Source organism: Streptomyces sp. NPDC020875, assembly GCF_040641415.1.
GTDB lineage: Bacteria > Actinomycetota > Actinomycetes > Streptomycetales > Streptomycetaceae > Streptomyces.
In genome coordinates this window covers 1-57671 of the sequence record NZ_JBFADP010000048.1, presented here as the reverse complement: position 1 = coordinate 57671, position 57671 = coordinate 1, and the positions used below count along the sequence as shown (strand labels likewise).

Here is a 57671-nt window from a genome sequence, read left to right as displayed (position 1 = left end):
GGAGCCACTGACCGAGCCGGTGTCCAGTGGTACCGGCACCCTGTCGATGCGGGAGCGGGTCGCCGCGATGGGCGGCACGCTCACGGCCGGGCAGCGGGACGGGGCGTACGAGGTGGTCGCGGCCCTCCCGGCGGGCCGCCGCCCCGCCGCCGGGTGACCCGGGCCGGACCGGCGTGGCGTGTTCCCGCCGCGCCGTCGAACCCCCGGCGGGACGACGAGCCCCGCCGCCTAGAATGGGGTGGTGAGTGAGCACCCCGCCGACCGCCAGCCGGACGAGCCCGAGCCGTACGAGCGCGATGTCTTCGACGAGATCGTGGACGCCGAGACCGACCGCGATCCCGACCTGGCGGTGATTGAGGCGGGCAGCCGCACCCTGCGCACCCAGGCGGGACCGCCGGACGCCCAGGTGCCGGGCCGCCCCGCTGATCCCGAGGTGGACGCGGCGCTGCGGGCGGTGGAGACGGAGCTGGCGAGCCGCTGGGGCGAGACCAAGCTGGAGCCGTCGGTACGGCGGATCGCGGCGCTGATGGACGTGCTGGGGGAGCCCCAGCGGTCGTATCCGTCGATCCACATCACCGGGACCAACGGCAAGACGTCGACGGCCCGGATGATCGAGGCGCTACTCGCCGCGTTCGATCTGCGGACCGGCCGCTACACCTCCCCGCACGTCCAGTCGATCACCGAGCGGATCAGCCTCGACGGTTCGCCGGTGAGCGCCGAGCGGTTCATCGCCACCTATGAGGACATCAAGCCGTATGTCGAGATGGTCGACACGGCGCAGGAGTACCGGCTGTCGTTCTTCGAGGTCCTGACCGGGATGGCGTACGCCGCTTTCGCGGACGCCCCGGTGGACGTGGCCGTGGTCGAGGTCGGCATGGGCGGCGAATGGGATGCCACGAATGTGATCGACGCGCAGGTCGCCGTGGTCACCCCGATCGATCTGGACCACACGGACCGGCTCGGCGATACGCATGCCGAGATCGCCGGTGAGAAGTCGGGGATCGTCAAGCGGGGCGCCACGGTCGTCCTGGCCCAGCAGCCGGTGGACGCGGCGCAGGTGCTGCTGAAGAAGGCCGTCGAGGTCGATGCGACGGTGGCCCGTGAGGGCATGGAGTTCGGGGTGGTCGCCCGGGAGGTCGCGGTCGGCGGCCAGCTGGTGACCCTGCGCGGGCTCGGCGGTGAGTACGGCGAGGTCTTCCTGCCGCTGTACGGGGCCCACCAGGCGCACAACGCGGCCGTGGCGCTCGCCGCCGTGGAGGCGTTCTTCGGGGTGGGGGCCGAGCACGCCCGGGTGCTGGACCTGGAGACGGTCCGGCGGGCGTTCGCCTCGGTGAGCAGTCCGGCCCGGCTGGAAGTGGTCCGCCGCAGCCCTACGGTCGTCCTGGACGCCGCGCACAATCCGGCGGGCGCCCGGGCGACCGCCGAGGCGATGACGGAGGCGTTCGGCTTCTCCCGGCTGATCGGTGTCGTGGGCACCAGTGCGGGCAAGGACGTCCGCGGGCTGCTGGAGGCGTTCGAGCCGGTCTTCACGGAGGTCGTGATCACCCGGAACTCCACCGAGCGGGGGATGGACCCCGACGAGCTGGCGGCGATCGCGGTGGAGATCTACGGCGACGAGCGGGTGGTGGTCGAGCCGAGGCTGGACGACGCGCTGGAGGCCGCGGTCTCGCTCGCCGAGGAAGAGGCGGAGTATTCGGGCGCCGGGGTGCTGGTGACCGGTTCGGTGTTCACGGCCGGTGAGGCCCGGCTGCTGTTGAAGAAGGGCTGAGTAGCGATGCGTACCCTCGCCGCGTCCACCTTGATCGGCGAATTCTTCGTCATCGGCTTCGCCGGCCTGGTGGCGATGAAGGACGACAGTCTGACCGTCGGCACCGTCTGGACGGTCTGCGGGATCGCCATGGCGCTGTCGCTGCTGCTCTGCGGGATGCTCACCCGGCCGGGCGGGGTGCAGCTGGGCTGGGTGCTCCAGATCGGTCTGATCGCCAGCGGTTTCGTGGTCCCGATGATGTTCATCCTGGGGATCTGCTTCGCCGGGCTCTGGTGGGCCTCCGTGCATTACGGGCGGAAGATCGACGAGGCGAAGGCTCGCTGGGCGGCGGCCGAGTCGGGGGAGGCGGGTCCCGCTTAGCCGGGTCCCGCTGCGCCGGGGCCCGAGGTCCCGGCGCGGTGCTTTCGGTGCCTTTCGAGTCGAATCGGCAGGTCTTCGCCGGGACCGGCTGCCGCTGTTCGAGTGATGGGGGGTAATCTCCCACCACTCACACAGCAACATCGCAAGGAGCGCACCACACATGACGGAACGATCCCTCGTCATCCTGAAGCCGGACGCCGTACGCCGTGGGCTCGTCGGTGAGATCATCGGCCGGATCGAGGCCAAGTCCGGCTGGACCATCGTCCGACTGGACCAGCGGATCCTGGACCGTCCCACCCTGGAGCAGCACTACGCCGAGCACGTGGGCAAGGAGTTCTACGAGCCGCTGGTCGATTTCATGCTCTCCGGGCCGGTCGTCGTCCTGGTGGTCGAGGGTGAGCGGGTGATCCAGGGGATACGTACGCTCGCGGGTCCGACGGACCCCATAGCCGCGCCCCCCGGCTCCATCCGGGGGGATTTCGGAAGCATCGTCCGGGAGAATCTGATCCACGCCTCGGACTCCCCGGAGTCCGCCATTCGGGAACAGAAGATCTTCTTCCCCGGCCTTTCCTGACACCTCGCCGGTCGGCTCCTGCCCGGTGGAACCGTATACGTCCGTTCGGCGTCCCCGAACGGACGCGGTGGACTTCGGTGACCTGGGGCGACCGAAGGAATTCGGTCGCCCGTCGGCATATGCGGACACTTTTCGGGAACGCATCGCTGCGACACCACGTCACCTATAAAGAGGCGGTCCACCGCGCCGCTTCACCAGGGGCGGCACTACGATGGAAGCCGCCACTCCACAAGCATCCATCCCCGCCTTCCTGAAGGGCCGTCAACGCTCCCGCAGGACAGGCGACACGCATCCTCTTGGGGCAGAACATGTCGTTCATCGGCCGTGATATGGCTGTCGACCTCGGGACCGCCAACACGCTGGTGTACGTCAGGGGCCGGGGGATCGTTCTCAACGAGCCGTCCGTGGTCGCCATCAACACGAACACCGGTGGCATTCTCGCGGTCGGTGCCGAAGCGAAGAAGATGATCGGCCGGACGCCGGGGAACATCGTCGCCGTCCGGCCGCTGAAGGACGGTGTGATCGCCGACTTCGAGATCACCGAACGAATGCTCCGGTACTTCATTCTGAAGATCCACAAGCGTCGTTATCTGGCCCGGCCCCGGGTCGTGGTCTGTGTGCCCTCCGGTATCACCGGAGTCGAGCGCCGGGCCGTCATCGAGGCGTCCACCCAGGCGGGCGCCCGCCAGGTGCACATCATCGAAGAGCCGATGGCCGCGGCCATCGGCTCCGGTCTCCCGGTCCACGAGGCCACCGGCAATATGGTCGTGGACATCGGCGGCGGGACCACCGAGGTCGCCGTGATCTCCCTCGGCGGAATCGTCACGGCACAGTCCATCCGGGTGGCGGGCGACGAGCTGGACAACGCGATCATCCAGCACATCAAGAAGGAGTATTCCCTCCTCCTCGGTGAGCGGACCGCCGAGTCCATCAAGATCACCATCGGTTCGGCCTATGATCTCGAACAGGACGAGCACACCGAGATCCGCGGGCGCGACCTGGTCTCCGGGCTGCCCAAGACCGTGGTCATCTCGGCCGCGGAGGTCCGCAAGGCGATCGAGGAGCCCGTCAACGCGATCGTCGACGCCGTGAAGACGACCCTGGACAAGTGCCCGCCGGAACTCTCCGGCGATGTGATGGACCGGGGCATCGTCCTCACCGGCGGCGGGGCGCTGCTGCGCGGACTGGACGAGCGGCTGCGCCGGGAGACCGGGATGCCGATCCATATCGCCGAGGACCCGCTGGACTCGGTGGCCCTCGGGTCGGGCAAGTGCGTCGAGGAGTTCGAGGCGCTTCAGCAGGTGCTGGACGCCCAGCCCCGGCGCTAGCGCCCGATCCGCGGGACCGGCCCGCGGTCCAGGACCGGCGGCGGCCGGTGACGTACGAGGGCGCCGGACGCCGGAGCCGTACCAACAGAAGAATGCGCAGAAGGGCGCGCCGATGGTCAGGGCGCGCGGGGGAGGGACGATCGGCCCCGGAGTCCGACGCTCCGGGGACCCCCTGTACGGGCGCCTGCCGATCCGTACCGATGATCGTTGAGCAGTACGGAAGAACAACACGACACCGACATTCCGACGAGGAAGGCACGGCCGCCGCACGTGAGGGACACACGAGAGAGCCGGCTGCTCCTGGTGCTGCTGATCGCCATCGCGTTCGCACTGATCACGGTGGACATCCGCGGTGGCGAGGACTCGCCGGTCGACGGCGCCCGGCAGGCCGCCGCGACCGTCTTCGGCCCGATCCAGAACGGTGTGGCGACCGCTGTCGACCCCGTCGGCAACGCCATCGGAGCGGTCCGGGACTCGGGGGAGCGTCATGACCGGATCACCGAGCTGGAGCGGGAGAACGCGGAGCTGAAGACCAGGCTCGGCAGCGACGACCGCAACAGCGGCCGGGCCCGGGAGCTGGACCGGCTGCTGCGGACCGCGGGCGCCGGACAGTACCGGGTCAAGGCGGCCGAGGTGATCGCCATAGGGGCGGCCCAGGGCTTCTCCTGGACCGTGACCGTCGACGTCGGCTCGCGGGACGGCATCAAGCGGGACATGACCGTGATCAACGGCGACGGTCTGGTCGGCCGGGTCACCACCGTCGGCCCCGGGACCGCGACCGTACTGCTCGCCAGCGACCCCCGGTTCACGGTCGGCACCCGGATGGAGAAGACCGACGAACTCGGCTTCGCCACCGGCCAGGGCGACCGTCCGCTCGCCGTCCAGCTCCTCAACGGCAAGTCGAAGGTGAGGAAGGGCGACCGGATGGTCACCTTCGGCTCGCAAGCGTCCCGCCCCTTCGTCCCCGGCGTCCCGCTCGGCGAGGTCGTCCGGGTCGACCCGCTCGGCGGCGACCTCACCCGGACGGTCCACGTCCGCCCGTACGTCGGCTTCAGCCGGCTGGACATCGTCGGGGTCGTGGTCGGCGCGCCCGGCAGCGACCCGCGCGATTCCGTCCTCCCGGCGAAGCCGAAGGTGAAGCCCGTACCGACCGTCACGGTCACCGTGACCCCGTCGGCCACCGGCGACATCCAGCAGCAGGGCGGCGACACCGGCACCGTCCCCGGCCAGGACACGGCACCGGGCACCGACCCGAACGCCGACCCGGCCGCCCCGGACGCCGCCGACCCGGCCCGGAACCCGGTCCCCGACCCCGGGCCCTCCGAGGCGGGAACCGCGGCACCACCGCCGGGCCGCCCCGCCGACCAGACCGACCAGCAGCGGTAGGAGATCCGTATGCGCCTCAACCGGATCCTGCTGTCCAGCGCGCTCGTGGTGGTCGCGCTCGTCGTCCAGGTCTCCGTACTCGCCCGGCTCCAGCTCCCCGGCGCCGTCCCCGATCTGCTGCTGCTCACCGTCCTCGGACTGGCCTTCGTCTACGGGCACGTCTCCGGCGCCCTGATCGGTTTCGGCGCCGGTCTCCTCGCCGACCTGGCGCCGCCCGCCGACCACGCCGCCGGACGGTACGCCCTGGTCCTCTGCGTGATCGGCTATCTCGCCGGGCTCGCCCGCCCCCAGGACGGCCGGCTCCGCTCGGCCACCGCGCCGATGATCGTGGTCGTCGCCTCAGCCGTCGGCTCCACCCTGCTCTACGCGGGCGTCGGCGCCCTCGTCGGCGACACCGCCGCCCGCCAGGTGGGCCTCGGCGGGCTGCTGTTCACGGCGGCGGTCTACGATCTGCTGCTCGCCCCGTTCACCGTGCCGTTCGTGATGGCCCTGGCCCGGCGGACCGAGAACGATCCGGTGACCGAGGCCCAGGGCGGCGGCGGGGACGTCTCGTCGGGCTGGCTCGCCTCCGGTACCGGACTGCGGATCGGCAACCAGCGTGGCGGGCTCCGGCTGCGGTCCGCCCGGTCGAGAGCCTCTCGCGCGGGCCGGATCAAGGGCGTCAAACGACTGTGACCGAGGGAGGGGCACGCACACCATGAGCAACATCCCGGAGACCGGCCGGACCCCCCGGGTCCAGATCCGGCTCGTCGTCATCCAGGTCCTGGTCTTCTCCCTGCTCCTCACTCTCGGCGGGCGGCTCTGGTACCTCCAGATCCGCAACGGCCAGGAGTACACGGACGAGGCGAAGAACAACGGCGTCCAGCGGGTCGTCCAGCCCGCCGTCCGCGGCTCCATCCTCGACGCCCGCGGGGTGGCGCTCGCCGACAACGAGACCCGGCTCGTGGTCTCCGCGTCCCGGACCGAGCTGATGAAGATGGAGGACGACGGCAAGGCCGTCCTGACCCGGCTCGCGGGCGTCCTCGGCATGAAGCCCAAGGACGTCATGGACAAGGTCCGGCTCTGTGACTCCAAGACGCCCAAACCGTGCTGGAACGGCTCGCCCTACCAGCCCATCCCGGTCACCGACGAGGCCACCACCCAGCAGGCGCTGCAGATCCGGGAGCGCGCGGAGGACTTCACCGGTATCACCGCCGAACCCACCGCCGTCCGCCGCTACACCGCGCCCGGCAAGGCCAACACCGCCCAGGTCCTCGGCTATCTCTCGCCCGTCACCGACGCCGAGATCGAGCAGGCCAAGGAGAGCGAGTCGCCGTATCTCCGCTCCGACCAGGTCGGCCGCTCCGGCATCGAACGCACCTACGACCAGGCGCTCCGCGGCAAGGCCGGGATCACCCGGTACGAGGTCGACAACCTGGGCCGGGTCATCGGCGAGGCCGAACGCGACCAGGCCAGGGCCGGATCGAACCTGGTCACCTCGATCGACGCCCGGGTCCAGGCCGTCGCCGAGTACGAACTGAACGAGGCCATGAAGGCCGCCCGCAAGGAGTTCGACCGCAATACCCGGGAGAACTACAAGGCCGACGCGGGCGCCGTCGTCGTGATGGAGAACAAGACCGGCCGGGTGGTCGCCATGGCGTCCCTGCCGACCTATGACCCCAATGCCTGGGTCGGCGGCATCTCGGCCAAGGACTACGCCGCCCTGACCAGCGACGGCTCCAACTTCCCGCTGCTGAACCGGGCGATCCAGGGCCAGGCCGCCCCGGGCTCGATCTTCAAGGTGGTCTCCTCGGCCGCCGCCGTCCGGGCCGGATACGAGTTCGACGACACCTACCCCTGCCCGTCGTCGCTCTCCTTCGGCGGCCGGGAGTTCAAGAACTTCGAGTCCAAGGGGTACGGCTCCATCAATCTGGGCCGCGCCCTGGAAGTCTCCTGCGACACCGTCTACTACGGCCTGGCGTACAACGAATGGGCCAAGGACGGCGGCATCAAGCCGAAGAAGGACGCCAAGAACTGGTTCTACCGCACCGCCCATGACTTCGGGCTCGGCTCCGAGACCGGGATCGACCTCCCCAACGAGGTCAAGGGCCGGGTCCCCGACCGGGAGTGGAAGCAGCGCTTCTGGGCGGCGAACAAGGACTCCTGGTGCAAGACCGGCAAGAAGGGCGGGGACTACGCCCAACAGGTGGCGTACGAGAACTGCCTCGAAGGCAACCAGATGCGCGCCGGTGACTCGGTGAACTACTCCATCGGCCAGGGCGACATCCTCGTCACCCCGATCCAGATGGCGACCGTCTACGCGGCCATCGCCAACGGCGGCACCCTCTGGAACCCCACCATCGGCAAGGCGGTCATCAGCGCCGACGGCAAGAAGGTGGAGCAGATCAAGCCGAAGTCCCACGGCAGGCTGCCGATGGACCGGCAGACCAGGAACCAGATAAACGACGCCCTCGCGGGGGTCGTGAAGACCGGCTCGGCGGCCTGGCGGTTCCAGGGCTGGCCGCACGACAAGATCCCGATGCACGCCAAGACGGGTACCGCCGAGGTCTTCGGCAAGCAGACCACCTCGTGGTTCGCCACCTACACCGACGACTTCACCATCGTGATGACGATCTCCCAGGGCGGCACCGGCTCCGGCGCCTCGGGACCCGCCGTCCGCAATATCTACGAGGCGATGTACGGCCTCGACGAGAAGGGCGGCCAGGACCTGAAGCGCGCCCTGCTGCCCGGTCCGCAGAAGACCCTGCCCAAGGTCCAGCCGGACGGGAACATCGACGCCCCGGAGATCAAGCCGTACGTCCCCCCGAAGCCGGAGGGCGAGGAGGACCCGGCCGCCGACGGACAACAGGACCAGAACCAGAACGACCAGAACCAGAACGATCAGCAGGACCAGGATCAGCTCGCGGGACCGCCCGCTCGGAGGGACTAAGAGGACATGGCCGGCACCAATGGCTTCTCCGTCTCCGGCTACGGGCCGCGGCGCGGCGGACTGTGGGCACAGCTCAGCTCGCGCGACTCCATGGTCCGCAGGCTCGACTGGCCCCTGCTGTTCTCCGCCCTCGCCCTCAGCGCCATCGGCTCCCTGCTGGTCTGGTCCGCCACCCGCAACCGGACCGAGCTGAACCAGGGCGACCCGTACTACTTCCTCTTCCGGCACGTCCTCAACACCGGTATCGGCCTGGCGCTGATGGTCGGCACCATCTGGCTCGGCCACCGCACCCTGCGCGGCGCCGTCCCGGTGCTCTACGGCCTCTCCGTCCTGCTGATCCTGCTGGTCCTCACCCCGCTGGGGGCCACCATCAACGGCGCCCACGCCTGGATCGTGATCGGCGGCGGCTTCTCCGTCCAGCCCTCCGAATTCGTCAAGATCACCATCATTCTGGGGATGGCGATGCTGCTGGCGGCCCGGGTCGACGCGGGCGACATGGTCCACCCCGACCACCGCACGGTCGCCAAGTCGCTGCTGCTCGCCGTGGTGCCGATGCTGATCATCATGCGGATGCCCGATCTGGGCTCCGTGATGGTGATGGTGGTGATCGTGCTCGGGGTGCTGCTGGCCTCCGGGGCGCCCAACCGCTGGGTCCTCGGCCTGATCGGCGGCGGAGTGGCCGGTGCCGTCCTGGTCGCCGCCCTGGGGCTGCTCGACGAGTACCAGATCAACCGGTTCGCCGCCTTCGCCAACCCCGAACTCGATCCAGCCGGTGTCGGCTACAACACCAACCAGGCGCGGATCGCGATCGGCTCCGGCGGACTGCTCGGCACCGGACTCTTCAAGGGCTCCCAGACCACCGGCCAGTTCGTCCCCGAACAGCAGACCGACTTCGTCTTCACCGTCGCGGGCGAGGAACTGGGCTTCGTCGGGGCCGCGCTGATCCTGGTCCTGCTGGGTGTGGTGCTCTGGCGCGCCTGCCGGATCGCCCGGGAGACCACCGAGCTGTACGGCACCGTCGTCGCCGCCGGGATCATCGCCTGGTTCGCCTTCCAGTCCTTCGAGAACATCGGGATGACCCTGGGCATCATGCCGGTCGCCGGACTCCCGCTGCCGTTCGTCTCGTACGGCGGCTCGTCCATGTTCGCCACCTGGGTGGCGATCGGACTCCTCCAGTCCATCCGCGTCCAGCGCCCGATAACGGCCTGAGCCCGGCCCGATGACGGCCTGAGCCCGGCCCGGCATCGGCCGCGGCGGTCCCGGAACGCCGCCCGGGCACGGTGAACGCGCCATTCGGCGGTGTTCCGGGACTGCCGTATCGAATCATCCCGAATTAGATTCGAGATATGGCGGACACGAAGCGCGAAATCGAGCGGAAGTACGAAGCCACCCCCGAGACCCGGCTGCCGGACCTGACCCGGGTCCCCGGCGTCGCCACCGTCGTCGACCAGGGCACCACCGAACTCGACGCGGTCTACTACGACACCCCGGACCTGCGGCTGGCCGCCGCGGCCATCACCCTGCGGCGCCGGACCGGCGGCGACGACGCGGGCTGGCACCTCAAACTGCCCGTCGCCCCCGGAGTGCGGGACGAGATCAGGTCCCCGCTCTCCACGGCCCTGCCCCGTACCCTGAAATCACTGATCCGGGCCCGGACCAGGACCACCGAACCCGAGCCCGTGATCCGGCTGCTCTCCAGCCGTGAGATCCATCTGCTGCTCGACGCCGACGGCACCCCGCTGGCCGAGCTGAGCCGGGACGCGGTCACCGCCGAACGCCTCGACGACGGCCGGACCGCCCACTGGGACGAGATCGAGGTCGAACTCGCCGACGACGGCGACCCCGCCCTCCTCGACAAGATCGGCAAACGCCTCCGCAAGGCCGGGATCGCCGCCTCCGACGCCCCCTCCAAACTGGCCCGCGCCCTCGGCGAGACCGGCCTCGACGCCGCCTTCGCCGCCGCCCCGCCCACCCCCTCCGGCGACGCGGGCTCCTTCGTCCTCGGCTACCTCCGCGACCAGGTCACCGCCCTCCTCGGCCACGACCCGGGCGTACGGCGCAACACGCCCGACGCGGTCCACCAGATGCGGGTCGCCACCCGCAGGCTGCGCAGCGCGTTCCGCTCGTACTCCGCGGTACTCGACCGGACCGTCACCGACCCGATCGGCGAGGAGCTGAAGTGGCTGGCGGGCGAGCTGGGCGCGGCCCGGGACACCGAGGTCCTGGCCGAACGGCTGCGCGCCGGGCTCGACGCCCTGCCCAGGACCCTGCTGCTGGGCCCGGTCCGCGGCAGGCTGCGGATCTGGACCGCCGCCCGCGGCTCCGGCTCCCGCCGCCGCGCCCTGACCGCCCTGGACAGCGCCCGCTATCTCGCCCTGCTGACCGCCCTCGACACCCTGCTCGCCGACCCGCCGCTGCGGAAACGGGCCGCGGGCGCCCCGGAATCCGTACTCCCCAAGGCGCTGCTCAAGGACTACGGGCGGCTCGCCGACCGGATCGGCCACGCCCTCTCCCTGCCCGCCGGGCCCGACCGCGACCTGGCCATGCACGACGCCCGCAAGGCCGCCAAACGCGCCCGCTACGCGGGGGAGGCCGCGACCGCCGCCCTCGGCCGCCCCGCCAAGTGGTTCGCCAAACGGATGAAGGCCGTTCAGACCGTACTCGGCGACCACCAGGACAGCGTCGTCGCCCGCGACACCCTGCGCGATCTGGCGATCCAGGCACACGCGGCCGGGGAATCCGCCTTCACCTGGGGACTCCTCTACGGGCGCGAACAGCGGTCCGCCGCCGACCGGGAGCTGGAACTGCCGGGTGTCTGGTCCCGGGCCGCCCCCGATGAGCTGCGGAAGCACGGCGTCGGCTGAGGGGATGGGCTGATCGGGGTACGCTGGATGGTCACCCCTGCCAGCTCACGAAAGCCCTGAGATCTCTGAGATGTCTGCTGCCGAGTCGGTCTTCCCACAGCTCGAGGCTCTGCTCCCGCATGTGCAGAAGCCGATCCAGTACGTCGGCGGTGAGCTGAACTCCACCGTCAAGCCGTGGGAGTCGTGTGACGTCCGCTGGGCGCTGATGTACCCGGACGCGTACGAGGTCGGACTGCCCAACCAGGGCGTCATGATCCTCTACGAGGTACTCAACGAGCGCGAGGGTGTGCTCGCCGAGCGGACGTACAGCGTCTGGCCGGACCTGGAGGAGCTGATGCGGGAGCACGGCGTCCCCCAGTTCACGGTCGACTCCCACCGGCCCGTCGGCGCCTTCGACGTCTTCGGCCTCAGCTTCTCCACCGAGCTGGGCTACACCAACATGCTGGCCGCCCTCGATCTCGCGGGCATCCCGCTCGCGGCGAAGGACCGCGGGATCGACGACCCGATCGTCCTCGCGGGCGGCCACGCGGCCTTCAACCCCGAGCCGATCGCCGAGTTCATCGACTGCGCCGTCATCGGCGACGGCGAACAGGCCGTCCTCGACATCACCGACATCGTCCGCGCCTGGAAGGCCGAGGGCCGCCCCGGCGGCCGCGAGGAGGTGCTCTTCCGGCTGGCGAGGACCGGCGGGGTCTACGTCCCCGGCTTCTACGACGTCGAGTACCTGCCCGACGGCCGGATCGGCCGGGTCGTGCCCAACCGCTCCGGAGTGCCCTGGCGGGTCTCCAAGCACACCGTCATGGACCTGGACGAGTGGCCCTACCCCAAGCAGCCGCTGGTCCCGCTGGCCGAGACCGTCCACGAGCGGATGTCCGTGGAGATCTTCCGCGGCTGCACCCGCGGCTGCCGGTTCTGCCAGGCGGGCATGATCACCCGCCCGGTCCGGGAGCGCAGCATCACCGGTATCGGCGAGATGGTCGACAAGGGCCTGAAGGCGACCGGCTTCGAGGAGGTCGGCCTGCTCTCCCTCTCCAGCGCCGACCACTCCGAGATCGGCGAGGTCGCCAAGGGCCTGGCCGACCGGTACGAAGAGGACAAGATCGGGCTCTCCCTCCCCTCCACCAGGGTCGACGCCTTCAATGTCGACCTGGCGAACGAGCTGACCCGCAACGGCCGCCGCTCCGGCCTCACCTTCGCCCCCGAAGGCGGCTCCGAGCGGATGCGCAAGGTCATCAACAAGATGGTCTCTGAGGAGGACCTGATCCGTACGGTCGCCACCGCCTACGGCAACGGCTGGCGCCAGGTGAAGCTGTACTTCATGTGCGGACTGCCCACCGAGACCGACGAGGACGTCCTCCAGATCGGCGACATGGCGGTCAACGTCATCGCCAAGGGCCGGGAGGTCTCCGGCTCCAACGACATCCGCTGCACCGTCTCCATCGGCGGCTTCGTCCCCAAGCCGCACACGCCCTTCCAGTGGGCCCCGCAGCTCTCCGCCGAGGCCACCGACGCCCGGCTGGAGAAGCTCCGCGACAAGATCCGCGGCGACAAGAAGTACGGCCGCTCCATCGGCTTCCGCTACCACGACGGCAAGCCCGGCATCGTCGAGGGCCTGCTCTCCCGGGGCGACCGCCGGATCGGCGATGTGATCCGCGCCGTCTACGAGGACGGCGGCCGGTTCGACGGCTGGCGCGAGCACTTCTCGTACGACCGCTGGATGGCCTGCGCCGACAAGGCGCTCCCCGGCTACGGCGTGGACGTCGACTGGTACACCACCCGGGAGCGTACCTACGAGGAGGTGCTCCCCTGGGACCACCTGGACTCCGGCCTCGACAAGGACTGGCTCTGGGAGGACTGGCAGGACGCCCTCGACGAGACCGAGGTCGAGGACTGCCGCTGGACACCCTGCTTCGACTGCGGGGTCTGCCCGCAGATGGGCACCGAGATCCAGATCGGCCCCACCGGCAAGAAGCTGCTGCCGCTGACCGTGGTCAAGTAGCGGTCCCGGGCGGGCTCCGCCCCGTACCTCCGCCGAACCACCACCGGATCCCGGGGAACCGGTGGTGGTCCCGGCGCGTACTCTGGGTAGTAGAACGACTGTCACCGACAGCGGCGGCCCGCCCCGGGCTTCCCCGCGAGCAGCGGGTGAAAGCCGGGCCGGCCCCCACGGGACACCCAGCATTCCGAGGGCGGCGTCACCCGCGACCGCCCCGCACCGAGGAGAAGAACCACTGGGCAAGCGACAGCCCGAAGGCCCGCCGCCCGCACCCGCGGTACAGCGCATCCGCCTGCGCTACACCAAGCGCGGCCGCCTCCGGTTCACCAGCCACCGAGACTTCCAACGCGCCTTCGAGCGGGCGCTGCGCCGGGCCGAGGTGCCGATGGCGTACTCGGCGGGCTTCACCCCGCACCCCAAGGTGTCGTACGCCAACGCCGCCCCCACCGGTACCGGCTCCGAGGCCGAGTATCTGGAGATCGCCCTCACCCGCCACCGTGACCCCGGCACGCTCCGTGAGCTGCTGGACGAGTCGCTGCCGGACGGTCTCGACATCGTCGACGCCGTCGAGGCCAGGACCCCCGGACTCGCCGACCGGCTGACCGCCTCCGTCTGGGAGCTGCGGCTCGACCGGGTCGAGCCCGAGGACGCCGCCCGCGCCGTCGAAGCCTTCCTCGCGGCCGACGCCGTCGAGGTCGAACGGCGCACCAAGAACGGCATGCGCGCCTTCGACGCGCGGGGCGCCGTCGCCTCTCTCGACGTGCTCCCTCCACAGGCCGATGGGCCGTCGACCGGCCGCTGTGCGATACTGCGGCTGGTGGTACGGCACGTGACGCCTGCCGTACGACCCGACGACGTCCTGTCCGGTCTCCGCGCTGTGGCCGACCTGGCGCCGCCGGTCCCCGCAGCGGTGACCAGGCTGGCGCAGGGGCTCTTCGACGAGGAGTCCGGCACGGTGACCGACCCGCTCGCAGTCGACCGCGAGGCAGTACCGGCCGCATCGGCAACGGCCGCCGGGACCGCCTCCCCTCGATGACGCGAAGGCGTCCCCCTCGGGGACGCGGGTCCGGCCCCGTTCACGACCGGACCGTCGTCGCAGCGCGGCCCTTGTACGCGGAAGCCACCTGGGTCGGGCCGCGGAAGACCACCAGACTTTCGCCAGGCCGTGTGTACATCGCGCACGGAACCGGCGAGCCAGACAATTCAGCTCCCGTGCGGCGGCCCCGCCCCGGACGGCATCACCGCGCCGAGCGCGGACCATGGCCGGACCGTGAGCGCGTCCGCCCGGGAGCGTGACGGGAGAACCGCCCGCATGCACGAGTCGAACGAACCCGGTACCGCCGGAAGCACCGCCCCCGGGGCCGACAGCCCCAGCGACACCCTGCCGCCGCGCCGCCGCCGCGCCGCCTCCCGCCCGGCGGGACCGCCCGCCGGAGCCGCCGCTGCCGCCGAGCCGGTGGCGGAGGAGGCGCCTGCGCCGCGTGCCCGTCGCCGGGCCACCCGTAAGACGGCGTCGGCCGAGCCGGTCGCCGCCGCCGAGCCCGTGGTGGCCGAGACCGCCGCTGCCGCCGAGGCCGAGACCGCCGCGGAGGAGACCGCCCCGCGCAAGCGCCGCCGGGCCACCCGCGCGGTGAGCGCGCCGGAGCCGGTCGCCGAGGCCGCTGCCGCCGAGCCCGCCGCCGAGCCGGTCGTGGAGGAGGCGCCCGCGCCGCGTGCGCGTCGCCGGGCGACCCGTAAGACCACCGCCGCCGAGCCGGTCGCCGAGGCCGCCTCCGAGGCTCCTGAGTCCGTCGCCGCCGCCGAGCCCGCCGCTGAGCCGGTGGTGGAGGAGGCGCCCGCGCCGCGTGCGCGTCGCCGGGCGACCCGTAAGGTCACCTCTCCCGAGCCGGTCGCCGAGGCCGTCTCTGAGGCTTCTGAGCCGGTCGCCGCCGCTGAGCCGGTGGCGGAGGAGGCGCCCGCGCCGCGTGCGCGTCGCCGGGCGACCCGCAAGACCACCGCCGCCGAGCCGGTCGCCGAGCAGGCCGAGGACGTCGAGCCGAGTGACGGCGGCGAGGCCGCCGAGCCGGTCGTGGAAGAGGCGCCCGCGCCGCGTGCGCGTCGTCGGGCCACCCGTAAGGTCACGTCCCCCGAGCCGGTCGCCGAGGCCGTCTCTGAGGCTCCTGAGGCTTCCGAGCCGGTGGCGGAGGAGGCGCCCGCGCTGCGTGCGCGTCGCCGGGCGACCCGTAAGAGCGCGTCTCCCGAGCCGGTGGCAGAGGCCGCCGCAGTGGAGACCGCCCCGGAGCCCGCCGAGCCCGCCGCCGAAACCGCCACGGGCCGGGGCCGTAACCGCCGCCGGGTCGTCGCCCCGCAGTTCACCGCCGAGACCGCGGAGGCCGGTTCGGCCGCCCGCCGCGCCGCCCGGCCCGCCGTCGCCGTCTTCCAGGCCCCGGTCTTCGCGGAGCCCATGTTCCAGACGCCGGAGACGGCCGCCGCCGCTGCCGCCACGGTGTACGACGCCGATGTCGACGAGCTCGACGAGGCCGACGAGCCCGAGGCCACCGCGGAGACCGAGCAGACGGTCGAGGCCCCGGCCGAGCCCGTCGCCGAGCCGACCGGCCGCCGTCGCCGCCGCCGTCGGGGCGAGCCCGCCGAGCAGCGCGTCGAGACCGCTTCGGCCCCGGAGGCCCCCGAGGCTGAGGTCGAAGGTGCCGAGGCCGCCGAGGACACCGACGACACCGACGAGCACGACGACTCCGAGGACCGGCCCTCCCGCCGCCGTCGTCGTGGTGGCCGCCGCCGCCGTCGCGGCGAGTCTGCCGAGCACCCCGAGTCCGGCGAGGAGCCGGAGGCCGACGCCGACACGCCCGACGACGCCTCCGCCGCCCACGCGGACGACGACGCCGAGGCCGACGACGCCGAGGCCGACGACACCGACGAGCAGGACGACACGGCCGCCACCGGCGGTACGGGCTCCGCCAGCAGCCGGCGCCGTCGTCGCCGTCGCCGTCGCAGCGGTGACTCCGGGCACGAGGACGAGCAGGCCGCCGGGGACCCGGAGCGTACGGTCGTCAAGGTCCGCGAGCCGCGTACCCGCACCCGCGAGGAGGCGTCCGACGAGGTCCAGTCCATCAAGGGCTCGACGCGTCTGGAGGCCAAGAAGCAGCGCCGCCGCGAGGGCCGCGAGCAGGGCCGCCGCCGGGTGCCGATCATCACCGAGGCCGAGTTCCTGGCCCGCCGCGAGGCCGTCGAGCGCGTCATGGTCGTCCGCCAGAGCGGCGAGCGCACCCAGATCGGCGTGCTGGAGGACGACATCCTCGTCGAGCACTACGTCAACAAGGAGCAGTCGACGTCGTACGTCGGCAATGTCTACCTCGGCAAGGTGCAGAACGTCCTGCCGTCGATGGAGGCCGCGTTCGTCGACATCGGCAAGGGCCGGAACGCCGTCCTGTACGCCGGTGAGGTCAACTTCGAGGCGCTCGGCATGGGCCACGGCCCGCGCCGGATCGAGGCCGCCCTGAAGTCCGGCCAGTCCGTGCTGGTCCAGGTCACCAAGGACCCGATCGGCCACAAGGGCGCCCGGCTGACCAGCCAGGTCTCCCTCCCCGGCCGCTACCTGGTCTATGTGCCCGAGGGCTCGATGACCGGGATCAGCCGCAAGCTGCCCGACACCGAGCGGGCCCGGCTGAAGACCATCCTCAAGAAGATCGTCCCCGAGGACGCGGGCGTCATCGTGCGCACCGCCGCCGAGGGCGCGAGCGAGGACGAGCTGCGCCGCGACGTCGAGCGGCTCCAGTCGCAGTGGGACGAGATCAAGAAGAAGGCGAAGGGCGGCGGCGCGCCGACCCTGCTCTACGGCGAGCCGGACATGACGGTCCGGGTCGTCCGCGACATCTTCAACGAGGACTTCTCCAAGGTCATCGTCAGCGGTGACGAGGCGTGGGAGACCGTCCACGGCTATGTCGCGCATGTCGCGCCCGATCTCACCGACCGGCTGCAGCGCTGGACGAGCGAGGTCGACGTCTTCGCCACCTACCGCATCGACGAGCAGCTGATGAAGGCGCTGGACCGGAAGGTCTGGCTGCCCAGCGGCGGCTCGCTGGTGATCGACAAGACCGAGGCCATGATCGTGGTCGACGTCAACACGGGTAAGTTCACCGGCCAGGGCGGCAACCTGGAGGAGACCGTCACCAGGAACAACCTGGAGGCGGCTGAGGAGATCGTGCGCCAGCTGCGGCTGCGCGACCTCGGTGGCATCGTCGTGGTCGACTTCATCGACATGGTGCTGGAGTCCAACCGCGATCTGGTGATGCGGCGCCTGCTGGAGTGCCTGGGCCGGGACCGGACCAAGCACCAGGTGGCCGAGGTGACGTCGCTGGGCCTGGTGCAGATGACCCGTAAGCGGGTCGGCCAGGGTCTGCTGGAGTCCTTCTCCGAGACCTGTGTCCACTGCAACGGGCGCGGTGTCATCGTCCACATGGACCAGGCCACGTCCGCCGGTGGCGGCGGTGGCGGCAAGCGGTCCAAGAAGCGCGGGCGCGGCGGGGACGCCGCCCAGGCGCACGACCACACCACCGAGGACCACGAGCACATCGCCGAGTCGGCCGCGGAGGTCGCGGCCGAGGTGGCCGAGCCGGTCGCGCTCGCCGAGCCCGAGTTCGTCCCCGACGAGGAGCTGTACAGCAGCGCCGCCGAGGCGGAGGCCGCCGCACAGCGCGGCCGTGGCCGTCGCCGCGCGACCCGCCGGGCGTCGGCGCCCGGTGGCGCGCCGAAGGCCGCCGTACGGCCGGAGACCGCTCCTGCCGCGCCGGAGCCGGTCGCCGAGGCGCCCGCCGCCGAGCCTGCCGCGCCCGTCGCCGAGCCGGAGCAGGCGCCCGAGGCCGCTCCGGCGGGTCGTGGCCGTCGCCGGGCGACCCGTAAGGCGTCCGCCCCGGCCGGGGCGCCGAAGAGCGCCGAGGCCGCGGAGCCGGAGGTGGTCGTGGTGGCGAAGCCCGCCGAGGCCGCCGCGCCCGTCGCCGAGCAGCCGCCGGTGGCCGAGCCGGAGGCCGCCGCGCCGCCGCGGGCCCGGCGCCGGGTGGTCCGTAAGGTCACCGCTCCCGCCGGTTCCCCCACGGGCGCCGGTGAGGGCGACGCGGGCGCGGTCGTGGTGATCGCCGCCGCCGGTGCCGAGGCGCCGGAGTCCGGTACCGAGGCCCCGGCCAAGAAGGCGGCCCGCAAGACCGCCAAGAAGGCCACCGCGAAGAAGGCCGCCACGAAGAAGACGGCGGCCAAGAAGAGCGCGGCCAAGAAGACGACCGCGAAGAAGGCCGGTACGAAGAAGACCGCCGCGGCCGCCCAGCAGGCGCCCGCGACGGTCACGGCGACCACCGAGGGGTGACCCTCGGGGGCCGTACGCCCCGCAGGTCCGATCCGTGGCCCCTCCCGCGTCCGTGGGAGGGGCCACGGCCCTTTCGCGCCCCGGTACGAGAGGTGTGGAGCACCGCTCTCCTGAAGCGGGTGTCGTGGGCACCGTCTCTCAGGAGTCGGAGCCCTCGCGGGGGTGGCCCGGCCCGGTTTGACCCCCGGGCCGGGCGCCCCGTAACCTTGACCGTCGGCGTGTCTGTCGCACGCCAGCTCCTGAGCACCTTCCCTCCGGTGGCTGTCATCGCCGCCGCCCGGAGAGGCCGCTCACCCACCCGGACAGTCACGGTCCCCCGGGGCCGTGCGGGCGGCTGGCATCAGGGGTTCCCGTTTCCGAGCGAGAGAGAGATCCGCGTGTACGCCATCGTGCGCAGCGGTGGTCGCCAGCACAAGGTTGCTGTCGGCGACATCGTTGAGGTTGACAAGATTCCCACCGCCAAGGTTGGCGACACGGTAGAGCTCTCTACCCTGCTCGTTGTCGACGGCGACGCCGTGACCAGCGACCCGTGGGTGCTGGCCGGGATCAAGGTCCAGGCCGAGATCGTGGACCACCACAAGGGCGCCAAGATCGACATCCTTCGCTACAAGAACAAGACCGGCTACCGCCGTCGCCAGGGCCACCGCCAGCAGTACACGGCGATCAAGGTCACCGGCATTCCCGCGGCTGCGAAGTAAGGGACTGAGGAGACATGGCACATAAGAAGGGCGCATCGTCCACCCGGAACGGTCGCGACTCCAACGCTCAGCGGCTCGGCGTGAAGCGCTTCGGCGGTCAGGTCGTCAACGCCGGTGAGATCCTGGTCCGCCAGCGGGGCACCCACTTCCACCCCGGCTCGGGCGTCGGTCGCGGCGGCGACGACACCCTGTTCGCGCTGCAGGCGGGTGCGGTCGAGTTCGGCCGTCACCGTGGCCGCAAGGTCGTGAACATCGTTCCGGTCGCCTGACACAGGCACCAGCCAGAACGTTCGCGAGGGCGGATCTCGCTCCCCGAAGCGGTCCCGGGTCTTCCCGGGCCCGCGCGGGAAGCGGATCCGCCCTTCGCGTGTTAGCAGTTAAGAGGAGACGGTGCGCCCGTGGGCGCGGACCCGTCCCGTACGAGATCCCGGCCGGTCGCCCGGCCCCCCGGCAGTGACCCCTTCTGGAGGACATCCCATGACCACCTTCGTGGACCGCGTCGAGCTGCATGTCGCCGCGGGTAACGGAGGCCACGGCTGTGCCTCCGTCCACCGTGAGAAGTTCAAGCCCCTCGGCGGCCCCGACGGCGGCAACGGCGGACGCGGCGGTGATGTGATCCTCGTCGTCGACCAGTCGGTCACCACTCTCCTCGACTACCACCACAGCCCCCACCGCAAGGCCACCAACGGCCAGCCCGGCGAGGGCGGCAACCGCTCCGGCAAGGACGGCCGCGACCTGATCCTCCCTGTGCCGGACGGCACCGTCGTCCTCGACAAGCACGGCAACGTACTGGCCGACCTGGTCGGCCACGGCACCAGCTTCGTCGCCGGACAGGGCGGCCGGGGCGGCCTCGGCAACGCGGCCCTGGCCTCGGCCCGCCGCAAGGCCCCCGGTTTCGCCCTGCTCGGCGAGCCCGGTGAGGCCCGCGATGTGGTGATGGAGCTGAAGACCGTCGCCGATGTGGCCCTCGTCGGCTATCCGTCGGCCGGTAAGTCGTCGCTGATCTCGGTGCTCTCCGCCGCCAAGCCGAAGATCGCGGACTACCCCTTCACGACCCTGGTGCCCAACCTGGGCGTCGTCACCGCCGGGTCCACCGTCTACACCATCGCGGACGTCCCCGGCCTGATCCCCGGCGCCAGCCAGGGCAAGGGCCTCGGGCTGGAATTCCTCCGCCATGTGGAGCGCTGCTCCGTACTGGTCCACGTACTCGACACCGCCACCCTCGAATCGGACCGCGACCCCCTCTCCGACCTCGATGTGATCGAGGAGGAGCTGAAGCAGTACGGCGGCCTGGACGAGCGCCCCCGGATCGTCGTCCTCAACAAGATCGACATCCCGGACGGCCAGGATCTGGCCGAGATGGTCCGCGGCGAGCTGGAGTCCCGCGGCTACCGGGTCTTCGAGGTCTCCGCGGTCGCCAGGACCGGTCTGAAGGAGCTGTCGTTCGCCCTGGCGGGGATCGTCGCCGAGGCGCGCGCCGCGAAGCCGAAGGAGGAGGCGACCCGGATCGTCATCCGGCCCAAGGCCGTCGACGACGCGGGCTTCACCGTCACCCGCGAGGAGGACGGGATCTACCGGGTCCGCGGCGAGAAGCCGGAGCGCTGGGTGCGCCAGACCGACTTCAACAACGACGAGGCCGTCGGCTACCTCGCGGACCGGCTCAGCCGTCTCGGCGTCGAGGAGCAGCTGGTGAAGGCCGGAGCCCGGGCGGGTGACGGCGTCGCCATCGGCCCCGAGGAGAACGCGGTCGTCTTCGACTGGGAGCCGACGGTGATGGCGGGTGCGGAGATGCTCGGCCGCCGGGGCGAGGACCACCGCCTGGAGGCCCCGCGCCCCGCGGCCCAGCGCCGCCGCGACCGCGACGCGGAACGCGACGACGCGGAGCGCGCCTACGACGACTTCGACCCCTTCCAGTAGCCCCCGCGCCCCGGGCCCGCCTCTCCTTGGAGCCGGACCCGGAGTCCCAGGGGCGCCGGGGATCCCTCAGCGCCCCCTGAGGGCCGTCGTGTGCCTTCGGGGTTCCAGGGGCGCGGGGAACTGTGCGACCAAGCCACGGGCGGCGCGCGGGCGAAACTCCCCCCGCGCCCTCTGAGGGTCTTCGTGGGCCTGTGCTCTCGGGGGGCTGAGCCCGGAGTCCCAGGGGCGCGGGGAACTGCGCGATCAGCCACGGGCGGCGCGCGGGCGAAACTCCGCCCGCGCCCCCTGAGGGTCTTCGTGGGCCTGTGTTCTCGGGGGCTGAGCCCGGGGTTCCAGGGGCGCGGGGAACTGCGCGATCAGCCACGGGCGGCGCGCGGGCGAAACTCCGCAGGTTCCCCAACGGCGGCTTTCCGCACCCCTTCGCGGGGAGGCCCCGAGGCTCTCGGGAGCCGGGCGCCCGGAGCTCCCGGCCGCGCGCGGCGGCGCCCTCGCGGGCCGCGACGCCCGGCCCTCCGACCGCGCGGGACGCGACCCGGCGTGTCGCACGTCCCGCGTTCGGGAGAATGGTGCCCGCCGCGGCCCGTTGCCCCGCCACCTCCGCCGTACGTCCGTCCGCCTTTGTGACGTGTCGTACGGCGGAGGTCCCGGCTCCGGGCGGGTCGTGAGCGAGTGCCACGACGTCCCGGGACTGCGAACGGAGCCAGATGAAGATTTCCTTCCTCATACACTCGATCTACGGCATCGGTGGCACCATCCGCGGCACGCTCAATCTCGCGGAGGCGCTGGCCGGCCGGCATGAGGTGGAGATCGTGTCGGTCCTCCGGCACCACGACAATCCCCCGTACGCCATCGACCCCGCCATCACCCTCGTCGATCTCGTCGACGTCCGGGCCGGGGCCCCGGGGAACGAGTCGGACGACCCCGCCCATCGCGAGCCGTCCGAGCTGATTCCGCGCCGCGAGCCCCGGTACGGGCAGTACAGCAGGCTCACCGACGACCGGATCCGGGCCCACTACGAGGCGTCGGACGCCGATGTGGTGATCGCCACCCGTCCGGCGCTGGTCCCCGCCGTCGGCCCGTACGCCCCGCAGAACGCCGTGCTCATCGGCCAGGAGCACAAGAGCCTGCGCCAGCACACCGCCGAGCTGGTCACCGAACTCGCGCCCCGGCTGGACGTCCTGGACGCCCTGGTCACGCTGACCGCGGCCGATGCCGACGGCTGGCGGGAGCGGCTGCCCGACCCCGATACCCGGGTCCTCCACATCCCGCACGGGGTTCCCGCGCCGACCGCCGCCCCCGCCGGGCTCACCGAGCGGACCGTCGTCGCGGCGGCGGGCCGGATCACCCGAGAGAAGCAGTACGACGCCCTGCTGCACGCCTTCGCCCGGGTCGTCGCCGTCCACCCCGACTGGCGGCTGCGCCTCTACGGCCCCGGGCCCGACCGGGAGCGGGTCCGCCGGGTCGCCCACCGCCTCGGTCTGCACAACCGGGTCGAACTGATGGGTTCCTGCACGGCGATGGAGACCGAGTGGGTCAAGGGGTCCGTCGCGGTCAACACCTCCCGCCACGAGCCCTTCGGTATCGGTCTGGTCGAGGCCATGCGGTGCGGACTGCCGGTCGTGGCCACGGACTGCGACCACGGCCCCCGGGAGATCGTCACCGACGGCGAGCAGGGCTTTCTGGTCCCGGTCGGTGACAGTACGGCCGTCGCCGCCGCGCTGCTCCGGCTGGTCGGGGACGAGGAGCTGCGCCGACGGCTGGGCGCGGCGGCGACGGAGCGCGCGGCGGCGTTCGACCCGGCGCTGATCGCGGGACGGTACGAGGAGCTGTTCACCGCCCTCGGCGCGCGGCAGCGGCACCGGACCCGGCCCGCCCCGGGGGTCCGCCCCTTCGCGCCGGTCGCGGACTGCGTCGCCGAGGCCGACGGTTCGGTGACCGTACGGATCGTGGCCCCGGCCGCCGCCGCGATGAAGCACCCCGGACTGCGGCTGATCTGCGCCCGGGTGGACCAGGGGACCGCGCAGCCCTCCGGCGCGGCGGCGCCCGGCGGTCCCGGTGGGCCGGGCGGTTCCGGCGGCGGGAAGAAGGGCCGGGGCGAGGGCCGTAAGAACGCCAGGGGCGGATCCCGGAGCCGGAACGGTTCCGCGACCGGCCAGCCCCCCGCCGCGAGCGCCGAACGGTCCATCCTCTTCGCGCCCGACGGCACCGCCGTCGTCCCGGCCGACGCCCAGCTCGCCGACGGCCACTGGGTCTGCTACGCCGAGGGCCCCGGCACGGGCGGCCGGGCCGTACTGACCGCGCGTACCGTCGACCAGCGGGGCGCGCTGGCCGCCGCCGACCGGTTCGCCCGGGACGCCGCCGTCCACCATCTCGTGCCCTTCCGCGAACCCCCCGCCCACCGCCTGGTCCTGCGCTCCTGGGCCCGCCGGCAGCATGTCGAGGCCGGTGACCTCACGATCGACGAGCACCGGCTCACCCTCACCGGACGGATCCTCGGCACGGTCGAACCCGCGGGCGAGCCGACCCTGATCCTGCGCCGGGGCGGTGACCCGGACGACGAGATCGTCTTCCACGGCACCCGCGAGGGCACCCGGGGCTTCTCCGTCGTCCTCGACTGCGAGACGGTCGCCGACCGCCGCGAACAGGAGGACGAGTCCTGGGAGTTGTGGCTCCGCTACCACCCGGACCAGCGACCCGCCGCCGTCGGGCGGCTCCTTGACGATGTGCTCCGGAAGAGTGATGTCATCGGCTATCCCGAGGTGCTGCTGCACGAGCAGCGGCCCCTGCTGCTGGCCCGCCGGGTGATCCGTAAGATCCGCGGCCAGGACCAGCGGCTGATCGTGCTGCGACTGGCCTTCGACCCGGCCAACCGGCTGGTACTGGAGCTGAGAAACCGCTGATGAACCGGCCGGACCTGCCCGTTCCGGGTAGTTCGCCGGCCGGTCGCCGGGCGGGCGGCCCCCGGGCCGTCCCGCCCCCGGCGTACTGCGGGAACCCCCTGCAGTGCCGGTACGGACCCGGGCGCCGAGGCGCGATCCCCGGATCGGAACACCACGCGAGGGCGGCTCCGCCGCGTTGCGGGACAGTCACGGAGAGTGTAAACATCGCTCCGCTCCGCACCCGTCTCGATCGAGGTAGGTCCGTCTGTGTCCGCATCACATCCAGCCACCCCGCGCACCACGGCCGTCGTGCTCGCGGGCGGCACCGGGCAACGCGTGGGACTGTCGATCCCCAAGCAGCTGCTGAAGATCGCGGGCAAGGCCGTCATCGAGCACACCCTGACCGCCTTCGAACAGGCCGACGCCGTCGACGACGTGATCGTGCTGATGGCGCCCGGCTTCGTACCGGACGTCGAACGGATCGTCGCCAAGGCGGGACTCACCAAGGTGCGGCGGGTCATCGAGGGCGGCGCGTCCCGCAACGAGACCACGGAGCGCGCCATCGCCGCCCTCGGCGCCGACGCCGCGCCCGGCGAGGACGTCAACGTCCTCTTCCACGACGCGGTCCGGCCCCTGCTGTCGCAGCGCGTCATCCGGGACTGCGTGGACGCGCTGGCCCGCTACCGGGCCGTCGACGTCGCCATCCCCTCCGCCGACACCATCGTCGTCACCCGTACCCACGGCGAGGACGGCGAGTTCATCACCGACGTCCCCGACCGCTCCCGGCTGCGCCGGGGCCAGACCCCGCAGGCGTTCAAGCTCTCCACGATCCGGCGGGCGTACGAACTGGCCGCCGGCGACCCCAACTTCCAGGCCACCGACGACTGCTCGGTCGTCCTGCGGTATCTGCCGGACGTCCCCATCCATGTCGTCGCGGGCGACGAGTACAACATGAAGGTCACCCAGCCCGTCGACGTCTTCATCGCCGACAAGCTGTTCCAGCTCGCCTCCACCGCCGCCCCCGCCCAGGCGGGGGAGGACGCCTACCGCGAACTCCTCGCCGGACGCACCCTGATCGTCTTCGGCGGCTCGTACGGCATCGGCGCCGATGTCGCCGCCCTCGCCCGGGGTTACGGGGCCCGGGTCTACGCCCTCGGCCGCTCCACCACCGGAACCCATGTGGAGAACCCGGAACACGTGGACGACGCCCTCTCCCGGGCCTACACGGAGACCGGCCGGATCGATTATGTGATCAATACCGCCGGGCTGCTACGGATCGGGCGGCTCGCCGAGACCGACAACAGCACCATCCTGGAAGCCCTGCACGTCAACTATCTGGCCCCGGTGCAGATCGCCCGCGCCGCCTACAAGTACTTGGCCGAGACACAGGGGCAGCTGCTGCTCTACACCTCGTCCAGCTACACCCGGGGCCGGGCCGAGTACAGCCTCTACTCGTCCACCAAGGCCGCCATGGTCAATCTGACCCAGGCGCTGGCCGACGAATGGGCGGCCGACGGGATCAGGGTCAACTGCGTCAACCCCGAACGCACCGCGACCCCCATGCGGACCCGGGCCTTCGGCACCGAGCCCGCGGGCAGTCTGCTCTCCTCCGAGGCCGTCGCCCGGACGTCGCTCGACGTCCTCCTCTCCGAACTGACCGGGCACGTCGTGGACGTCCGCCGCCAGGACCCGACCCGGGGCGCGGGTGAGGCGTCGGGCTTCGAGCAGGCCCTGGCGGCGGTGCTCGACCGGCAGAACGCGGTCTGACCGGCACCGGCCGCGCCGACCGCCGGACCGGGCCGGGCTCCGCCGGTCCTACGGGCTCCGCCGCTCCCGCCGCTCCCGTCGGTTCCGTTCTCCGGGGCCGCGTGGTCCGGGCCCGTCCCGTAGCGGCACCGATGGGACAACCCGGCGCTCCCGGCGACCCGGCGGCCCCGCCGCCACCACTCCCGTCAGACCCCCGTGGTACGGCCCCGTCCCGGGTCCCCGCTCGCGGGCCCCGCCGTCAGGGCCTCCCGAGCCGCCCTTCCCCTTCTCCCGTCCCTCCGTCAGCCCCTCTGTCCGCCACGATTCCGCCGCCCGTGCCGCGGAGCCACCGCCGGGCACCGTCTGGAGCAGGTTCTCCGTGATCACGACCGCCATGCGCCTGGCGCGCGTCGGCAGCCGGTCCGAACTGGCCGCCGCCGCCCTCATCGGACTCGGCTACCCCGCCGTCCTGCTCGCCGCGCTCTTGCCGCACGTCCCGTTCTTCGCGGCCGCCGCCGCCCTCACCTATCTCGCCGACTGGTACCTCCACCACCGCGGCAGCTATCTCGTCAACCGGCTCAGCAAGGTGCGAGCCGGACTCTCCATCCGGTTCCTCCTCCGCCAACTCCTGCTCGTACTGCTGCTGGCCCGTACGGGCCTCGCCGACACGACCCTCTTCTTCACCGCCGTCGCCGGATTCCTGGTCTTCTACGGCCTCCAGGCCCCGCACGGCGCCCTCACGGCCCTGATCCGCTCCCACCGCACCCTGCCCGTCGCCACCCGCAACATCCCCGCGGGCCCGCTGCGGATCCCCGACGCCCCGCCGCGGTTCCTGCTGCGCCGCGCCGCCCGGAAGATGCTCCACCTCGATCTGCCCGCCGTCGCCGGGGTACTGACCGCCGCCGCCACCGGCGAGGACCTCGTGGGCTACGCGGGTATCGCCGCCTCCCTCGGCCTCGGCCTGCTCTACACCGCGGTCCTCGTCCCGTACCTCCTCACCCGCCGGGTGCCGCCCGCCGCGACCGTCCTCGACGCCGTCAACGACTGGCTGCGCGCCTACCGGCCCACCGTCGTCCTCTACTTCTCCGGCAGCGCCGCCTCCGCCTACCAGGCCAATATGTGGCTGGAGACGATGGAACGGATCGACGGCCGCCCGCTGATCCTGATGCGCGAACGGGAACTGACGGCCAGGCTCAACGAGACCCCGGTCCCCGTCCTCTGCGTCCCCGGCGGTACCCACGCCATGAACCTCGACCTCTCCACGGTCCGGGTCGCGCTCTACGCCGCCAATGTCGGCAAGAACATCCACCTGCTCCGCAGGCCCACCATGAAGCACGTCTTCATCGGCCACGGCGACAGCGACAAGCTGGCCTCCGTCAACCCGTTCAGCAAGGTGTACGACGAGGTGTGGACCGCGGGCCGGGCGGGCCGGGACCGCTACGCCGTCGCCGACGTCGGCGTCCCCGACGGCGGCGTCGTCGAGGTCGGCCGCCCCCAGCTCGCGCCCATCGCCCACGCCGGGGACCGGCCCGTACACCCGATCCCGACCGTGCTGTACGCGCCCACCTGGGAGGGCTGGGAGGACGACCCCGGCAATACGTCCCTGCTGCTCGCAGGGGAGAACATCGTCCGGCGGCTGCTGGCCGCCGAACCCCCCGTCCGGGTCCTCTACAAACCGCACCCCTTCACCGGGCTCCGCGACCCCGGGGCCAAGGCCGCCCACGAGCGGGTCACCGCCCTGGTCGAGGCCGCCGCGGCCGAGCGCCGTACCGACCCCCGCTGGGCCGCCGGGAACGCCGGGGACCGGCGGGCACGGGAGGAGGCCGCCGCCCGCGCCGCCCGGATCGACGCCGGACTCGCCCGGCTGCGGGGGCCCGAACGGCCCGGCGGCGACGAGGCGGAACGCTCCCGGGACTCCCTCGCCGACCCCGGCCGGCTGGCCCGCGCGGCCCGGCTGCGGACCGAGTGGAACAAGGCGTACTGGAGCGCGGCGGGCTGGTGGGAGCACCGCGTCGTGACCGGGAACGAACCCGGGCTCTACGACTGCTTCAACGAGTCCGACGCCCTCGTCTCCGATATCTCCAGCGTCGTCTCCGACTTCATGGCCAGCGGCAAACCGTACGCCATCACCGACTCGGCAGGGCTCGGCGCCGACGAGTTCCGGCGGCAGTACACCGCCGCCGGGGCGGCCGTGATCCTCGGCAACGACGCCGCCGGACTGGACGAACTGCTGGCCGCCGTCGCCTCGCCCGGCGACGATCCGCTGGCGGGCGCCCGGCGGGAACTCAAGCACTACCTGCTCGGCCCCGACCACCCCACCTCCATGGAGCGGTTCAACGCGGCCGTACGGGCGCTCCAGACCGCGGCCGAGGCCCGGAACCGGGGCGTCGCCCGCCGGATCGGCGAACAGGCCGCCCCGGCCCGCCGCCCGGAGGAGACCGCCGAACGGCCCCCGTCGGCCCGGGCCGGGGCGGACGGCGTGCCGCAGGAGCCGGTCGCGGGCTGACGGCGTACGGGCGTCGCGCCGACGGGCCCGGGTCCGGGCTCCCGGTCCGGGCTCCGGCTCGGGCCCGGGCCCCCGGTCCCGTTCCTCGTCCCGTTCCTGGTCCTGGCTCCGGGCCGTGCTTCCGGCGGGTCGCGGGTTCCGGGCCCGGCCGGAAAGTGTCCAGCGGCTGAGAACTCCCGGCACCGGACCGCCGCCCTGACATAGATTCGGTCCGTGACAGAGGCAAGACAGCAGGTGACACAGGCCCGCAGGATCGTCGTCAAGGTCGGTTCGTCGTCCCTGACGACCGCGTCGGGCGGCCTCGACGCCGACCGCGTCGACGCCCTCGTCGACGTACTCGCCAAGGTCCGCAGCGGTGGTGAGAAGGAGATCGTCCTGGTCTCCTCCGGCGCCATCGCCGCCGGTCTCGCCCCGCTCGGCCTCGCCCGCAGGCCCAAGGACCTGGCCCGCCAGCAGGCCGCCGCCAGCGTCGGCCAGGGCCTGCTCGTGGCCCGCTACACCGCGTCCTTCGCCCGGTACGGCGTCCGGGTCGGCCAAGTGCTGCTCACTGCCGAGGACACCAGCCGCCGGGCCCACTACCGCAACGCCTACCGGACCGTCGACCAGCTGCTGGCCATGGGCGCGATCCCGGTCATCAACGAGAACGACACCGTCGCCACCGACGAGATCCGGTTCGGCGACAACGACCGGCTCGCGGCCCTCGTCGCCCATCTCGTCCGGGCCGACCTGCTGGTCCTGCTCTCGGACGTGGACGGACTGTACGACGGCGACCCGGCCAGGCCCGGGACGACCAGGATCGACGAGGTCCGCGGCCCGGCCGATATCGCCCATGTGGAGATCGGCAGCGCCGGACGGGCCGGGGTCGGCACCGGCGGCATGGTCACCAAGGTCGAGGCGGCCGGGATCGCCACCGCCGCCGGGGTCCCGGTCGTCCTCACCTCCGCCGTCCGCGCCGCCGACGCCCTCGCCGGCCGGGCCACCGGCACGTTCTTCCACCGCACCGGACGGCGCTCCGCCGACCGGCTGCTGTGGCTCGCCCACGCCTCCACCCCCCGGGGCGCCCTCGTCCTCGACGACGGGGCCGTCGAGGCCGTCGTCCGGGGCCGCAAATCGCTCCTCCCGGCCGGGATCTGTGCCGTCGAGGGCGACTTCACCGCCGGCGACCCGGTCGAACTCCGCGACACCCGGGGCCGGGCCGTCGCCCGTGGCCTGGTCAACTACGACGCCAAGGAGCTGCCCGCCCTGCTCGGGCGTTCCACCCGCGAACTGGCCGTCGAACTCGGTCCGCAATACGAGAGGGAAGTCGTACACAGGGACGATCTCGTCGTGATGAACCCCTGAATCGGCTGAAACCACCGTCAACCAACAGGGACCTTTACCAAAACCGCCCCACGTCCGGTCCGGGGCTGGTCAACTTTGTTGCGGGGGGCACTGCGGGGGCGGGGCACCACGACACACGCAATCAGGAGGCCGCCTGTGACCATCGCGCGCCCGGGGGACATGCCCCGAGGGAACAACGGCGTCCGCTGCGTCCACGGAACCGCGGGCCCCGAACGGTCCGGCCCGGCGGCGGGCCACACGGCACGGCCCGAGCGGACCCTGACGAGCGTCGGTGACGGCGCCGTCGCCGACACCGAGGACCAAGCCCAGTCCAAACTGTGGCACATCACCCTCAGCGTCTCCGGGGCCGAGGCGCCGCTGGCGGAGGTCCGCCGCGGCCTCGAACAACTCGCCCACGACCACCCCTTCCTGCTGACCAGCAGGTACGCCAACGACCATGCCGAGATCCGCTACTGGGAGGAGGCCCGTGACCTCCACGACGCGGCGGCCGTGGCGCTCCGGCTCTGGGGCGAGCACCGGGCGACGGCGAAGCTGCCGCCGTGGACGATCGTCGGCCTGGAGGTCATCGACCGCCAGACGTACCACCAGCGCCTCGCGGAGGGCTACGGCCCGCCCCCGGCGTCCCGGGTCGGCGTCCACCCGTTCTGATCCCCTCGGGCCCCTCCGATGCCTTCGGATCCCCCTGAGCCCCTCCGGTTCCCTCTGATCCCTTCTGTGTTCCTCCGGATCCCTCCGACTCCTTCCGGCCGCCGGGACGTCTCGCAGTGCGAAATGGGGGACGAGGCCGGGACACGTCCCCATTACCCTGCGGGTATGACGACGCCGCTCACCCCGCAGGACTCCCTCAACCCCGTCGGCCGGGTCGCGCTGGCCGCCCGGGAAGCCGCCGCCCGTCTCGCCCCGCTGCCGCGCGCGGAGAAGGACGCGGCGCTGCTGGCCGTCGCCGACGCGCTGGAGGCGAGCACGGACGAGATCGTCGCGGCCAACGCCGAGGACGTGGCCCGGGCCCGGGAGGCGGGCACGAGCGAGTCGATCGTGGACCGGCTGACCCTGACCCCCGAGCGGATCCGGGCCATCGCCGCCGACGTACGGGACGTCGCGGCGCTGCCCGACCCCGTCGGCGAGATCGTCCGCGGCTCCACCCTCCCCAACGGCCTCGATCTGCGTCAGGTCCGGGTCCCGCTCGGGGTCGTCGGCATCGTCTACGAGGCCCGGCCGAACGTCACCGTCGACGCCGCCGCCCTCTGCCTGAAGTCCGGCAACGCGGTCCTGCTGCGCGGCTCGTCCTCCGCGTACGCCTCCAACACGGCACTCGTCCGGGTGATCCGGGACGCCCTCGGCGCCACCGAGATCCCCGCCGAAGCGGTTCAGCTGGTCCCCGCCGACTCCCGCGAGTCCGTCCAGCAACTGATGCGGGCCCGCGGCCTGGTGGACGTCCTCATCCCGAGGGGCGGCGCCGGACTCATCCGTACGGTGGTCGAGGAGTCCACCGTCCCCGTCATCGAGACCGGTACCGGCAACTGCCATGTCTACGTGGACGCCGAGGCCGACCTCGACATGGCCGTCTCGGTGCTGGTCAACTCCAAGGCCCAGCGCCCCAGCGTCTGCAACGCCGCCGAGACGCTCCTCGTCCACCGGGACATCGCGGCCGCCTTCCTGCCCCGGGCGCTCGACGCGCTCGCCGAGGCCGGGGTCACCGTCCACGCCGACGAGCGGGTCCGCGAGCAGGCCGGGGACACCAAGGCCACGGTCGTCGCGGCGACGAACGAGGACTGGGAGACGGAGTACCTCTCGTACGACATCGCCGCGGCCGTGGTCGACTCCCTCGACGACGCCGTCGCGCACATCCGGCGCTGGTCCTCCGGGCACACCGAGGCCATCGTCACCACCTCGCAGGCGGCGGCCCGCCGCTTCACCCGACTGGTCGACTCCACGACGGTCGCGGTCAACGCCTCCACCCGGTTCACCGACGGCGGCCAGTTCGGTTTCGGCGCGGAGATCGGCATCTCCACCCAGAAGCTGCACGCCCGCGGACCCATGGGCCTGCCCGAGCTGACGTCGACCAAGTACATCCTCACCGGCGACGGACACACCCGGTAACGGCGGGGGAGAACCGGTCGTCCGGGCGGGGAGAGTTCGCCCTCCGTCTGCCCAAACACGGCGCCCGGGTCTACTCTGAATGACGTGCCGGACGACGTGGGGGGCAGGCCGTTCCCGGACGGCTGGGAGCCCGACGACGACCGCGGAGGCGCGGACGAGGACTTCGCCTCCGTGGTGTTCGACGAGGACTTCGTCCGCTCCGCCGCCTTCCAGGAACCCAGCGCCGTCGAGCGGCTGCTGGCCGCCGCGCAGGCCCGCGCGGAGGCCGAGGCGGCCCGGGCGGCGGCCATGGGCTTCGCCCACCCGGACGACGAGTCGTACGACGGCTTCTACGACACCGAGCGCCGCTACGGAGCCCGCGACGATCACGAGGATCGCGGCGATCGCGACGATGGCGACACGGACTGGTCCGGCCCCTACGGCCCGCACGGCGGCGCGCTCCGCCCGTACCGGGGCACGGCCCACTGGCACCGCCCGGTCGCCTGGGCGCTCGCCCTGCTGATGGGGATCGGGATGGTCGCCCTCGCCTTCACGGCGGTCTACCGGGGCGCATCGGGCAGCCGCCAGGACCAGATCCCGCCCCCCGCCACCACGGACATCGACCCCACCCGCACCGCCACCCCCCTCCCGGGCCCCCGCCCGTAGCCGGGCTCGTCAGGGGCCGCCCGGCGTGTCCGGGTTTCAGGGGTACGGGGAACCGCCGGGCGGGTGCGTGGCCCCCGCGCCGCGGAGGGCACCGGGGGAGCGCCAGCACCCCCCGTCGAACCCGCCGGGAGGGCATCCCGTACAAAACAATCCCCCGCGGCGTTTACCGGCGGCCCCCGGAACCAACCCTGAGAGTATGGCTGGGCGTGGCGATCCGCCCGAGGGTCCGACCGATGGACTCCCCGATGGCGGAGAGGACGAGTACGGAGCCGTCGTCTTCGACGAGACCTTCGTCCGGGCTGCCCGGCTCCGGGAGTACTCGGCACAGGAGCGGATGCACCCGCACGCCCGGGCCGTCCGCGCCCTGCCGCCCGCGCCGCCGCCGTACGGCCGCCACGGCCCCGGCGGGGCGTGGGTGCTGATTCTGCTGACTCTGCTGGTCGCCCTGGCCTTCGCCATGACGGTCCACTTCGGGCTGCGCCGCTCCGACGGTCCGGTCGCCGCCGCGCCCGGGACCGAGCAGCCCCGGATCACCGTGATCCCGCTGGCACCGACCGGACGGGTCCCGGGCGGAACACCCGCCGAGCTGTTACGGCGCGGGCCCGCCGCCCAGCATCGCGCCGGGGCCGCCGGGATCACCCTGCCGGGTGTGCGCGCCACCCGTGGCTTCCCCGAGGACGATGTGCTGACGGCGCTGACGGTCGCCAAGGAGTTCCTGGTCGCGTCGTCGCTGAACCCGGCCGTCCTCACCGGCGCCACCGAACGCCCCGTACGCATCCTGCTGAACGCCCGTCAGCTCGACGCCTTCGACCGGAGCACCGGCCACGGCCTCCCCGCCCCCGTCCGAACCCCGGCCGTCGCCTCCGCCTCTGCTTCGGCTTCCGGACCGGCTTCCGGACCGCAGCCGGGCATCGGGTCGCCGGACTCCCGTACGGCTCCGGCCGCCGGGTGGCTGGTCCGGTTCGACCCCGCCGAGGTGGCCCTCGCCGACAGCGCCATCAGGGTCCGCGGCACCCTCGACTACACCGAGACCGCCCAGGGCGCGCTGGAGGTCAGCTCCCGCCACACCTTCACCTACGCCCTGCGTCCGGCCCCGGCCGCCGACGCCGGGGTGACCCGCACCCCGGCGGCGAGCCGGCCCGGGGAACGGGCCCCGGACCGGTCCCGGGCGTCGGCCGCCCCCGCGTCGGCCTTCGTCGTCCAACGGGAACTGCGTCTCCGCTTCGACCACGAGGACATCGCCCGCCACCAGACGGAGATCGTCTCCAGCCGGCTCCGGGCGGGCCCGCACTCCTGCGCCACGGATCTCTCCCGGAGGCTACGGCCCCTGCTGGCGGGTGAGACTGCGGCCCCGGGAGGCCCGGCGGCGACGGATCCCTACGGCACAGGCCCCGGCCCGGCGGTAGCCCTCTGCGGCACTCTCGCCGACTCGGCCCTGCCCACCCCGGCACCCCGCTCTCCAGCGACACCGTCGCCGTCACCGCCTCCGGGGTGACCCCGGAACGCCCCGGCCCCATCCGGCCCGGAGCGGCCCGTGGCGACCCCGTCCGGACCGGCCCGGAGCGGCCCCGACGCGTCGGCTCAGCTCTTGCCGTCGCCGTTCGCGGAGGAGCCGTCCCCGTTTCCATTCCCGTTCCCGGCCCGGCCGCCGCCACCACCGAACTTGTCGCGGAGCTTGCCCCCGAGGTCGCCCGCGCCGCCCGCTATGTCGCCGACCAGCTTCATCAGCGGGTCCTTGCTGGTCCGTACGGTGTCCGCGTAGTGCGAGGCGGACTCCCGGATGGAGTCGGACACCGAGGCGTCCTTGTCCTCGTCCCGCCGGGGGTAGTGGCCGTCCATCAGCCGCTGGTAGTCCCGGCTCTCCGCCCACTTCTTCAGCTCGGCCGCCCGGACCGTGGTGAAGGGGTGCGAACGGGGCAGCACGTTCATGATCTTGAGGACGGAGTCCCGCAGATCGCCGCCCTCCTCGTACTCCTCGGCCTGGCGGAGGAACGCGTCCACGTTCATCTCGTGCAGATGGTTACCACCGGCGATCTTCATCAGACCCCGCATGGACGCCTGGAGGTCCTGCCCCACCAGCAGCCCCGCCCGGTCGGCCGACAGCTCCGACTTGCGGAACCACTCCCGCAGCGCCGTCACGATCGCCATGATCGCCACATTGCCCAGCGGCACCCAGGCGATCTTCAGCGCCAGGTTCGTCAGGAAGAGCAGTATCGTGCGGTAGACGCTGTGCCCCGAGAGGGCGTGACCCACCTCGTGGCCCACGACGGCCCGCATCTCCTCCTCGTCCAGCAGCTCGACCAGGCCCGTGGTGACCACGATGATCGGCTCGTCGAGGCCGATGCACATCGCGTTCGGCCGCGGGTCCTGCGTGACGTACATCGCCGGGACCTTCTCCAGGTCCAGGATGTAACACGCGTCCCGCAGCATCGAGTGCAGATGCGCGAACTGCTCGTCACCCACCCGCACGGAGTCGGAGAGGAAGAGCAGCCGCAGACTCCGCTCCGGCAGCAGTCCGCTCAGCGCCTTGAAGACGGTGTCGAAGCCGCTGAGCTTGCGCAGAGCGACCAGCGCCGAGCGGTCCGCGGGGTGTTCGTACGCCCGGGACGAGATACCGGGGAAACGCTTGCGCTGCCTGCTCGGCACGTTCTCATGACTGCTTTCGGTCATTCCAGCCCCCTGTGTAGCCCATTGGTGCCATAGGTGCGATCGGACGGCTCGTCGCCCCGACAGGCCCCAGCGTAGGTGCTGCCCCCGAGGGGCACCGGAGCCTGTGGACAACTCCCGGGCCCGCCGTCCGCCCGTCCGGCGGCCGTCGTTCCCGCCGTCCCGGCACCGGCCTTCCCGGCGCCGTGACCACCTCAACGACCGAGTCGGCGTGAGCGTGCCCGACCCGCCCGCATACGATGTGTGCCCGAAGTCCCTCCGCCCCGTCCCCGATCGAATGGGTCCGCAGAAGATGAGCATCGCCAGCACCTCCGCCAGCCTCGTCCCGCTCGCCGAGGGCGGTGGCCACGAAAGCCTCAGCCCGCTCCTCGTCGGCGCCGGAGCCCTGATCGCCCTCCTTCTGCTGCTCTGGATCACCACGAGCTTCAACCGCGACCGCTGAGCCGCGCCGTACGCCCCGTACGGACGTGCCAGTAGGCTCTGCACGCATGGGAGAGCAGGAACAGCAGGCGGGTACCGCGTCCGGTGAGCCGGACGCCGGTCCCGTCAGACGACGACTCGGTGTGATGGGCGGGACGTTCGACCCCGTCCACCACGGACATCTGGTGGCGGCGAGCGAGGTGGCTGCCCTGTTCCATCTCGACGAGGTCGTCTTCGTGCCCACCGGGCAGCCGTGGCAGAAGACCCACAAGGCGGTCTCCCCGGCCGAGGACCGCTATCTGATGACCGTGATCGCCACGGCCTCCAATCCCCAGTTCTCGGTGAGCCGGATCGACATCGACCGCCCGGGGCCGACGTATACCATCGACACCCTCCGGGACCTCAGCGCGCTCAACGAGGACACCGACCTCTTCTTCATCACCGGCGCGGACGCGCTCTCCCAGATCCTCGGCTGGCGGGACGCGACCGAACTCTTCTCCCTCGCCCACTTCATCGGCGTCACCCGGCCGGGTCACGACCTGACCGACGACGGTCTGCCCGAGGGCAAGGTCTCCCTGGTGGAGGTCCCGGCGCTGGCGATCTCCTCGACCGACTGCCGGTCGAGGGTCGCCAAGGGCGATCCCGTCTGGTATCTCGTACCCGACGGTGTCGTGCGGTACATCGACAAGAGCCAGTTGTACCGCGGTCACTGAACCCGGAGAGGGGGCACCGGTGAACGACCAGCAGCCGTACGACCCGTACCAGCCGCGGATCATCGGTTACGACGCCTACGGACAGCCGGTCTACCAGCAGCCCCAGCAGCCCCATGAACCGCCGTACGACGGCTCCCACGGGCCGGAAAGCGGCCAGGACTACGGCCAGGAGTACGACGGCGGCGCGTACGCCCCCGGATACCCCCCGGGCCCCGGACAGTCCGCCGAGTACGGCGACCGGCCGTACGAGCCCCATGTGCCGTCCCAGCCGGACGATACGTACGGCGGTGGCACGTACGGCGGTGGCGCGTACGGCTACTCCGGCTACGAGCCCGCCCCGTACACCGGGTACGACACCGGCACCGGGCAGCAGCCGGTCCAGGAGCAGACGTACGGCTACGACCCCGAGGGCCGTCCCTACGAGAGCTACGGCTACGACCCCGGGCCCGGCCCCGGCACCGGGCCCCTCGCGGTCGACACCACCCAGCAGTGGACCGTGCCCGCACAGCAGCCCGCCCCCGGGGACGGACCGGGTGTCACCGGCCCGGAGACGGCGTCCCTGCCCGGCCCGCGCCGCTCCGAGGCGGCCGGAGACCCCGGCGGGCCCGATGCCCGCGGCGACTTCGGCGACCCGGATCCCTTCGGCGATCCCGACCGGCGCGATTACCGCACCGAGCAGTTCGCGTTCATCCAGGAGCCGGACGACGAGTCCGAAGACGTCATCGACTGGCTGAAGTTCACCGAGAGCCGGTCCGAACGGCGTGAGGAGGCCAGGCGCCGGGGCCGTAACCGGGTCGTCGCCCTCGCCGTCGTCCTGGCCCTGGCCCTGATCAGCGGCGTCGGCTGGCTCTGGGCCGAGGGCGCGCTGCCGGGAATGTCGGACGACGGGAAGAAGAAGAGCGTCTCCGCCGGGGCGCAGAAGCGTGATGTGATCGTCGTCCATCTGCGCGACACCAGGAAGAAGGGCACCTCGACGGCGCTGCTCGTGGACAACGTCACCACCGGACGCGGTACCACCGTTCTGCTGCCCGACGCGCTCTCCGTCACCGACGAGCAGGGCGCCACCACGACCCTGGCCAAGTCGGTGGAGGCCGATGGTGCCATCGGGACCCGCGATGCCATCGGCACGGCACTCGGCGCCCGGATCGGCGGCACCTGGCGGCTCGACACCCCCTTTCTGGAGAACCTCGTCGAACTGGTCGGCGGTATCGACCTGACGACCGACACCGATGTCCCCGGAGAGTCGAAGAACGCGGCCCCGCTGGTGAAGAAGGGCGAGAACCAGACACTGAACGGCCGGGCCGCCGTCGCCTACGCCACCAGGCTCGGGCCCGGTGAACCGGAGGCCAAGCAGCTCCAGCGGTTCGGCCAGGTGATGCAGGGCGTACTGAAGAAGTTCCCCAGCGACGCCGAGTCCGCGATCGTCACCGTCGAGACCCTGGGCCAGCTCCTCGACCCGTCGTTCACCGAGAAGGACCTCGGCGCGTCCCTCGCCGAACTCGCGGACCAGGCCAAGGGCGGCGACTACGCGACCCTCCTCCTCTCGGTCGGCCCCGACGGGCGGCTCACGGAGCAGGCATCGGCCGGGATCGTCCGGGACGTCCTCGGCGGCTCCGTCACCGTGCCCGAGCAGGGCGCGCCGGTCCGGGTGGGGATCCGTGACGCCACCGGGAAGGCGAAGACCGCCGAGGCCGCGCGGATCGCCCTGGGCAACGCCGGCTACGCGGTCGTCGACGGCGGCTCGGCCGGGACCGCCGGTACCTCCACCGTCACCTATGGTGACGACGCGCGGAAGGCCGAGGCCGTCGAGGTCGCTAAGACGCTGGGGCTCCCGGCGACCGCGGTCAAGAAGGGCACGGCCCCGCCGAACGCGGAGATCGGCGTCGTGCTCGGCGGCGATTACCGGACGGACTGACGCATCCGGTCGCGGGGGAGAGGGGCGGGAGCGGCCGGAGAACCGCGTGAGCCCCCGTCCCGGTGCCGCCCCGGGGAAACCCGGGCGGGTGTGTCGGCGGTCCGTGAGACCCTTGTCTGGTACACGACCGCCGACGAAAGCCAGCCAGTGACCGCTACGGACCGCTCCGTCGAGCTCGTCAACGCCGCCGCCCAGGCGGCCGCCGACCGGCTCGCGCACGACATCATCGCCTACGACGTCAGCGATGTGCTGTCGATCACCGACGCCTTCCTGATCGCGTCCGCCCCCAACGACCGCCAGGTCAAGTCGATCGTCGACGAGATCGAGGAGCGGCTGCTCAAGGACCTGGGCGCCAAGCCCGTGCGCCGCGAGGGCGACCGCGACGCCCGCTGGATCCTGCTCGACTACGTCGACATCGTCGTCCACGTCCAGCACAGCGAGGAGCGCGTCTTCTACGCCCTGGAGCGGCTCTGGAAGGACTGCCCCGAGCTTCCCCTGCCCGAGGACGCGGTGAAGACCCGCGGCAAGGGCAAGGAGCACGCCGACCTGACCGGCGGCGCGGACGCGGACGGTGAGCTGAACTGAACGAGGACGCCTACAAGCGCACCGGCCGCCGCATCGTCCTGTGGCGGCACGGCCAGACCGCGTGGAATCTGGAGCGCCGCTTCCAGGGCACCACGGACATCGCCCTCACCGAGACGGGGATCGCCCAGGCCCGCCGCGCGGCCCGGCTGCTGGCTTCCCTCGAACCGGACGCGATCGTCGCCTCCGACCTGAAGCGCGCCGCCGGGACCGCCCGTGAGCTGGCCGGGCTGACCGGGCTCGACATCGTCTACGACGAGGGCCTGCGGGAGACCTGGGCCGGGGTCTGGCAGGGACTGACCCACGAGGAGATCAAGGAGCGGTACGGCGATCAGTACGCGGCCTGGAAGCGCGGCGAGCCCGTGCGCCGGGGCGGCGGCGAGCTGGAGACCGAGGTCGCCGACCGGGCCGCCCCCGTGGTGCTGCGCCATGCCGAGAAGCTGCCCGAGAACGGCACTCTGGTCGTCGTCAGCCACGGTGGCACCATCCGTACCACGATCGGTCGGCTGCTCGGGCTGGAGTCGCACCACTGGGAGAGCCTCGGCGGCCTCTCCAACTGCTGCTGGTCGGTGCTCGGCGAGGGCGCCCGCGGCTGGCGGCTGCTGGAGCACAACGCGGGTACGCTCCCCGAGCCCGTACTGGGCGACGACACCTGAGCCGTCCCGTCGGCGGGGGAGATCTGATTTCCCTTTCCGGCAGGTCGCAGGCTAAAGTTCTTCTTGTTCGCAGCGCCGAGCGCGAAGAACACCAGGGGCTATAGCTCAGTTGGTAGAGCGCCTGCATGGCATGCAGGAGGTCAGGAGTTCAATTCTCCTTAGCTCCACAGTCCGGAACCCCGTCCTCTTCCCGAGGGCGGGGTTCCGTCGTCCCCGGGCCCGTCCAGTCGGTACAGGGCCTCAAGGCGGCGGCCGCTCTCCTCGTCACCGGGGGAGTGGACCACCAGCCGGGACTCCGGCACTCCGCTGATCTCCATGGATACCGATGTCATCCGCATCTCGCCCACGGCGGGATGCCGGAAGACCTTCAGCCGGGTCCCCGGCGGCACCACGTTCCCGCTCCGCCATAATTCGGTGAAACGCGGGCTGGCCGCCGAGAGCCGGGTGATCAGCGACTCCCAGGCCGGTTCCCCGACATGCCTGCCGTACGCACCCCGGAACTGGGCCACCATCAGCGGCAACTCGATGTCCGGATGGCAGACCGGGCACTCGTCCGACCCGGTGGCGACGAAGAGCGTCCACAGCAGATTCCCCCGCCCCGGCCCCCGGACCAGGTCGGCCCGGAACAGCCGGTCGTAGGAGCGGTTGGCGGCCAGCAGGTCGTACCGCGCGTTGTAGACCACGGCCGGGCGCGGATCGAGCGCGTCGAGAATCGACCGGATCTCGGGGCCCACGTCCTCGGGCCCGCCGTCCCCGCCGGGGGAGACCGGCTCGTACGGCACCCGCGCCAGGTGGTACAGATGCTCCCGCTCCGGGGCGTCCAGCCGCAGGGTCCGCGCCACCGCGTCCAGCACCTGCGGCGACGCGTTGATCGGCCGCCCCTGTTCGAGCCAGGTGTACCAGGTCACCCCCACTCCGGAGAGCTGGGCCACCTCCTCACGGCGCAGCCCGGGGGTCCGTCGGCGTACCCCCGGCGGCATCCCGACGTCCGCCGGGGTCACCCTGGCCCGGCGGCTCCGGAGAAAGGCCGCCAGCTCTGGTCTGCGGCGGTCCGCGCGGCCCCCGTCCCGCGCCGTCCCGGGATCCCGTCCGGCCCCCGGAGCGCGTACCGGCCGCTGCCTCCGGCCCGCCGCTCCGGGTCCGCTGTCGATCGTCATCGCCGTCACACCCCCATCGTCGGCGCCCGCGCCCGGCCCTGCCAGGTACTGCCGGTACCAGGATCGGCGGGCTCTCACCACCGGTACCGGCCGGGAGTCAGCCTCGATTCATGCCAACGACCTCCCACCGGCCCCCGGACGCCGCCGACTCCCGTACTCCCGGTTCCAGTAAAACCCCCGGCACCGACAACCGGCCCCGCGTCGTCCTGGCGCTGGTGCTCGCCGCCCAGTTCATGGCGCTGCTCGACACCTCCGCCGTCCATGTGGCGGCCCCCACGATCCGGGCCGAACTCGGATCGTCGGGAGCTGGGTTGCAGCTGATCGTGGCCGGCTACACGATCGCCTACGCGACCCTGCTGATCACCGGTGCCCGGCTGGGCGCCCTGCTGGGGCACCGCCGGGTCTGGCTCGGCGGCCTCGCCCTCTTCACGGTCGCGTCGCTGGCCTGCGGACTCGCCGAAGGCACCGGTTGGCTGATCGCCTTCCGGCTGCTCCAGGGGGTCGGCGCGGGCCTGCTGATCCCCCAGGTGCTCAGCCTGATCCAGCTCCACTTCACCGGCGAGGCCCGGGTCCGGGCCGTCGGCGCGTACTCGGCGGTCCTGGCCGGCGGGATCGTCGCGGGCCTGGTGGTGGGCGGTGTCCTGGCCGGGACCGACGTACCCGGCGCCGGCTGGCGCCCGGTGTTCCTGGTCAATGTGCCGATCGGCGCCGCCCTGCTGGTCCTGGGCGCCCGGCTGCTGCCCCGGGACCGTCCCGGCCGGGCCGCCCGCCCGCTCGATCTGCCCGGTCTCGCCCTGCTCGCGGCCGCCGTCGGCCTCTTCGCCGTACCCCTGGTCCTCGGCCAGGAGCGGGGCTGGCCGCTGTGGACCCGGATCTGCCTGGCCGGGGCCGTGGTGGCGCTGGTCGTGTTCCGGGCGTACGAGTCCCGGCTCGCCCGGCGCGGCGGCGCACCGCTGATCGCGCCCCGGCTGCTCCGGACACCCGGTACGGGAGCGGCCGTCACCCGGATCGCGCTGGTCATGGCGGTCAACGCGGGCTGCTTCTTCGCCTTCGCCCTCCACCTCCAGGAGAGCCTCGGATACGGGCCGTTGCGGGCCGGGCTGATGTCCCTGCCGGTCGGACTGGCGCACGGAGCGGTGTCGCTCACCTGGCGGCGGCTGCCGGTTCGGCGCCGCCCGGCCCTGGCCACGGGCGGTTTCGTGGTCACCGCGTCGGCACTGGTGGCCATCGGTGTCCTGCTGCGCGACGGCGACGCCGCCGGGCTCCCGCTGTACGCGGCGCTGGCCGCCTTCGGCGCCGGGCTCGCGGCTGCCCACGGCCCCACCCTGGTGGGGGCGCTGGCCGGGGTACCGCCCGAGGACGCGGCCGACGCCGCCGGTGTCCTGGTGACGGTCACCCAGCTCGGTCAGGTGGCCGGGGTGGCGGTCTTCGGGGCGCTCTTCCTGGACCGGCTGGAGGCGGAGGGCTCCGGCGAGGCGTGGTGGTGGGTCACGGTCGCCCTGGCCGTCGCGTCCGTTCTCGGCGCTCTCGCAGGTCTCCTGCGCGAACGCCGCTGACCCGGGCCGATGTGTCGTGGCAGAATCGGACGGCCGGAGGGGACACCGGCCAGTACGGGTAAGGAGAGCGCGATGTCCGCCAGCACGAGCCAGGACGGCGACGCCCTGCTCGTGGCCGGGGACGTCCGCGCGACCCTCAGTTGCCCGTCCTGCGGATCGGCGCATGTCGCCCAAGTCCTCGGCGACAATGGTGGAGTCTCTTACGTGTGCACGTCCTGCGGCCACAGCTGGACTGACTGATGGGGGCGCACAGGCGTAAATGCGACTGGTGCGGCAGCGGAACGCCCATCGTCCGCGACATGGACCCGATCAATCCCGAGTACCAGTACTGGTGCGAGGAGTGCGCGAGAGCGCTGATCATAAAGGGCGACCCCATCGAGACCTACCGGGAACTGGAAGGCGAGCCGATCTACGGCCGCCTGCTGGACGAGCACTGCACTCTGAAGCGCTTCTACTCCTTCGCGACGGCCTGACGGCCGCTTCGGCACGGTCGTCCGGAACCGGCCGTGACCAGGTGGCGGGGGGCCGGGCCCGCCCGGTTCCCCCGGCTCCGGCCCGCCTCCGTCCGGCTCCCGGCCGGGGCCGGGAACGGATTTGGTGAAGCGGGCGGGAGGGCGTTAATGTTGTCGACGTCGCCGGGACACGGAGGAAACACCGAACCGGGCGACATCGCACAAGGGGCTATAGCTCAGTTGGTAGAGCGCCTGCATGGCATGCAGGAGGTCAGGAGTTCAATTCTCCTTAGCTCCACAGTAGGGACAATCCCGCCGGACCGAGTCCGGCGGGATTTCTCGTTTATCCGCGTACGCGCGTCCTATGGTCCCTCCCGTTCCGGGCGGGACATCTCTTGTGCCGGTCTTCCCGTGAGACTCCCGGCGGGACCGTCCCCGGCGGCGGGCGCCCGGCCCTCCGCGTCCCGTCCGCGGGGGCACGCCCACGCGCGGCGGCGATGGCCCCTGCGGTACCCTGACGCCATGCGTGCCGTACGCCTTCTGCTTAGCGGGCCGCGCTGATCAGTCCCGGCGGACGAGAGTCCGGTCGGAATCGGCGCGGCTGCCCCTCCTGTGTGAGGGGTCCTTTTGTTTACGGGCCCCGTGCCCCGGGCCGGGCGCCCCTACCGAACGCCGGGCAGAGACGATCGATGGAGCTTTGAAGACCATGAGCGAGACCAACCCCGCAGTCCCTGGCGCTTCCGCCGCCCCCGGAGACATCGGCGCACCGTTCCGGTACACCGCCGGGCTGGCCGCGGAGATCGAGGCGCGCTGGCAGGACGCCTGGGAGGCCGACGGCACGTACGAGGCGCCCAACCCGGTGGGCGAGCTGGCCGGGGACCCCGCCGTGGTGGCCCGGCCCAAGAAGTTCATCATGGACATGTTCCCGTACCCGTCCGGTTCGGGTCTGCACGTGGGCCACCCGCTGGGCTATATCGCGACCGATGTCTACGCCCGCCATCTGCGGATGACCGGCCACAACGTGCTGCACACCCTGGGCTTCGACGCCTTCGGGCTCCCCGCCGAGCAGCACGCCGTCGCCACCGGCACCCACCCCCGGGTGTCCACCGAGGCGGCCATGGACAACATGAAGCGCCAGCTGCGCAGGCTTGGCCTGGGGCACGACAAGCGCCGTACGATCGCCACGATCGATCCCGCGTACTACCGCTGGACGCAGTGGATCTTCCTGCAGATCTTCAACTCCTGGTACGACGAGACGGCCGGCCGGGCCCGGCCGATCGCCGAGCTGGTCGCCGAGTTCGAGGCCGGCCGCGAGGTCCCCGGCACCACCCGCGCCTGGGGCGAGCTGACCGCCGCCGAACGCGCCGAGGTCCTGGGCGGATTCCGGCTGGCCTACGCCTCCGAGTCCCCGGTCAACTGGTGCCCCGGCCTGGGCACCGTCCTGGCCAACGAGGAGGTCACCGCCGACGGCCGCTCCGAGCGCGGCAACTTCCCCGTCTTCAAGTCGAAGCTCCGCCAGTGGAACATGCGGATCACCGCTTACGCCGACCGGCTGCTGGACGATCTGGACGGGCTGGACTGGCCGGAGGCCATCAAGCTCCAGCAGCGGAACTGGATCGGCCGCTCCGAGGGCGCCCGGGTCGACTTCGCCGTCGAGGGCCACCAGGGCGAGCCGGTCACCGTCTTCACCACCCGCCCCGACACCCTGTTCGGCGCCACCTATATGGTGCTGGCGCCCGAGCACGGCCTGATCGACTCGATCCTGCCCGCCGAATGGCCCCAGGGGGTCAAGGAGGCGTGGACCGGCGGCGCCACGACGCCCGCCGAGGCCGTCGCCGCCTACCGCAAGCAGGCCCAGACCAAGAGCGACGTCGAGCGGCAGACCGAGCACAAGGACAAGACGGGCGTCTTCACCGGCGCGTACGCGGTGAACCCGGTCACGGGCACCCGGATCCCGGTCTTCGTCGCCGACTACGTCCTGATGGGCTACGGCACCGGCGCGATCATGGCCGTACCCGGCCAGGACGAACGCGACTGGGAGTTCGCCGAGGCGTTCGAGCTGCCGATCATCCGGACCGTACGGCCCCCGGACGGCTGGGAGGGCGAGGCGTACACCGGCGCCGGACCGGCGATCAACTCCGCCAACGACCGGCTGTCCCTGGACGGACTGGACGTCGCCGAGGCCAAGTCGCGCATGATCGCCTGGCTGGTCGAGCAGGGCGCGGGCGAGGGCACCATCAACTACCGGCTGCGCGACTGGCTCTTCAGCCGCCAGCGGTACTGGGGCGAGCCCTTCCCGATCGTCTACGACGAGGACGGCGTCGCCCACCCGCTGCCCGAGTCGATGCTGCCGCTGGAGCTGCCGGAGGTCGACGACTACTCGCCGCGCACCTTCGACCCCGACGACGCGGACACCGAGCCCGAGACGCCGCTCTCCCGCAACGAGGAGTGGGTGAACGTCACCCTGGACCTGGGCGACGGGCCCCGCCGCTACCGGCGCGAGACCAACACCATGCCCAACTGGGCCGGTTCCTGCTGGTACGAGCTGCGCTATCTGGACCCGCACAACGACGAGCGGCTGGTCGACCCGGCCGTCGAGCAGTACTGGATGGGCCCGCGCGACGGAATGCCGCACGGCGGCGTCGACCTGTACGTGGGCGGCCAGGAGCACGCCGTACTGCATCTGCTGTACGCGCGGTTCTGGTCCAAGGTCCTCTTCGACCTGGGCCATGTCTCCTCCGTCGAGCCGTTCCACCGCCTCTTCAACCAGGGCATGATCCAGGCGTACGTCTACCGGGACGCCCGGGGCTTCCCGGTGCCCGCGGCCGAGGTCGAGGAGCGCGACGGCGGCTTCTGGTACGACGGCGAGCCCGTCAAGCGCGAGCTGGGCAAGATGGGCAAGTCCCTGAAGAACGCCATCACGCCCGACGAGATCTGCGACGAGTACGGTGCCGACACGCTGCGCCTGTACGAGATGGCGATGGGCCCCCTGGACGTCTCCCGGCCCTGGGACACCCGTGCCGTCATCGGCCAGTACCGGCTGCTGCAGCGGATCTGGCGCAATGTCGTCGACGAGGCGACCGGGGCGACCACGGTCGTCGACGGTGAGGCCGACGAGGCCACCCTGCGGGCCCTGCACAAGGCCGTCGACGGTGTCACCCAGGACATGGCGGGGCTGCGCTTCAACACCGCCATCGCCAAGGTCACCGAGCTGAACAACCATCTGACCAAGGCGGGCGGGCCGCTGCCGCGCTCCGTCGCCGAGTCGCTGGTCCTGCTGGTCGCCCCGCTGGCGCCGCATGTCGCGGAGGAGCTGTGGCACCGGCTGGGACACGAGGACTCGGTGACGCTGCGGGCGTTCCCGGTCGCCGACCCCGCGTATGTCGTGGACGAGACCGTGACCTGCGTCGTCCAGGTCAAGGGCAAGGTCAAGGCCCGGCTGGAGGTGCCGCCGTCGATCTCGGACACCGAGCTGGAGGCGCTGGCCCTGGCCGACCCGGGCGTCGTGGCGGCGCTGGGCGGGGCGGGCATCCGCAAGGTGATCGTCCGGGCGCCGAAGCTGGTGAACATCGTCCCGGCGTGACGGTACGACCCGGGTCGGGCGCCTCGTCGCCCGGCCCGGATCGGACGACCGCCGGACCGGGGCTCCTGTCATAGGGGCCCGGTCCGCGGGAAAGCCCCGGCCGAAGAGGTACGGCCCGAAGGGGCGCCGGGGCTCGGGGACTTCCCCCCGACGGCAGGCCGGGCGATCCGCCGGAACCCTGGGACCGCCTGCTCCGTTTACCGTGGAGACAAGGCGTTTTACCTGCCGTGAACGCGTAACACGTACGGTGGAGACGACGACATCTCCCAGGCCGAGGCGAAGGGCTGCCCATGGAAGCCGCGATTCTGATTCTGGCGCTGCTTTTCGTCGCCTTTGTCGCTTTGGGTGTTTATGCGGGAGTAAAAGCGGTCAAGGTGGCGAAGCGGGGCGTCGAGCGTACGGTCACCCAGGCTCGCCGCACCGTCGAGGACACCACCTTGCGGGCCAAGAGCATGGGGCAGGTCGGGGTCGCCGGGGAGCTGGCCCAGCTCCGGCTGGACCTGCGGACCTCCATGCGGGCCACCGAGGACGCTCTGCGGGCCGGGGTCGCCGAGGACGCCTCGTTGAATGAGTCCCTCGCCCTCTTCGAGCGGCTGAGCGCCCACGGCCGCGAACTGGACGACGAACTCCGGCGGCTGGAGCGGGAGCCGGACCGCGCGACGGTCTCGGCCAAGCTGCCGGAGCTGAAGGAGCGGGTCGAGAAGGTCGTCCACTCCGCCGAGTCGCTGCGCTGGGCCGCTCGCGACCGGGCCCAGAAGTTCGCGGACGACGACCTGGACACGCTCAGCGCCCAGATCGACATGGAGGCGGGGGCGCTGCGGCACTGGTCGCAGAGCGCCGACTCCGGGGCCTCCGACGCCCCCGGCGGGTTCGCCGACACCGCTCCGGCCGCTCCCGCCCCCGGCAACCCCTACGAGGAGCGGCGCGAGCCCGCGGAGACCAAGGCGGCGGCCGAGAGCGCCGCGCCCCCGGCGTCCGCGGAGTCGTCCCCGGCCGAGGAGTCGGGTCCCCGGGCGATCACGGCCCGCGATCCGCGGCTGGAGCAGTACCCCTGGCAGAAGGCCGCCCGGCCGGAGACCTCGAACTGACGGGACACGGTCCGGACGGGTCGCCTCGCGGTCCGGAGCCGGGCCCTCCCGCGGGGGCGGTCCGCTCCTCGGCGGGGGCGGGCTCCCCGCTCGCGGCGCCGGGCGGTAACCTCCCGGTCATGTCCCGTCATGTCGCGATCATCACCGATTCCACGGCCTATCTGCCGCAGACGGCGGTGGAGCACCACGGCATCGTGACGGTTCCGCTGACGGTCGTCGTGGACGGGCGGGCGCTGGAGGAGGGGACGGAGATCTCCGCCAGATCGCTGGCGCAGGCCCTCCAGAAGCGGCGCCCGGTCACCACGTCCCGTCCCGGCCCGGAGACCTTCGCCGCCACCTACCGTGCCGCCGCCGACGCCGGGGCTTCGGGAATCGTCTCGCTCCATCTCTCGGCCGAGCTGTCCGGTACGTACGACGCGGCGGTACTGGCCGCCAAGGACGCACCCGTACCGGTACGAGTGGTGGACACCGGGGTCATCGCGATGGCGCTCGGCTTCTGCGCGCTGGCCGCCGCCGAGACCGCCGAGGCCGGGGGCTCGCTGGACGAGATCGTCGCCGCGGTGGAGAAGCGGGCCGCCGGTACCGCCGCGTACTTCTATGTCGACACCCTCGACTATCTGCGGCGCGGCGGCCGGATCGGGACCGCCCGGGCCCTGCTGGGTTCGGCGCTGGCGGTGAAGCCGCTGCTCAAGCTCGACGGCGGCCGGATCGAGATGCTGGAGAAGGTGCGTACGGCGTCCAAGGCGATCGCCCGGCTCGAAGAGCTGGCCGTCGAATGCGCCGGGGCCGGACCGGTCGATGTCGCGGTCCACCATCTCGCCGCCCCGGAACGGGCCGCGGCCCTGGCCGAGCGGCTGCGTGAACGGGTGCCGGGGCTGACGGAGTTGCATGTGAGCGAAGTGGGCGCGGTGATCGGAGCGCATACCGGCCCCGGGCTGCTGGGGGCCGTGGTCTCGCCGCGTTGATCCGGGGGCGGACATCCCGGCGCGCTCGACGGCCGACGCTTCGCGTCAGGACTCGTCGCGGGGCGTCGTCTCGCGGTCTTTTACCTCGTCCGGGTGATGGAGTTATCCACAACAGCCGGGTTTTCCCCGGGAATTGACCGGGCCGAGCGGAGTCCGCCGGGTGTGCTTACCGTCGGGCCATGGCATATCGATCAGCTACGGCGACCAGCGGACCGGGCCGTGCCCCGGCGTCCGACGGCAGGGCCAGGCCCCGGCTGCGACAGCGGTCCACGACGGTCATCGGGCCGCGCGGTGGCGCTCATCGGGGCGCGGGACCCGGGCCGGGGCGGGGCGATCCGGCCCGGCGGACCGCCCGGCGCGGGGCGGTACGGAACGCGGCGGCACCGAGCCCGGCTGCGCGGGACGGCGCGGCCCCGGCCGAAGCGGCAGCGGGGCCGGAAGCCGGGAGGACGCCCACCGGACCGCCGACCCTCGAACCGCTCGGCGTGCGGCCCGCGAACGGTACGTACTCCGGTTCCCGGGGCGTGGTCTCGTTCGCGGGGGCGCGTGAGCGGGAGGGCTCGGCCGGGGCGGTCGGCGGGGAAGCCGGGCCCGGCGGTGGCCGGGAACCCGCGGGTCCGGGGGCCGGACCGGCCGCGCGGCTGCGGCGGGCCGGGCTCGCCGTGCTGGAACGGCTGCCGCTCTGGGTGCGGCTGCGATGCGGGCTCGAACCGCGCACCCTGGCGGCGCTCGCCGTCGTCCTGGTCGCCGCCGTGGTCCTCGCGGGTGTGCATTTCTGGTCGGGCCGTCCACAGACCGTCCGGCCGCCCGAACCGGTCGGGGCGGACGGGCTTTCGCGGGAGGACCCCGGGCGGGCCGCGCCGCCGACGCCGCTGCAGCCCGGGTCCGGGCCGGTGACCGGGGCGCAGGGGGAACCGGTGCCGGACGGCCGGGTCGTCGTGGACGTGGGTGGCAAGGTCCGGCGCCCCGGTGTCCTCCGGCTGCCCGCGGGCTCCCGGGTCGCCGACGCCCTCGCGGCGGCGGGCGGCCCGAAGGAGGGCACCGATCTGACCGGGCTGAACCGGGCCCGGGTCCTGGTGGACGGGGAGCAGGTACTGGTCGGGGTGGCGCCGTCGGCCGCCCCGGCGACGGCGACCGGCACCGGCGGCCCCGCGCCCCCGGCCCGCACCGGCCCGATCAGCCTCAACGCGGCCACGGCCGAAGAGCTGGACACCCTCCCCGGGGTCGGCCCCGTGCTGGCCCGGCACATCGTGGAGTACCGGGGCCGGGGCGGCGGCTTCCGTTCCGTCGACGAACTGCGCGAAGTCGACGGGATCGGCGAGCGCCGGTTCGCCGACCTCCGCCCCCTGGTGCGGCCATGACGCGCCGCGCCGTCCACGCCGCCTCGGGGCACCGCCTGGGGGCCGCCGACCCGCACCAGGAAGGACCGGCCGATCTGCGCCTGGTTCCCCCGGCCCTGGCCGCGTGGGCCGCCGCGGCGATCGCCGCCGGAGCCCCGGGCCGGTGGACGGCGCTCGCGGTGGCCCTCTGCCTCCTGGGCGCCCTGCTCCTGTCGGCCCGGGGCGCCCTCCGGAGACTCCACCGCCCCGCCGGAGCCCCCACCGGGCCGCCCGGTCCCGGTGGCCCGGGCGCCGCCGCCCGCCCGCCGGAGAACCACGCGCGCCCGGCGGTGGCGGGAACCGGGCCCGGGCCCTTCGGCCTCCGGCGGAGCGGGCTCAACGCGACCGCGTGCGCGGGGATCCTGCTCTGCGCGGCGGCCGGGGCGTCCGCCGCCGCTCTGCACACCGCCGATCTGCGCCGTGGCCCGCTGCCCGCACTGGCCGCCCGGTCCGCGTCCGTGACCCTGGAGGCCACCGTGACCTCGGACCCGAGGACCGCCGTCCCCCGGGGGCGCGGGGACGGCACCGGGGGAGGGCCGGTCGTGATCGGCGCGGAGGCCACCGAGGTGACCGTCCCCGGCGGGCGGAGCACCAGGACCAGGACACCCGTACTGCTGGTCGTCCGCCCCGGGGACGCACCCGCCGACCCGGCCCGGTGGCAGCGGCTGCTGCCCTCGACCCGGCTCCGGGTGACCGGGCGGCTGGCACCGCCCGTCAACCGGGACGACCCGTTCGCGGCGGTCCTGCGCACCGGGGACGGGCCGCCGGAGATCATCGGCGGGCCGAGCCTCGCCCAGCGGACCGCGGGACGGCTGCGGGCCGGACTGCGCGAGGCCACCGGCGGTCTGCCCGCCGACGCCAGAGCCCTGGTCCCCGGGATCACCGTGGGCGACACCTCACGGCTCAGCCCCGAACTGCGGGACGCCTTCGACACCACCGACCTGTCACACGTCCTGGCCGTCTCCGGGAGCAACCTCACCATCGTCCTCGTACTCCTGATCGGGCCGCCCGGCCGGGCGGGACGGGCCGAACGAGGCGGTCTGGCCCCCCGGCTGGGGCTTTCGCTCCGGGGCACGGCACTCGCCGGAGGCGCCCTCACCCTCGCCTTCGTCGTGGTCTGCCGCCCCGAGCCGAGCGTGCTGCGCGCCGCGGCCTGCGGGGCCGTCGCCCTGCTCGCCATCGGCACGGGCCGCCGCAGATCGCTGGTGCCCGCCCTGGCCGCCGCCGTACTGCTGCTGGTGCTCTACGACCCCCTCCTGGCCCGGAACTACGGCTTTCTGCTCTCCGTCCTGGCGACCGGCGCGCTGCTGACCATCGCCCCCGGCTGGAGCGCGGCGCTGCGCCGGCGCGGGGTACCGCCCCGGATCGCCGAGGCGCTCGCGGTGGCTCTCGCGGCCCAGGCCGTGGCGGCGCCCGTGGTCGCCGTGTTCGCGGCGAAGGTCAGCCTGGTGGCCGTCCCCTGCAATCTGGCCGCCGAGCTGGCGACCGCGCCCGTGACACTGCTCGGATTCGCCGCGCTCGCGGTGGCGACGGTCTCGGTACCGCTCGCCGTACTGCCCGCGACCGTCGCCGGATGGTTCGCCTGGTGGATCGCGGCCGTCGCCCGGACGGGGGCCGCCCTGCCCGGGGCCGGATCCGACTGGCCGGGCGGCTGGTGGGGCGGACTGCTTCTGGCGGCGGTGACCGTCGTCGTGGTCCTCCTCGTCCGCCGGTCGGCCCGGCATCCGCTGGCCGCCGCGGTCTGCGTGGTGGCATTGCTGTGCGCGGTGGTCAGGCCCGCCCCGCTGACCCGGGTCCTGTCGGGCTGGCCGCCGCCCGGCTGGACCGCGGTGATGTGCGATGTGGGCCAGGGGGACGCGCTGGTCCTGGCGGCCGGGGAACGGACGGCGGTCGTCGTGGACACCGGCCCCGACCCGGAACCGGTCGACCGCTGTCTGCGTGAACTGGGCGTCACCGGAGTTCCGTTGATCGTACTGACGCACTTTCACGCGGACCACGTCCGGGGCCTGCCCGGGGTCATCGACGGCAGGCGGGTCGGCGCCGTGCAGACCACGACGCTCGACGAGCCCCGTGCCCAGGCCGAGTTCGTCCGCCGTACGGCGACCGCTTCGAGCGTCCCCGTCCTGCGGGCGGCAGCCGGGGAGCGGCGCAGGTCCGGGCGGCTGACCTGGGAGGTGCTGTGGCCGGACAGCGGCCCCCGGGCGGGCCCCGCGCCCGTCGAGGCGAACGACGCCAGTGTGACGCTCCTCGTCCGGATCGCCGACGGCCCCACCCTGCTGCTCCTCGGCGACCTGGAACCACCGGCCCAGCGGGCCCTGCTGCGGGCCCGCCCCGGCCTCGGTCCCGTGGACGTCGTGAAGGTCGCCCACCATGGTTCCGCACAGCAGGATCCGGGCCTGCTGGGGGCGGTACGCCCCGCGTTCGCCCTGATCTCCGCGGGCCGCGACAATACCTACGGGCACCCCGCGCCCGGCACGGTCGCGGCGTTGCGGTCCCTGGGCGCCACCGTTCTGCGTACCGACGAGGACGGTCCCGTCGCCCTCTCGGGTACCGGATCCACCCTCCGCGCCACCGTTCGGGACGGCCGTCGACCCCACCCGGGAGCGGCCGGTCCCGGGGGCGCGCCCGACCGCACACGGCTCGCCCGCGGGCGACGCCGGAACCGGCCGCCCCGGGGGCCGCGCGGAAGCGGCCGGCCAGTCGGCGGCCCCGTCTCGGACCGGGGACCGAGAGACGTATGGGACTCCCGGACCACCCGGGTCGGCACTTGGGACCAAGCCGCCGCCGGGGCCCGGCCGGACGGCCGGACGGGCGACAGACTGGGCCCATGGACACCTATCTCCGCCGGATCGGCGCCCCCGGGCGCCCCGAGCACCCGAACGCCGAGGCCCTGCGCGACCTTCAGCTACGCCATCTGCGGAGCGTGCCGTTCGAGAATCTCTCCATCCACCTCCACGAGGAGATCGTGCTGGAGGAGGAAGCCCTGCTGGACAAGATCGTCTCCGCGGGGCGGGGCGGCATCTGCTACGAACTCAACGGAGCCTTCGCCGTTCTCCTGCGTCGGCTCGGGTTCCGCGTCGACTACCTCCAGGCCCGGGTCTACGGGGACGACGGGCGGCTCGGGATCCCCTACGACCATCTGGCGCTGCTCGTGGAGACCGAGGACGGCGCGGGGCGCCGGCTGGTCGATGTCGGCTTCGGCGAACAGGCCGACCACCCCCTCGCCTTCGATCTGCGGGAGGACCAGCCCGATCCGGTGGGTACGTTCCGGATCGTCCCGGCCCGCGAACACGGGCGCGGCCACGGTCAGGACGGCGATCTGGTGGTGCTGCGCGACGGCAAGCCGCAGTACCTGCTGGAGACCCGGCCGCGTGAACTCGCCGACTTCCGGGCCGGTGCCTGGTGGCACAGCACCTCGGCCGTCTCACCCTTCACCCGGTCGCTGATCTGCTCCCTGCCCACGGCCGACGGCCGGGTCTCCCTCAGCGGGCGCAGGCTGACCGTCACCCGGGGCGGTGAGCGGCACGAGGAGACCCTCCGGGACGACGCGGCGGTACTCCGGGCCTACCGCGACCACTTCGGGATCCGGCTGGACCGGCTGCCGCCCGACCCTCGCGAGGAGGGCGGTGGGCCCGGCCGACCGGCCGGGCCCACCGCCGGAGCGTGAGACCCCGGCGCCCGGCGGGCACCTCGGCCGATACCCCGTGGGGCACCCCGGCCGACGCTCCGGTCAGCGAGGGGCCTCCAGCCAGCCCTCGTACTCGGCGGCGAAGTCGTCCAGGGCGCCCGGGTCGAGCCGGCCCGCCGGGTCCTCGACCACGACCAGCCACTGGGCGTCCTCCGCGTCGTCCTCGCCCGCCAGCGCGTCCCGTACCAGCTGCGGTTCGTCGGTCACCCCGAAGCGGTCGGCGAGTTCCCGGGCGGCCTCCTCGGCGGCGTCGCGGTCCGGCAGCACCAGTACATGTCGTCCATCGCTCACCCGGTCATTCTCCGGTACGGGAGCGCCGGTCCCGACGGCGGTGTCGGTGGGCCGTGGGATGCTGGACCACGATGGCCACCAGGAAGAACACGACAGACGACCCGCTCGCCCCGATCACCCTCGCCGTGGGGCAGGAGGACCTCCTGCTCGACCGCGCCGTGGCGGGAGTGGTGCGGGCGGCCCGGGCGGCCGACGCCGATACGGACGTCCGTGACCTCACCGCCGACCAGCTCCAGCCCGGCACACTGGCCGAGCTGACGAGCCCCTCGCTCTTCTCCGAGCGGAAGGTGGTGATCGTCCGGAACGCCCAGGACCTGTCCGCCGACACGGTCAAGGACGTCAAGGCGTATCTGACGGCCCCGGCCGAGGAGATCACACTGGTCCTGGTCCACCCCGGCGGCGCCAAGGGCAAGGCGCTGCTGGACGCGGCCCGCAAGGCGGGCGCGCGGGAGGTCGCCTGCCCGAAGACCACCAAGCCCGCGGAGCGGCTGACGTTCGTCCGCTCGGAGTTCCGGGCGCTCGGCAGATCCGCGACGCCCGAGGCGTGCCAGGCGCTGGTGGACTCCATCGGCAGTGATCTGCGGGAGCTGGCGAGTGCCGTCTCCCAGCTGACCGCCGATGTCGAGGGCACCATCGACGAGGCCGTGGTCGGTCGCTACTACACGGGCCGGGCCGAGGCGTCGAGCTTCACCGTCGCCGACCGCGCGGTCGAGGGCCGGGCCGCGGAGGCGCTGGAGGCGCTGCGCTGGTCGCTCTCCACCGGCGTCGCCCCGGTGCTGATCACCAGCGCGCTGGCCCAGGGCGTCCGGGCGATCGGCAAGCTGTCGTCGGCCCGTGGCGGCCGTCCCGCCGATCTCGCCCGTGAGCTGGGCATGCCGCCGTGGAAGATCGACCGGGTCCGCCAGCAGATGCGCGGCTGGACCCCCGACGGCGTGGCGATCGCGCTGTGTGCCGTCGCGGAGGCGGACGCGGGGGTGAAGGGCGGCGGGGACGATCCGGAGTACGCCCTGGAGAAGGCCGTCGTCACGATCGCCCGCGCGGCCCGGTCGGGGCGCGGCGGCCCCCGCTGATCCCGGCCACCGCCGGTACCGCCGGTACCGCCGTGAGCTGATCACCCTACGGGCGCCGGGCCGCGGCCCCATGGCCCCGAGCCTTCCGGCTCCCGAACCTCCGGTGCGGTGGACCGGCCCCGGGTTTCCCGGCCCGCCATCAGAGCCCGAGCCTTCGGGCTTCCGAGCGTCCGCCTCCGAACCTCCGCCCCTGGGCAGTCCCGGCGTGGTCCCGGGTGAATCTCCGCCCTAGGACCGACGAGCCTTCGGACCCTCTGGCCCGCCCGGGAGCCCCGGAGGCCGCCGGACACCGCCCGGGCCCGGACCCTTCCGCCTGCCCCGGGCCCGTAGACACCGCCCGGAACCCCCGTGGCCCGGTTCCGGGCATGCCGAAGGCCCCGGCCGGGAGGGCCGGGGCCTTCGAGAGGTTCTGCCGGTGGACGCGCACCCGCGTGGCGAACGCAGGACCAAGTGCGTGTCCGGAGCTGCCGGGAAGAAGCGGATGAGAGAGGGCCCGCTCGTCACTCCCGGCGGTCACCTCGCCCGGTGGTTCCCCGCCTCGTCGCCGTGGTGGGGGTCACCGGATCGTGGTACCGGTCGATCAGCCCTGGAGGGCGTTGGCCTTGGACGCGAGCGCCGACTTCTTGTTGGCGGCGGCGTTCTTGTGGATAACGCCCTTCGAGACGGCCTTGTCGAGCTTGCGGGACGCCTCGCGGGTCGCCGCGGCGGCCTTCTCGGCGTCACCGGCGGCGACGGCCTCGCGGGCCTTGCGGATCGCGGTCTTCAGCGACGACTTGACGGCCTTGTTGCGCAGGCGCGCCTTCTCGTTCGTCTTGTTCCGCTTGATCTGGGACTTGATGTTCGCCACGAAAGAGCCTTCTCAGGTTCGATTTATCTGTGATGGGTGCGTTTCCCGTTGTGATCCCGCCGGGAGACACCCGGGGAGAGCGAGAGACACACAGCCAGCCACGGTACCAGCCGGGCTCCGGACGGCCCAAACCGGTCGCAGTCCCGTACCCGTGGGACGATAGAGGCTACGTATCGATCCGCCATCGCCTTCAGACGCGACGCCCGGCGTCCTGGGCGTCCCAAGAATCAGGACCCTGCGTGCCCGCGACTCCTCCCAATGTGCCAGAGCCGAGCCGTACCGACCCGGCGCTGATCCGCAACTTCTGCATCATCGCCCACATCGACCACGGCAAGTCGACCCTTGCCGACCGGATGCTCCAGCTCACCGGGGTGGTCGAGCAGCGGCAGATGCGCGCCCAGTACCTCGACCGTATGGACATCGAGCGCGAGCGCGGCATCACGATCAAGTCTCAGGCGGTCCGGTTGCCCTGGGCGCCGACCGAGGGTCCCGGCCAGGGCCGTACCCACATCCTGAACATGATCGACACGCCGGGGCACGTGGACTTCACCTACGAGGTCTCCCGCTCCCTCGCGGCCTGTGAGGGCACGGTTCTGCTGGTCGACGCGGCCCAGGGGATCGAGGCGCAGACCCTCGCCAACCTCTATCTGGCGATGGAGAACGATCTCGCCATCGTGCCCGTCCTCAACAAGATCGACCTTCCGGCGGCCCAGCCCGAGAAGTTCGCCGAGGAGCTGGCGAACCTCGTCGGCTGCGACCCCGACGACGTCCTCAAGGTCTCCGCCAAGACCGGTCTCGGTGTCGAGGCGCTGCTGGACCGCGTGGTCCGCGAGGTGCCCGCGCCGGTCGGTGTCGCCGACGCCCCCGCCCGCGCGATGATCTTCGACTCGGTCTACGACTCGTACCGGGGCGTCGTGACCTACGTCCGGGTCGTCGACGGCAAGCTCGGCAAGCGCGAGCGGATCCGGATGATGTCCACCGGCGCCACCCACGAACTGCTGGAGATCGGCACCAACTCGCCCGAGATGCTCCCGGCCGACGGCCTGGGCGTCGGCGAGGTGGGCTATCTGATCACCGGTGTGAAGGACGTCCGCCAGTCCAAGGTCGGCGACACCATCACCCAGCAGATCAAGGGCGCCACGGAGGCCCTCGGCGGCTACAAGGACCCCAAGCCGATGGTCTTCTCGGGGCTCTATCCGCTGGACGGCTCCGACTACCCCGAGCTGCGCGACGCCCTCGACAAGCTCCAGCTCAACGATGCCGCCCTGGTGTACGAGCCGGAGACCTCCGCCGCCCTCGGCTTCGGCTTCCGGGTGGGCTTCCTCGGCCTGCTCCACCTCGACGTCATCCGGGAGCGGCTGGAGCGCGAGTTCGGCCTCGATCTGATCGCCACCGCCCCGAACGTGGTCTACCGCGTCCTCATGGAGGACGGCACCGAGCACACGGTGACCAACCCGAGCGAGTTCCCCGAAGGCAAGATCGACGAGGTCCACGAGCCGGTCGTCCGGGCCACCATCCTCGCGCCGAGCGAGTTCATCGGTTCGATCATGGAGCTCTGCCAGACCCGGCGCGGCACCCTGCTGGGCATGGACTACCTCTCCGAGGACCGGGTGGAGATCCGCTACACCCTGCCCCTCGCGGAGATCGTCTTCGACTTCTTCGACCAGCTGAAGTCCAAGACCCGCGGTTACGCGTCCCTGGACTACGAGCCCACCGGCGAGCAGTCCGCCCATCTGGTCAAGGTGGACATCCTGCTCCACGGCGACAAGGTGGACGCCTTCTCCGCGATCACCCACCGCGACCAGGCGTACGCCTACGGGGTCCGGCTCGTCGCCAAGCTCAAGGAGCTGATCCCCCGGCAGGCGTTCGAGGTCCCGGTCCAGGCCGCCATCGGCTCCCGGGTCATCGCCCGGGAGACCATCCGCGCCATCCGCAAGGACGTCCTCGCCAAGTGCTACGGCGGTGACATCTCCCGTAAGCGGAAGCTGCTGGAGAAGCAGAAGGAAGGCAAGAAGCGGATGAAGATGGTCGGCAGTGTGGAGGTGCCGCAGGAAGCCTTCATCGCCGTCCTCTCCAGCGACGACAGCGGTGGCGGCGCCGGCGGCAAGGGCAAGAAGTAGCCGCGGGCGAGCCCGCGCGGGGCGCCCGGCCGGTGATCCGGCCCGGGGGCGCGCCCGCGCCGAACCCCACCCGCCCCAGCCGGGGGGGGGAGCACCACAAAAAAACCGCGGTCGGGTTGTTGCCGTATATCG

The 57671-nt window shown here is 72.6% G+C and carries 43 protein-coding genes, 2 tRNA genes and 1 pseudogene (1 of these 46 running past the window's edge); 42 read left to right on the top strand and 4 right to left on the bottom strand.

All coding sequences use genetic code 11. From position 1 onward, the window contains the following. The 24 genes from AB0G74_RS25490 to AB0G74_RS25375 all read left to right on the top strand — a co-directional run. Window positions 1-157, top strand: the end of a protein-coding gene (locus AB0G74_RS25490; protein ID WP_361150386.1) for an ATP-binding protein. 1007 nt of this gene lie to the left of the window's left edge; 157 of the gene's 1164 nt are visible here — the last part of the coding sequence; its start codon lies off the left edge, out of view; the stop codon is at window positions 155-157. A gap of 84 nt (window positions 158-241) precedes the next feature. Beyond that, window positions 242-1768 carry a Mur ligase family protein gene (locus tag AB0G74_RS25485; RefSeq protein WP_361150384.1) on the top strand — a complete coding sequence of 509 codons (1527 nt, stop codon included), beginning with the start codon at window positions 242-244 and terminating at the stop codon, window positions 1766-1768. Between the two features lie 6 nt (window positions 1769-1774). Next, window positions 1775-2128 carry a DUF4233 domain-containing protein gene (locus AB0G74_RS25480; RefSeq protein WP_361150381.1) on the top strand — a complete coding sequence of 118 codons (354 nt, stop codon included), beginning with the start codon at window positions 1775-1777 and terminating at the stop codon, window positions 2126-2128. 160 nt (window positions 2129-2288) lie between these two features. Continuing rightward, window positions 2289-2702 (top strand): nucleoside-diphosphate kinase, encoded by a 414-nt coding sequence (gene ndk / locus AB0G74_RS25475; RefSeq protein WP_361150378.1) that lies wholly within the window; start codon window positions 2289-2291, stop codon window positions 2700-2702. A gap of 308 nt (window positions 2703-3010) precedes the next feature. Beyond that, window positions 3011-4030 carry a rod shape-determining protein gene (locus AB0G74_RS25470; protein WP_361150376.1) on the top strand — a complete coding sequence of 340 codons (1020 nt, stop codon included), beginning with the start codon at window positions 3011-3013 and terminating at the stop codon, window positions 4028-4030. A 270-nt stretch (window positions 4031-4300) separates the two neighbouring features. After that, window positions 4301-5416 (top strand): rod shape-determining protein MreC, encoded by a 1116-nt coding sequence (mreC, locus tag AB0G74_RS25465; protein ID WP_361150373.1) that lies wholly within the window; start codon window positions 4301-4303, stop codon window positions 5414-5416. Window positions 5417-5425: 9 nt separating this feature from the next. Further along, window positions 5426-6091 (top strand): rod shape-determining protein MreD, encoded by a 666-nt coding sequence (gene mreD / locus AB0G74_RS25460; RefSeq protein ID WP_358823555.1) that lies wholly within the window; start codon window positions 5426-5428, stop codon window positions 6089-6091. A gap of 22 nt (window positions 6092-6113) precedes the next feature. Continuing rightward, on the top strand, window positions 6114-8345 hold the full coding sequence (gene mrdA, locus AB0G74_RS25455) for a penicillin-binding protein 2 (protein WP_361150370.1): 2232 nt from the start codon (window positions 6114-6116) through the stop codon (window positions 8343-8345). A 6-nt stretch (window positions 8346-8351) separates the two neighbouring features. Then, window positions 8352-9554 (top strand): rod shape-determining protein RodA, encoded by a 1203-nt coding sequence (gene rodA, locus AB0G74_RS25450; protein WP_361150368.1) that lies wholly within the window; start codon window positions 8352-8354, stop codon window positions 9552-9554. 137 nt (window positions 9555-9691) lie between these two features. Then, window positions 9692-11209: a CYTH and CHAD domain-containing protein gene (locus tag AB0G74_RS25445; protein WP_361150366.1), complete on the top strand. Its 1518-nt coding sequence runs from the start codon at window positions 9692-9694 to the stop codon at window positions 11207-11209. A 70-nt stretch (window positions 11210-11279) separates the two neighbouring features. Next, complete coding sequence (locus AB0G74_RS25440; protein WP_361150363.1) at window positions 11280-13208, top strand: TIGR03960 family B12-binding radical SAM protein; 1929 nt, start codon at window positions 11280-11282, stop codon at window positions 13206-13208. Between the two features lie 232 nt (window positions 13209-13440). Beyond that, window positions 13441-14241, top strand: a complete 801-nt coding sequence (locus tag AB0G74_RS25435; RefSeq protein WP_361150405.1) for a TIGR03936 family radical SAM-associated protein — start codon at window positions 13441-13443, stop codon at window positions 14239-14241. A 276-nt stretch (window positions 14242-14517) separates the two neighbouring features. Continuing rightward, window positions 14518-18558, top strand: a complete 4041-nt coding sequence (locus AB0G74_RS25430) for an Rne/Rng family ribonuclease (RefSeq protein WP_361150361.1) — start codon at window positions 14518-14520, stop codon at window positions 18556-18558. A 377-nt stretch (window positions 18559-18935) separates the two neighbouring features. Next, window positions 18936-19256 (top strand): 50S ribosomal protein L21, encoded by a 321-nt coding sequence (rplU, locus tag AB0G74_RS25425; RefSeq protein ID WP_056558958.1) that lies wholly within the window; start codon window positions 18936-18938, stop codon window positions 19254-19256. A 14-nt stretch (window positions 19257-19270) separates the two neighbouring features. Then, window positions 19271-19525 carry a 50S ribosomal protein L27 gene (gene rpmA / locus AB0G74_RS25420; protein ID WP_358823549.1) on the top strand — a complete coding sequence of 85 codons (255 nt, stop codon included), beginning with the start codon at window positions 19271-19273 and terminating at the stop codon, window positions 19523-19525. A gap of 208 nt (window positions 19526-19733) precedes the next feature. Continuing rightward, window positions 19734-21173, top strand: a complete 1440-nt coding sequence (obgE, locus tag AB0G74_RS25415; protein WP_361150359.1) for a GTPase ObgE — start codon at window positions 19734-19736, stop codon at window positions 21171-21173. A 704-nt stretch (window positions 21174-21877) separates the two neighbouring features. Further along, window positions 21878-24073, top strand: coding sequence for a glycosyltransferase (locus AB0G74_RS25410; RefSeq protein ID WP_361150357.1), 2196 nt, complete (start codon window positions 21878-21880; stop codon window positions 24071-24073). 246 nt (window positions 24074-24319) lie between these two features. Beyond that, entirely contained in the window at window positions 24320-25819 is a 1500-nt protein-coding gene (locus tag AB0G74_RS25405) for a bifunctional cytidylyltransferase/SDR family oxidoreductase (protein WP_361150355.1), read from the top strand. 358 nt (window positions 25820-26177) lie between these two features. Continuing rightward, entirely contained in the window at window positions 26178-28304 is a 2127-nt protein-coding gene (locus tag AB0G74_RS25400; RefSeq protein WP_361150352.1) for a hypothetical protein, read from the top strand. 213 nt (window positions 28305-28517) lie between these two features. Beyond that, window positions 28518-29645, top strand: a complete 1128-nt coding sequence (proB, locus tag AB0G74_RS25395) for a glutamate 5-kinase (protein ID WP_361150349.1) — start codon at window positions 28518-28520, stop codon at window positions 29643-29645. A 135-nt stretch (window positions 29646-29780) separates the two neighbouring features. After that, entirely contained in the window at window positions 29781-30293 is a 513-nt protein-coding gene (locus AB0G74_RS25390; protein WP_361150346.1) for a hypothetical protein, read from the top strand. 165 nt (window positions 30294-30458) lie between these two features. Continuing rightward, window positions 30459-31745, top strand: coding sequence for a glutamate-5-semialdehyde dehydrogenase (locus tag AB0G74_RS25385; RefSeq protein ID WP_361150344.1), 1287 nt, complete (start codon window positions 30459-30461; stop codon window positions 31743-31745). Window positions 31746-31829: 84 nt separating this feature from the next. Next, window positions 31830-32390, top strand: coding sequence for a hypothetical protein (locus AB0G74_RS25380; RefSeq protein ID WP_361150341.1), 561 nt, complete (start codon window positions 31830-31832; stop codon window positions 32388-32390). Window positions 32391-32586: 196 nt separating this feature from the next. Next, window positions 32587-33885, top strand: a complete 1299-nt coding sequence (locus AB0G74_RS25375; RefSeq protein ID WP_361150338.1) for a hypothetical protein — start codon at window positions 32587-32589, stop codon at window positions 33883-33885. An 86-nt stretch (window positions 33886-33971) separates the two neighbouring features. On the opposite strand, the gene AB0G74_RS25370 is transcribed toward AB0G74_RS25375, so the two are convergent. Next, complete coding sequence (locus tag AB0G74_RS25370) at window positions 33972-35060, bottom strand: M48 family metallopeptidase (protein WP_361150335.1); 1089 nt, start codon at window positions 35058-35060, stop codon at window positions 33972-33974. Between the two features lie 289 nt (window positions 35061-35349). Here AB0G74_RS25370 and AB0G74_RS25365 point away from each other — a divergent pair, with 289 nt between their 5' ends. From AB0G74_RS25365 to AB0G74_RS25340, 6 genes are all read left to right on the top strand, one after another. Then, window positions 35350-35499: a hypothetical protein gene (locus AB0G74_RS25365; protein ID WP_358823540.1), complete on the top strand. Its 150-nt coding sequence runs from the start codon at window positions 35350-35352 to the stop codon at window positions 35497-35499. 46 nt (window positions 35500-35545) lie between these two features. Then, window positions 35546-36190 carry a nicotinate-nucleotide adenylyltransferase gene (nadD, locus tag AB0G74_RS25360; protein ID WP_361150332.1) on the top strand — a complete coding sequence of 215 codons (645 nt, stop codon included), beginning with the start codon at window positions 35546-35548 and terminating at the stop codon, window positions 36188-36190. A gap of 19 nt (window positions 36191-36209) precedes the next feature. Next, on the top strand, window positions 36210-38105 hold the full coding sequence (locus AB0G74_RS25355; RefSeq protein WP_361150330.1) for an LCP family protein: 1896 nt from the start codon (window positions 36210-36212) through the stop codon (window positions 38103-38105). 147 nt (window positions 38106-38252) lie between these two features. Beyond that, complete coding sequence (gene rsfS / locus AB0G74_RS25350; protein WP_361150327.1) at window positions 38253-38690, top strand: ribosome silencing factor; 438 nt, start codon at window positions 38253-38255, stop codon at window positions 38688-38690. Beyond that, complete coding sequence (locus AB0G74_RS25345; protein ID WP_361150403.1) at window positions 38687-39343, top strand: histidine phosphatase family protein; 657 nt, start codon at window positions 38687-38689, stop codon at window positions 39341-39343. The genes rsfS and AB0G74_RS25345 overlap by 4 nt, the downstream gene beginning before the upstream one ends. Window positions 39344-39437: 94 nt before the next feature. Continuing rightward, window positions 39438-39510: transfer RNA gene (locus AB0G74_RS25340), tRNA-Ala, on the top strand. Here the strand turns inward: AB0G74_RS25340 and AB0G74_RS25335 are convergent. Beyond that, entirely contained in the window at window positions 39502-40500 is a 999-nt protein-coding gene (locus AB0G74_RS25335; protein ID WP_361150400.1) for a helix-turn-helix transcriptional regulator, read from the bottom strand. The two genes, AB0G74_RS25340 and AB0G74_RS25335, sit on opposite strands and share 9 nt — an antisense overlap. 110 nt (window positions 40501-40610) lie before the next feature. Here AB0G74_RS25335 and AB0G74_RS25330 point away from each other — a divergent pair, with 110 nt between their 5' ends. The 10 genes and pseudogenes from AB0G74_RS25330 to AB0G74_RS25285 all read left to right on the top strand — a co-directional run bounded on the left by AB0G74_RS25330 (window position 40611) and on the right by AB0G74_RS25285 (window position 53190). Continuing rightward, on the top strand, window positions 40611-42056 hold the full coding sequence (locus AB0G74_RS25330; protein WP_361150324.1) for an MFS transporter: 1446 nt from the start codon (window positions 40611-40613) through the stop codon (window positions 42054-42056). Between the two features lie 72 nt (window positions 42057-42128). After that, window positions 42129-42296, top strand: coding sequence for a hypothetical protein (locus AB0G74_RS25325; protein WP_361150323.1), 168 nt, complete (start codon window positions 42129-42131; stop codon window positions 42294-42296). Further along, entirely contained in the window at window positions 42296-42529 is a 234-nt protein-coding gene (locus AB0G74_RS25320) for a hypothetical protein (RefSeq protein WP_040916346.1), read from the top strand. The genes AB0G74_RS25325 and AB0G74_RS25320 overlap by 1 nt, the downstream gene beginning before the upstream one ends. A gap of 204 nt (window positions 42530-42733) precedes the next feature. Then, window positions 42734-42806, top strand: a tRNA-Ala gene (locus tag AB0G74_RS25315). Window positions 42807-43214: 408 nt separating this feature from the next. Next, window positions 43215-46091: a leucine--tRNA ligase gene (gene leuS, locus AB0G74_RS25310; RefSeq protein ID WP_361150320.1), complete on the top strand. Its 2877-nt coding sequence runs from the start codon at window positions 43215-43217 to the stop codon at window positions 46089-46091. 290 nt (window positions 46092-46381) lie between these two features. Beyond that, window positions 46382-47179, top strand: a complete 798-nt coding sequence (locus AB0G74_RS25305) for a hypothetical protein (protein WP_361150318.1) — start codon at window positions 46382-46384, stop codon at window positions 47177-47179. A gap of 119 nt (window positions 47180-47298) precedes the next feature. Next, window positions 47299-48144, top strand: a complete 846-nt coding sequence (locus tag AB0G74_RS25300; RefSeq protein WP_361150316.1) for a DegV family protein — start codon at window positions 47299-47301, stop codon at window positions 48142-48144. A gap of 179 nt (window positions 48145-48323) precedes the next feature. Next, entirely contained in the window at window positions 48324-49505 is a 1182-nt protein-coding gene (locus tag AB0G74_RS25295; protein ID WP_361150314.1) for a ComEA family DNA-binding protein, read from the top strand. Then, window positions 49502-52093, top strand: a pseudogene (locus tag AB0G74_RS25290) (ComEC/Rec2 family competence protein); the annotation flags it as partial. The gene AB0G74_RS25295 and the pseudogene AB0G74_RS25290, both read left to right, overlap by 4 nt. A 257-nt stretch (window positions 52094-52350) precedes the next feature. Beyond that, entirely contained in the window at window positions 52351-53190 is an 840-nt protein-coding gene (locus AB0G74_RS25285; RefSeq protein WP_361150398.1) for an arylamine N-acetyltransferase, read from the top strand. Window positions 53191-53253: 63 nt separating this feature from the next. Here the strand turns inward: AB0G74_RS25285 and AB0G74_RS25280 are convergent, their stop codons facing one another. Then, a complete protein-coding gene (locus tag AB0G74_RS25280) occupies window positions 53254-53502 on the bottom strand; it encodes a hypothetical protein (protein ID WP_361150311.1) in 249 nt (82 codons plus the stop codon). Window positions 53503-53573: 71 nt separating this feature from the next. On the opposite strand from AB0G74_RS25280, the gene holA reads away from it, so the two are divergent. After that, a complete protein-coding gene (gene holA / locus AB0G74_RS25275; protein ID WP_361150309.1) occupies window positions 53574-54572 on the top strand; it encodes a DNA polymerase III subunit delta in 999 nt (332 codons plus the stop codon). A 580-nt stretch (window positions 54573-55152) separates the two neighbouring features. Here the strand turns inward: holA and rpsT are convergent. Next, complete coding sequence (gene rpsT, locus AB0G74_RS25270) at window positions 55153-55419, bottom strand: 30S ribosomal protein S20 (protein WP_361150306.1); 267 nt, start codon at window positions 55417-55419, stop codon at window positions 55153-55155. Between the two features lie 239 nt (window positions 55420-55658). On the opposite strand from rpsT, the gene lepA reads away from it, so the two are divergent. Further along, a complete protein-coding gene (gene lepA / locus AB0G74_RS25265; protein WP_361150304.1) occupies window positions 55659-57539 on the top strand; it encodes a translation elongation factor 4 in 1881 nt (626 codons plus the stop codon). Window positions 57540-57671 lie beyond the last annotated feature (132 nt).

Coding starts and splice junctions, on each gene's coding strand:
- AB0G74_RS25480 (WP_361150381.1), top strand. CDS start 1,775: ATGCGTACCCTCGCCGCGTCCACCTTGATCGGCGAATTCTTCGTCATC.
- ndk (WP_361150378.1), top strand. CDS start 2,289: ATGACGGAACGATCCCTCGTCATCCTGAAGCCGGACGCCGTACGCCGT.
- AB0G74_RS25470 (WP_361150376.1), top strand. CDS start 3,011: ATGTCGTTCATCGGCCGTGATATGGCTGTCGACCTCGGGACCGCCAAC.
- mreD (WP_358823555.1), top strand. CDS start 5,426: ATGCGCCTCAACCGGATCCTGCTGTCCAGCGCGCTCGTGGTGGTCGCG.
- mrdA (WP_361150370.1), top strand. CDS start 6,114: ATGAGCAACATCCCGGAGACCGGCCGGACCCCCCGGGTCCAGATCCGG.
- rodA (WP_361150368.1), top strand. CDS start 8,352: ATGGCCGGCACCAATGGCTTCTCCGTCTCCGGCTACGGGCCGCGGCGC.
- AB0G74_RS25445 (WP_361150366.1), top strand. CDS start 9,692: ATGGCGGACACGAAGCGCGAAATCGAGCGGAAGTACGAAGCCACCCCC.
- AB0G74_RS25440 (WP_361150363.1), top strand. CDS start 11,280: ATGTCTGCTGCCGAGTCGGTCTTCCCACAGCTCGAGGCTCTGCTCCCG.
- AB0G74_RS25430 (WP_361150361.1), top strand. CDS start 14,518: ATGCACGAGTCGAACGAACCCGGTACCGCCGGAAGCACCGCCCCCGGG.
- rpmA (WP_358823549.1), top strand. CDS start 19,271: ATGGCACATAAGAAGGGCGCATCGTCCACCCGGAACGGTCGCGACTCC.
- obgE (WP_361150359.1), top strand. CDS start 19,734: ATGACCACCTTCGTGGACCGCGTCGAGCTGCATGTCGCCGCGGGTAAC.
- AB0G74_RS25410 (WP_361150357.1), top strand. CDS start 21,878: ATGAAGATTTCCTTCCTCATACACTCGATCTACGGCATCGGTGGCACC.
- AB0G74_RS25385 (WP_361150344.1), top strand. CDS start 30,459: ATGACGACGCCGCTCACCCCGCAGGACTCCCTCAACCCCGTCGGCCGG.
- AB0G74_RS25375 (WP_361150338.1), top strand. CDS start 32,587: ATGGCTGGGCGTGGCGATCCGCCCGAGGGTCCGACCGATGGACTCCCC.
- AB0G74_RS25370 (WP_361150335.1), bottom strand. CDS start 35,060: ATGACCGAAAGCAGTCATGAGAACGTGCCGAGCAGGCAGCGCAAGCGT.
- AB0G74_RS25365 (WP_358823540.1), top strand. CDS start 35,350: ATGAGCATCGCCAGCACCTCCGCCAGCCTCGTCCCGCTCGCCGAGGGC.
- nadD (WP_361150332.1), top strand. CDS start 35,546: ATGGGAGAGCAGGAACAGCAGGCGGGTACCGCGTCCGGTGAGCCGGAC.
- AB0G74_RS25335 (WP_361150400.1), bottom strand. CDS start 40,500: ATGACGATCGACAGCGGACCCGGAGCGGCGGGCCGGAGGCAGCGGCCG.
- AB0G74_RS25330 (WP_361150324.1), top strand. CDS start 40,611: ATGCCAACGACCTCCCACCGGCCCCCGGACGCCGCCGACTCCCGTACT.
- AB0G74_RS25325 (WP_361150323.1), top strand. CDS start 42,129: ATGTCCGCCAGCACGAGCCAGGACGGCGACGCCCTGCTCGTGGCCGGG.
- AB0G74_RS25320 (WP_040916346.1), top strand. CDS start 42,296: ATGGGGGCGCACAGGCGTAAATGCGACTGGTGCGGCAGCGGAACGCCC.
- leuS (WP_361150320.1), top strand. CDS start 43,215: ATGAGCGAGACCAACCCCGCAGTCCCTGGCGCTTCCGCCGCCCCCGGA.
- AB0G74_RS25305 (WP_361150318.1), top strand. CDS start 46,382: ATGGAAGCCGCGATTCTGATTCTGGCGCTGCTTTTCGTCGCCTTTGTC.
- AB0G74_RS25300 (WP_361150316.1), top strand. CDS start 47,299: ATGTCCCGTCATGTCGCGATCATCACCGATTCCACGGCCTATCTGCCG.
- AB0G74_RS25295 (WP_361150314.1), top strand. CDS start 48,324: ATGGCATATCGATCAGCTACGGCGACCAGCGGACCGGGCCGTGCCCCG.
- AB0G74_RS25285 (WP_361150398.1), top strand. CDS start 52,351: ATGGACACCTATCTCCGCCGGATCGGCGCCCCCGGGCGCCCCGAGCAC.
- holA (WP_361150309.1), top strand. CDS start 53,574: ATGGCCACCAGGAAGAACACGACAGACGACCCGCTCGCCCCGATCACC.